We start from the raw sequence: 57671 nt of genomic DNA, 5'->3' as shown, positions 1-57671 counted from the left end.
AATGCCGTGCCGGGAAGAGGCCGACGGTGAGCCGGCGGGCGCAATCCTCAGGACAGGCGGAGAATGAAGGCGGGGCCGGTGCCGAGGGTCAAGATGCCGCTCGCTGTTGTATTCACAATCCCTACCTCCTGTTCCTGTCGTGCGCTGATAGCTGCGATGCCGTGCATCCCTCCGTCAGGTGATCCTTCGGTTGGGAATGCCCAATGGCATGTAGTAAAGCTACCGTAGGGGAGAACCATTCGTACAGTAATCCGCGAAGAATTGTTGGATTTTTTTCCCGGACACCGGGATTCGGAGGCGATTCGATCATGGCGAACCTTCGGATCCGGGAATTGGATGCGCTGAGATCCTTCGCACTTCTGGGGATCCTGATGGTCAATGTCTGGTATTTCGCGGACCCGTGGGCGCTCTCCGGTTCGACCAGCCCCACGCTGGAGGAACCGGACACCCTGGTGCGCTTCCTGGTCACCCTGCTGTTCGAGGCGAAGTTCTACCTGCTGTTCTCGTTCCTTTTCGGCTACAGCTTCGTCCTCCAATGGGCCTCCGCCGCCGATTCTCCGGCGCCGGTGGTTCCCCGCACCCTGCGGAGGCTGGGATTCCTGGCGGTTCTCGGGATCCTGCACGGGCTCTTCCTGTTCTACGGCGACATCCTCCTGACCTACGCCGTGCTCGGATGCATCCTGCTCGCCACCAGGGCCGCCGTGCCGCGGACGGCCCTGGCGGCGGGCATCATCCTCACCGCTGCCTTCGCGCTGCTGTTCCTGCTCGCGACCCTGGGGATGATCCTTACCTCCCTGGCGGACCCGGCGTCCCCGGAATTCCGGGCCATTCCGGGGGTGGGAACACCGGCGACGACGCCCGCGGCGGCCCTGCAGGACAATGCCGACACCTACCTGCGCATCCTCCCCTCAGTACTGTTCTTCCAGGGGCCGTTGGCTCTGGCAGCGCTGTACGCCGGGCTCGCGGCAGGAAAGGCACGCCTTCTCGAACGGGGCATCCCAGGGCGGGTTCTTCGAGGAACAATCCTCGCCTGCTTGCCGCTGGGCCTGGCCGGGGCAACCGTACAGGCCTATCTCATTCACTACTCCGACGGCGACACCTCGACCACGCTGGCGACCGCGATCTCCGTTGCTACCTCACCCCTGCTGACCGTCAGCTACGCCGCGGCCCTGCTCCTGGCCTTCCGGGCGCGATCCGGCAGGATAATCCTGCAGTTCCTCGAGCCCGCGGGAAGGATGGCCCTCACCAATTACCTGGCGCAGTCGGTCGTTCTGTCCCTGGTCTTCACGGGTTACGGGCTGCGGCTGACGGATCGGGTACCGACGCTCCTGGTGGTGCTCCTCGTCGTCGTCGTCTTTGCGGTGCTGCTCCTGCTCAGCCGCTGGTGGCTTTCCCACTTCCCGCAGGGTCCCGTGGAGTGGGCGCTGCGGAGGGTGACCTACTGGAAGGAGATTCCGCAGGCCTGGGACGCCTGAGGTCGGGCCGGCAGGATACCGGGAAACCTACAGGTTCCAGTGGACGATCGCCGGGGTGTGCTTGTCCCAGCCCAGCGCGCACACCGCCGCGGTACCCAGCACGAAACGTCGTCCCTCGATCGCGGAGAACTGGAGCCAGCGGGCGGCAACAACCCGCAGGAAGTGCCCATGGGCCACGAGGAGCGCGTTCTGCACAGGGTGCGCCTGCGGATCCCGGTCGGCCTGCGTTCCACACCCCGCCTGCACCAGTGAGATAACGCGGTCCGCGCGCTCCGCCACCGAATCGAGCGATTCGCCCTGCGGCGCCCCGTGCGTCCAGATGAGGTACCCGGGATTCTGCTCCCGGACCAGGGCGCTGCTTCTCCCCTCGTTGTCGCCGTAGTCCCATTCATGGGCGTACGGAAGCACCTCGGCGTCCGGGAAGCCCGCGAGTTCGGCAGTCCGCGTGGCACGCTGCAGCGGCGAGGTGTAGACGGCGTCGAAGGCCACACCCTGGAAATGCCGCTTCGCCTCGACGGCCTGCCGCTCGCCGTTCCCGGTCAGGGCCAGGTCGGTCAATCCGGTATACCTGCCATCGCGGGACCACTCCGTTTCGCCGTGCCGCAGGAGCCACAGCCGCGGCAGGGGTGTCCCTGCAGGGGTGAGGTCGGGTGTCGCAGCGCCGGTGGACGGGTTCATGCTTCGCCGCCTTCCTGCGGGTCGCGGCCCGCCTGGGATTCGGGCTGCCCACTCCACCACGCGCGCAGCTTCACCTCGGCGGTATCCCGACCGAGGGGACCGTGGTCCATTCGCTCCTCCATCAGGAAGCGGTAGGCGCGCCCCACTACCGGGCCGGGGCTTATACCGAGCAGCTCCATGATCGCCGCGCCGTCGAGATCCGGCCGGATCGACGCCAGTTCCTCCTGCTCGGCGAGCACCGCGATCCGCGCCTCGAGGTCATCGTAGGCAAAGGCGAGCCGCTCGGCCTTGCGCCTGTTCCGGGTGGTGACATCGGAGCGCGTCAGCCGGTGCAGGCGCTCGAGGAGCGGACCGGCGTCGTTGACGTACCGGCGGACCGCCGAATCGGTCCACCCCGCCTCCCCGTATCCATAGAAGCGCATGTGCAGTTCCACGAGCCGCGAAACGGCCTTGATGGTGTCGTTGTCGAACCTCAGTTCACGCATGCGTCTGGCGGTGAGCTTCGAACCAACGGCGTCATGGTGGCGGAAGCTCACCGCGCCGCTGGGCTCGAATTTCCGGGTGGCGGGTTTGCCGATGTCGTGCAGCAGCGCCGCGAAGCGCAGGACGAAATCGGGGGCCGGCACCGCGCCGTCGTCCCCGGTTTCGAGACCGCACGCCTGTTCCATCACGGTGAGCGAGTGCTGGTACACGTCCTTGTGCTTGTGGTGCTCATCGATTTCAAGGCGGAGAGCCGAAACTTCGGGCAGCACGTGGTCGGCGAGGCCGGTTCCCACCATCACGTCGATCCCGTCCGAAGGCGCGGCCCCGAGGATCAGCTTCATCAGCTCGTCCCGCACCCTCTCCGCGGAAATGATCCCGATGCGTTCAGCCATCGACGTCATCGCCTCGAGGACCTCGGGGGCCACCCTGACGCCGAGCTGCGACACGAACCGCGCCGCGCGCATCATCCGAAGGGGATCATCGGTGAACGACGACGACGGCGCGCCCGGCGTGCGCAGCACCCCCGCACGGAGGTCCTTCACCCCGCCCGAAGGGTCGACCAGCTCCAGGGAGGGCAGTCTCAGGGCCATGGCGTTGATGGTGAAGTCGCGACGGAAGAGATCCTCCTCAAGGCTCGTGCCGAAAGCAACGGTGGGATTCCGCGAGCCGGCATCATAGGATTCGGCGCGGTAGGTGGTGATCTCGAGCTGGTGGCCGTCCTTGCGGAGGCCGATGGTCCCGAAAGCCCTGCCGATTTCCCAGTGCGTGTCAGCCCAGCCCCGGATCACAGCAAGGGTCTGGTCCGGATCCGCGTTGGTGGTGAAATCAAGGTCAGGGGACACCCTGCCCAGAAAGAGATCCCGCACGGGTCCGCCGACCAGGGACAGCTCGAAACCCGCGCTGCTGAACAGCTCCCCCAGTGCGGGCACGACGGCCGGTAGCGGGGCGGTCAGGGTCGACAAATCCAACAGGTGCGCCATAGTCCTTTAAGGGTGCCAGACCGGAAGCCAATTCCCACCACGCCCGCTTCAGGGAACGGATCTGGCCGCGCCGAGACGCACTTCGCCGCGTCGGCGGGCATCCGTCGCCGTCATCACCGGCAGTTAAAGATCGTTAGAGTGGTGCCATGGACCGCCCCGTTCCAAGTGCACCGAAACGCACCCCTTTGACTGTGTCGATGGGTGTGACGGGTGTGCCTGCGGTGCATCATCAGTTGCCCACCGTCGAGGAAGTCTCCGCCGGCGGAATTGTCATCGATACTTCGCGGGAAACCCTCGATGTCGCCATCATCGCGCGCCTGAATCGCGGCGGCCGCCTGGAGTGGTGCCTGCCGAAGGGCCATCCTGAGAACAAGGAGAACAGCGAAGAGGCTGCCATCCGGGAGATCGAGGAGGAGACCGGTATCCAGGGCCGGATCCTGACGGCACTGGGAAGCATCGACTACTGGTTCACCGTCAGCGGCCACCGTGTGCACAAGACGGTCCATCATTTCCTGCTCGCGGCAACGGGCGGTTACCTCACCATCGAAAACGATCCGGACCATGAGGCCGTGGATGTGGCCTGGGTGCCGCTGCATGAGCTCGGCCGCAGGCTGTCCTTTCCCAATGAGCGGCGGATCGCCGACCTCGCCCGGGAAGTCCTCCCCGAGTACCTTTAGCGCAAGCCGCGCCGGGGGCGACAGCCGCTGCCCGCACAGATTGCCGCAGCACCGCGATTGAATGAGACGATGATGTGCGATGTCGGAACACAACACAGCCTCAATTCCCGTCCAGGACGCCGGCGTCGGCCGTCCATACGCCGCACCTCCGGGACCGAACGCACCACGCCAAAGCGCGCCCCCTGACGAATCGGCTGATTCCAACACACCGGTGCCGGACACCACCGCGCGTTCGAGTGCCATCATGGCGGCCGGCACGCTCGTGTCCCGATTGCTCGGTTTGGTCCGGGTCGCCCTTCTGGCCACCGCGATCGGTGCCTCCGGACAAGTATCGGACCTGTTCACCTCGGCCAACAACCTGCCGAACTTCATCTACCTCATGGTGGCCGGGGGTGTCTTCAACGCGGTCCTGGTGCCGCAGATCATCCGGGCCAGCAGATTACCCGACCGCGGCGCTGACTACGTGAGCCGCCTGATGACGCTCGCCGCGGCCGTCCTGCTGGTCCTCACCATCCTGGTGACGCTCGCTGCGCCCTTCATCGTGGGGATCACCACCAGCATCACGGGCGACAGGCTTGCCCTGGCCGTCACCTTCGCCTACTGGTGCCTGCCGCAGATCTTCTTCTACGGGATGTACGCCGTCACCGGTCAGATACTGAACGCCAACGGTTCTTTTGGCCCGTACATGTGGGCTCCGGTGGTCAACAACGTCATCTCGATCGCCTTCCTGATCGTCTTCATTTCGCTGACCGGGGCGGAGCAGAGCGAGCAGCACACCCCCGAAACGTGGACCACCAACCAGACGCTCCTCCTGGCCGGCGGCACCACGGTGGGCATCATCCTCCAGGCCCTCGTCCTGCTGGTCCCCCTGAAGAAATTGCATCTCGGGCTGCGTCCCCGCTTCGGCCTCCGAGGTACAGGCCTTGGCCGGACGGGCAAGCTCGCGTCGGTGACCATCGTGACGATGCTCGTGGGCAACGGTCTGTACCTGATCAACCAGAAGGTCGCGACAATCGCCTCGGAGGCCAGGGCGGGCTTCCTCGCGCAGGATCCGCCGGTACTGATCGCGGGGCTCACCAACCTCGAATTCGGAGCGCTCGTCTACCAGTTGCCCCACTCCGTCATTGCGCTGTCGCTTGCGACGGTGATGTTCAACCAGCTTTCGAAGGCACACGCGGAGAACGACATGCCCGCCGTCAAGGCCACGCTGTCCCATGGACTGCGCACCATCGGCGTGGCCACCGTCTTCGGCGCCTCCGTGCTGCTGGCCTTCGCGGGCCCTCTTGGTGCGCTCTTCAGCGAATCGAGGGAAAGCGCCGCCCTCAACGGGGTCATCATCACCATCCTCGCCCTGGGCGCCCCCTTCCTCAGCGCGAACTTCTTCCTGAACCGGGTCTTCTACGCCAGCGAGGACGTGAAGACCCCGCTGAAGATCCAGCTCATCCTCTCCGCCATGGGGGTCGGCTTCGCACTTGTCGCCGGGTCCTTCTCACCGGAACTGATCGTTCCCGTGCTGGCTGCGTCCTATTCGTTGGGGAACGCCATCGCCGTCGTCGTCAGCCATCTCTTCCTGACCCGCCGGATAGGACCCTACGGGGCGGGTCGTATCTTCGATGTCCATGTGCGCTTCATCCTTGCCGGCATGGTGTCCGCCCTCGTGGGAACCGGGATACTGTGGCTTTTCGGCGGCTACGAGCCCGTCGGCTATGTCTGGAATTCGAAGCTGAACGCCGTCGTCGTGCTGGTGCTCGGCGGCACGGCCATGGCCGGTGCCTATCTGCTGATGCTCAGGCTGCTCAGGGTGCGTGAACTCAGCGATTTCCTTGCTCCGCTGCTGACCCGTTTCCGGCGCTCCCGGAACTAGCCCCAGAACCGGGGGTTCCGCGCGGCGAACGGTAGCATGGGTAGAAATCAACGAGTTTTTGCGGGAGGAACACGTGCCAGAAGCAGTGGATGTCGGGTCAGTATTAGGGGGCCGGTACAAGGTCACCGCCTACGTCCTGGCTTCTGCTGAGAAGGACCTGGTGCTCGACGGCATGGATCAGGTCCTGAACCGGCAGGTGAGTATCCTGGTCGCTTCTTCCGGGAACGGAACCAGGGTCGCCTCCAGCGCACGCGAGCTCGCGACCGGTGAGCGCCCCGGCAGCATCCAGGTGCTCGATCTCGCGATCACCGACGATGCCACGTATCTCGTGACCAACCGCGCATCTGCCGCCGATCTGCTGGACCTCATTGTTCAGCAGGAGCCGGTTCAGCCGGAGCCCGTCTACACCGAACCCTTCTTCACCGACACGTTGGGCTCGGAGATCTTCGGGGTTGCCCGCTCGACCGACCCTGAGGACGACGACGAGGAGGAGGGAGAGGAGCCGGAGCGCCGCTCGCGTCTCTCGGGTTTCTCGAAAAGGTTCAGCAGGCAGGCCGGCGCGAACGAGGATACGGCGCCGAACAGTGTGAACCAGCCGAAGCGGGAGGGTCCACGATCCCCGGCGAACGGATCCAGCCCGGCTCCCCGGACTGTGCCCGCACCTCCGAGCGGACCGCCGCGCGCGGTCCCCGGGACAGAGGCGCCGGACGGAATCTCACCTGCTGCATCCGGTGTCCAGGGAAACAGTGCCAAAGTGACGCGGCTGCCTGACGAGGACTCACCGCACGGCACGCGGCTGCCTGCCGCCGGTGTTCCTGCAGGTGCAGTGCTGGCCGGTGGTGCGGCTGCGGCGGTATCCCGCCACCCTGAACGGGCCGCGTCACATTTCCCTGCCGGCGCGAACGACCAGCGGTGGGACAGCGACGACGATAGTCCCGACACCGACGATACCTACGACGACACGGCGTACGACACCGACCCCGGTGTGTATGACGACGACTCCGACGACAGCAAGAGCCGCAAGTTCAGCCGCATCCTGGTGGGTGCCGTACTCACCCTCGTCCTCGTTGCGGCGGTATTCCTCGCCGCGACACAGCTCGGCAACTTCAGTAGCGACGTCGCCGGGCCCGCCGGACCCACCCCGACCGAACCCCAGGCCACAGCCGAGGCCACATCCGCCCAGCCCAGCGCCTCACCGGAACCGGTTCCCGACGCGGTGGCGCCCGTTGCGACCGGCGTGACGCGGTTCGTGCCGAACAACCCGGCGCTGGACGCACCGAACGACACCAATCTGCCACTGATCATCGATGGCAATCCGGCTACTTTCTGGGGCAGCTACGTCTACGCCAATGAGGTGTTCGGCGGGCTGGCGCAAAGCCTCGCGCTCGTCGTCGAACTGGAGGAAGAATCAACCATCTCCCAGGTTGACATCACTCAGCTCAACGGATCCGGGGGAAGCTTTTCCGTCCTGATCAACGACGAGCCGACGCTCACCGGCGCGGAACAGATCGCCCAGGGCGGGTTCACTGCACCGACGGTGTCCCTTCCGGTGCCGGCGGGAAGCGACGGGCCTCCTACTGCGCAGTACGTGATCATCAACTTCACCCAGCTGCCCCGGCTCTCCAACATCCAGGCGCAGTTCCCGTGGGGCCTCAGGATCGCCGAGATCAGCGTCTCCTAGAACCACGCCGGGCGCTGGTTCCACGCCCTCGACGGGCCGCCGCCGCAGGACAGCTCTGGAATAAGCGGAGGCCCGACGCCGTTGGACAAGGTGTCCGCAGCTCTGTGAAAAGCATGCAAGCCAGCGTAGACAATGACAGGAAGGTCCACAGTAACCGTGACTACACTCTCCGACGTGACCGTACAGGCATCGCCTGGTCAGGATCGGCCGGACGCAGGCCAGAAAGTCCACGATGTGATCATCGTCGGCTCGGGTCCCTCCGGCTACACCGCCGCCGTGTACGCTGCGCGCGCCAACCTCAAACCGCTGCTCATCGCGAGTTCGGTCAAGGCCGGCGGCGAATTGATGAACACGACCGATGTCGAGAACTACCCGGGATTTCCGGAGGGCGTCATGGGGCCCGACCTGATGGAGAGCTTCGAGAAGCAGGCGACGCGCTTCGGTACGGAGATCCTCTTCGAGGATGTCGTCTCCGCCGAGCTCTCCGGCGAGATCAAGCGGCTCACGATCGCCACAGGTGAGGTCTTCCTGGCCCGCGCCGTCATCATCTCGACGGGCTCCGCCTACCGCGACATCGGGCTCGACGACGAAAAGCGGCTTTCCGGCCATGGCGTGAGCTGGTGTGCAACCTGCGACGGCTTCTTCTTCCGCGATCAGGACATCGTTGTCGTCGGCGGCGGGGACTCTGCCATGGAAGAAGCGCTGTTCCTCACGAAGTTCGCCCGGTCGGTCACGGTGGTACATCGCCGGGACACGCTGCGCGCCTCCAAGATCATGCAGGACCGCGCCTTTGCCCACGAGAAGATCAGCTTCGCCTGGAACTCTGAAGTAGTCGCCATCCAGGGCGCGGACAAGGTGGCAGGCGTGACCCTCCGGAGCACCGTCGATGGGTCAGTGCAGGAGCTTTCCGTCACCGGCGTCTTCGTGGCCATCGGCAATGATCCCCGGGTCGAGCTCGTGAAGGATCAGCTGGCCCTTACCTCGGAGGGAACGATCGCAGTCCAGGGCAGGACGTCGAAGACCTCCGTTGCCGGTGTCTTCGCCGCCGGCGACGTCATCGACCCGACCTACCGCCAGGCGATCACCGCTTCCGGGTCCGGCTGTGTGGCCGCGATAGATGTCGAGCACTACCTCGCCGACATCGGTGACACGGTCCCGACTGCTGCCACGGTGCCTACACCCCCCGCCGAGGCCGTGTCGGAGAACGCAACCCTCTGAGAACCGCAACCAGCTATCCAAAGGAGTTTGAATGAGTTCCGCAAAAGATGTAACCGATGCTTCGTTCACCAGCGACGTGCTCGAATCACCGAAACCAGTAATCGTTGATTTCTGGGCCGAGTGGTGTGGACCCTGCCGAAAACTATCCCCTATCCTCGATGAAATCGCTGCCGAGCACTCGGAGAAGATCAACGTGGTGAAGGTGAACGTCGACGACAATCCTGCGATCGCTGCAAAGTACGGGATAACTTCCATCCCGGCCGTGTACGTCTTCAGCTCAGGCGAAGTGGCTGCGACCTCCATCGGCGCCAAGCCGAAACATGTTCTCGAGCAGGAGTTCGCGGCTTTCCTCTGACCCGACGATCGCCCCTCAGCACTCCGCAGAGCATTCAACGACCCGGTCACCTCCAGGTGGCCGGGTTTCTGCATGGGGCTGTCAAGCGGCCGTCATGCGTCGTGATCGATGTCCTTCTCGATCAGCCCGGGGTCACGCGCCGCGTGGTACCGCTCACCGGCGGCAACCCGCCCGGTACCGTCCATCGGTAGACCCGACTGTTTCACGTGAAACGTAGCGCCTGGAAGTTCGACCCCTCGCCCATTGAGGGCACCGTGCGGCTGGAACCACGGCTGCCGTCGCCCCCGCTGTGATACCGAGGGCAACCGGCCGTCCGTGAAGGAAAGATCAGAAGAAAGCGCCGGTCGGCTGAGGAGGATCGTTCTTGTTGAACAGGGACTGCCTTTCGCTGGGGCGATCAGCTGCGGTCTCGGGAGCATCGGTCTCAGGAAAGGACCCACGGTTCCGGCGCCTTGGGATAGGAGCGCCGGGGAAGAGGCGCCGGGAAGAAGCTCCCCGGCTCAAGTACCAAAACCTGAGTCTCCGGAGACGATCGACATTTCACATCCGGGTACGCGACCAGTCTCGCCCGAGCGTCTTGCAACCTTGTATTGTCGCAGCACGCGAATCTGCATTTGTCCGCAACGACCCGAATTCATTGGTACGGGCGATGGTTGCAGCCGCCGATGGCACCTCGAAGGCACTGGATGTGACCCGGTCGCCGCCGGACTGCCTACCCCGTTCAGCCGCTTGCGCAGGTCTGGTTTCACGTGAAACACCATTCGCCTTCTGATCATCGATGATCATCCTGCGGGAAACGATGTAGGCCCCCATAGCGCGCTCAGGGCACCCGGTCGGCTATGCCGTTTCGGAATTGTCACGAGACGCTGTTCCACACCGAGAACCTGGGTCGCAGAACGGATCCTTCTTTCCGGACGTCAGCCTAAGGCTACGCAGCACCCTGTTAGGTCCCGTTAACACGCCATCGGCTGCGGACTGGCGGATGCGACAAGGCGCCGCTCCTATACTGGCAACTGCTGACCCGCGGGAAACTGACGCGCTGACACTGCGCAATTCCGCAGACCGGGACACCGGGCGTGAGCGGGAGGGCCAACTTTTTAGGTCGGATGACACCGGTGCGATAAGTCGCTCAAAGTGCGGACCCGCCCCGCGCGAATGCACCTTTTGGCGTCCTTCCAGCGATTCCGCAGCGGTGAAGAGAGTTCTCCTCATAGCGTGCGAGCCCGGTGTTCCAATGAGTCCGGCAGATCAGCAATCATGGGTCAAATTAGCGAGACGTAACTGCCAGCAGAACTTCGCGCACTGTAAACACCTGACCATCCGTGCCAGCCCTGCATGTTTCACGTGAAACGATGTCCACCCAATTGACGCCTGAATCTCGCGAAGCCGCTCCCGAGAAGTACGAAGCGGGCTCGAACGTCGGGAAGGAGTCGGCAATTCCGGAGGGAAAGGGACCGTCAGTTCTCAGTTGGCGCGAGCACGCCCATGATCCTGTTCAGGTCATCGACGGAGGCGAACTCGATGCTGACTTTCCCCTTCCGTGCGCCGAGGGTGATCTTGACGCTCGTGTCCAGGCGGTCGGACAGAGAGGAAGCGAGGTAGTCGAGCCTCTCGTGGCGTGCCCCGGCTTTCGGGGTGGACTCTCTCGCCGGCCGTCGTAAACCATCGCTCATGGCCACGATCTCCTCGGTGGAGCGCACGGATAGCCCCTCAGCGACGATCCGCTGGGCGAGCTTCTCCATCTCGGCCTGATCCGCGAGTCCGAGGAGCGCACGCGCGTGACCGGCCGAGATGATTCCAGCTGCCACACGACGCTGCACGAGGGGAGGAAGCTTCAGGAGACGAAGCGTATTCGATATCTGGGGTCGTGACCGACCGATTCGACCGGATAGCTCCTCATGGGAACATCCGAAGTCATCGAGGAGCTGCTGGTAGGCAGCTGCCTCCTCGAGGGGATTGAGCGAACTTCGGTGGAGGTTCTCCAAGAGAGCGTCCCTCAACAGGTCATCATCACCCGTGAGGCGAATGATCGCAGGGACGGTTGTAAGTCCCGCCTCCCGCGTCGCACGCCATCGACGCTCACCCATCACCAGTTCGTAGCCGGTAGCTCCGTTTTCCTGCGAAGGCCGGACGACGATGGGCTGAAGTACTCCCACCTCGCGGATGGAGTGCGCCAGTTCCGCCAACTCGTCGGCATCGAATTCCTGCCGGGGCTGCTTACGATTGGCATGGATCGAATCAATGGGCAGCTCAGCAAACTGCGCTCCAGGAACCTCCACAAGAGCGCCGGGCGATTCCCCCGGGGCCGCGGAGGCAGTATGCGTCACTGTTTCACGTGAAACACTTCCATTCCGGGCAATACCAGGTACAACAACGCTATCCTCGGCAATAGCACCGTCGGTCTCGGTGGCAGGAACACCGGCCTCGAAATCAGGAACGACCTTCTCGACCAGACTCGCCGGCGGTTCGACGTGCGACTCACCGTTCGATACGGCCTTTTCGGCGCCACCTGGGACGTCCTCCTTGGTTTCACGTGAAACAGCAGTCTTATCGTCACTGCCTCCGATGACCGCCCGCGCCGCCTTTCCCGCTTTCAGCGAGGGGACACTGGTGCGGGGAGTGGAGCGTGTCTTCGACCGCAGCGTGGTCGATGCATCCTTTTCGCTCGGCACGCCGTCCGCACCGTCCTGCCGGGCCTGCTGCCGGAGTGCTTCCTGATGGTTGCGGGACGCCTCGAAGAAAAGGTCCGCCGGACGACTTCCCGCCCGCCGGCTCTCCACTTCGACAGGAGCAGCCTCTTCGACTGGAGCGCTGGGGATAAGTGCCCCGAGTCCCCGGCCTAACCCTCGGCGCTTCTCAACCATGACGATTCCTCCAATAAGCAGGGACAACCCGTGCGGTAAACCTATAGGGACAGGACATGCTGCGTGTTAAGCCTTATCTACCCGCGCTCGGCGATTTCGCCAGCAGCTTCCAGGTAGGACAACGCTCCACTTGATGACGGATCGTAGGTCATCACGGTCTGCTGGTAGCTGGGTGCTTCAGAGATCCTCACCGATCGCGGGACAAGTGCCTTCAGCACTTGTTCAGGGAAGTGTTCCCGCACTTCCGCTGCCACTTGGGCGGCAAGATTCGTCCGTCCGTCATACATGGTGAGCAGGATGGTCGACACGACGAGGTCCGCGTTCAGGTGCTTCTGGATCATTTCGATGTTCTTCAGCAGCTGGCTCAAACCCTCCAGAGCGTAGTACTCACACTGGATGGGAATGAGTACCTCCTGGGCGGCAACGAAAGCGTTGACCGTCAGCAGGCCGAGGCTCGGGGGACAGTCGATGAAGATATAGTCCAGGCGTGCCTCACCGGATGCTTCGCGATCCCTTGCGTAGGCATCGATGGCCCGGCGAAGGCGTTGTTCCCGGGCCACCAGTGAGACGAGTTCGATTTCTGCGCCGGCGAGGTGAATGGTTGCCGGAGCGCAGATGAGATTCTCCACATCGGGACAGGGGGCAACCACCTTCCCCAGTGGGAGGTCGTCGATCAGGACATCATAGATACTGTCCACCTCGGCGTGGTGGTCGATCCCGAGTGCGGTCGAGGCATTTCCCTGGGGGTCGATATCGATGACCAGAACCTTCAGTCCGGCCGAGGCCAGCGCGGCGGCTATATTGACGGTCGTCGTGGTCTTGCCCACTCCGCCCTTCTGATTACTCACCGTCATCACCCGGGTGCGGTCCGGGCGGGGGAGCTTCCTGCCCAGCAGCTTTGCCCGCCGCCGGGTTTCCTGTGCCAACTCCCGCCCGAGCGGTGAGGAGTCGTCCATGGTTTCCATGACACTCCTGGTTCCGCTCGCTTTCTTGCCGGCGGGCAACGGCTTCGGATCCGTCAAGATAGCTTTCGTTTCACGTGAAACAATTCCTACAATCGGTTTGACAAATGATTTGGTTGGTTTCTCAATCGGGCCGGCCGCCGGGTTCGAGCCAGGGGCCGGAGAGAAAGTTCCTCCGGTCGCGGCGTCTTTTCTGGTCACTCAACTGCTCACTCTCGAGATGCCGGACACTATCAGCTACAAGACTAACGGGTGGACCGCTTCGCTACAGCGTTCTGCCTGTCAGCCGGCTCGCTATATGGTCCGCGGCGGTGACAATCCGGGCTCCGGAACTCAGCCGACCCGGACGCGCACCACTGTCGTCGGCTCTTCGAGGATCCCGGCTCCAACAGTGATGATTTCTGCCGCTGAACCGCCCAGTTTCCGGATCGCCCGGCCGGCCTTCGCCACTTCCTCCGAGGCACTTCGACCCTTGATCGCCAGGACCTCGCCGTGACCGTGCAACAGCGGAATGGTCAGTTGCATGAGGCCCCCCAGGGCCGAGACGGCACGGGCGGTGACCACGTCGACGTCGACGTCGTCCACCACCTGCTCGGCCCGCGCCCGGCGGACCACCACATTCTTCAACCCAAGGTCCCGGACGACCTCGTCGAGCCAGGTGACCCTGCGCTCCAGCGGCTCCACCAACTCGAGGGAGAGATCCGGCCGGGCGATCGCCAGGGCGATGCCGGGCAACCCCGCACCGCTGCCCACATCGCAGACCGACACCTGCTGCCCGATCAGTTCCGACACCACTGCACAGTTCAGCACATGCCTGCTCCATAGCCGGGGTACTTCGCGGGGGCCCAATAGACCCCGCTCAATCCCGGACGTGGCCAGATGGAGCACGAAGCGCTCCGCCAGCCCCACCCGATCCCCGAAGATTGCCGAGGCAGCCGTTCTCTCGGCATCGGTCATCACCGGCACCACGGCGGGCGCAACGTCCCCCGTGGGCACGTCAGGCATCGCCCTGTGAGATGACAATATGCCGACCGGGACCTTCTCCCTCGGACTCGCTTGCCATTCCCAGTTCCGCCACAGCGTCGTGGACGATCTTCCGTTCGTACGCCGTCATGGGCGGGAGCGCAGTATCGTCACCTGTTTCCTTCACCTCGGCGACCGCCTCCTCCGCCATCTTCCGCAGCTCTTTTCCGCGCACATCTCGGTAGTTGTCGACGTCGAGTACCAGCCGTGACCTGTTCTCGGTGGCCGTCAGGACGGATAGTCGCGTCAGCTCCTGGAGAGCTTCCAGCACTTCTCCGTCGCGTCCGACGAGCGCGCGTAACCCGCTGTCCGCGGCATCTTCGGAAACGATCGAGATGTAGGTCCGCCCACTTCGTACCTCGATGTCGATATCTCCGTCGATGTCGGCGATGTCGAGCAGTTCCTCGAGGTAGTCAGCAGCAACGTCGCCCTCATCCTCCAGCCGGGACGCCTTCGTCGCGGGATCGAGGTCTGCCGGGTCGTCGGTCGCGAACTGCTCTTCGTTATCGATGGTCATCGCTTTTTCCTCTTCTTACGCGGCTGCACCCGCTGGCCCCGTGGCTCGGGAACGGATTCTACGGCGGGTTCGGCTTTTCGTTCGCCCAGAAGGGGCACTACCGGCAGGCCCTTCTTGGCGCGCCGTTCCGCCAGTGCCTTGGCCGCCGGCGAGCCCGGGGTAGGCATCCTGCGGATGACGTAGAACTGCTGCACCATCGTCCACAGGTTGGTGGTGGTCCAGTAGACGAGGACACCGATGGGGAAATTGATGCCGCCGATTCCGAAAACCAGCGGAAGGATATAGAGCATCATCTTCTGCTGGCGCATGAAGGGGCTCTGCATGGCCTCCTCGGACATGTTCTTCGCCATGATCTGCTTCTGCGTAATGAACTGGGAGGCAGTCATTGCGAGGATCATGATGACCGAGAGAATGATGACACTGAGATTTCCGTTGCCGCCGAAGCTTCCCAGGAAAGTCGACGAAAGGGGCGCTCCGAGGATGGTTGCGTCGTCGAACTGGCGAACGGACTCGACCGACAATGCGCCGACTTCCTCACCCCCTGCGCTGGCCCGCGAAATCCCGTTGAGGACGGTGAAGAGCGCGAAGAAGAACGGCATCTGGATCAGGATGGGCAGGCAGGCAGCAAACGGATTGGTACCGTGCTTCTTGTACAGGGCCATCTGTTCCTGCGTCATCGCCTGACGTGACAGCTGGTCGGACTTGCCCTTGTACTTCTGCTGGAGCTTCCTCAGGTCAGGCTGGAGTGCCTGCATGCCTCGCTGGGCCTTGATCTGCTTGACGAAGACGGGAATCAGCGCCGCGCGGATAACAACGACCAGACCAACAATGGACAGGGTCCAGGTCCAGCCGGATGCCGGATCCATGCCGATGGCGCTGAACCCTTCGTGGAACATGAACATGATCCATGACACGAGCCACCTGAACGGCGACAGTATTGTCTCGAAGAAATCCATAATCAGTTAGCTCCTCGGGCCGCGGGGCGGCTTTCATCATCGGCTGGAATCACCGGGTGGTTCAACACAATAATTGTGGGGACTTTTCCTGGAGGAAAGATCCGTCGACCGTCCGGCACGTGGTCCACTCCGCCTTCATTCCAAGGATGACACCTGAAAATCCTCCGCACGGCCAGTGCTGAACCCCTCACCGCACCGTGAACGGTGACTGCCTCGAGCGCGTAGGCCGAACAGCTCGGGAAGAACCTGCACACAGGTCCATACACGGGGGAGATGATCCGGCGGTATACCTGAAGGATGATGATCAGCCCGTTCCGGGACAGATCCATGAGCAGTCCGGAAGCCCTGGTGTACCGGGTGTCGGTACTACTCACGATCCCTTACCTTCCATAGCCGCAGTGTCCCGAGTGGTGAGACGCTTCATCACCGCAGTAAGTGCCTTATCCAGATCCGTCGACAGTTCAGGCCAGCCGGCATCCGCGGATGGGGGCAGGGCCCTCACCACAAAATCCAGACCCTGCGGGTTCCTCAGTAGAACCACGGCAGCCGCTGCACGCAGTCTCCGCTTAACGAGATTGCGTGTGACGGCGTTCCCAACGTTCTTCCCCACAATAAACCCGAACCGGCTCGAGTCGGCCATGGAAGTAACTGATCCGTATAGCACTACGTTCCGGCGCCCAGAGCGGGCACCGGAACGTACAGTCCGTGAAAATTCCGGTGCCGTGCGGATCCTGTTCACTGCCGGAAGCATGGAATACCCCGTTTCACCCAGTTCGACTGGAGCGGGTTGCTACCGGCGTGGACTTCGAATTGCACGGTCCAGGTGGTTGGGCCGCTTATGCCGAGAGTTCGGTACGGCCCTTGCCGCGGCGTGCCGACAGAATGGCACGGCCTGCGCGGGTACGCATGCGGAGGCGGAAACCGTGCTTCTTGGCACGACGGCGGTTATTCGGCTGAAAGGTCCGCTTGCTCACTGTAATTACTCCAGAACGATCTTGGGATGCGCCCGGCCCATTGCAACAAGGGGGAGGAACAGACTGACGCGGCTAGGTGCACATCCACAGATCACCCGGAACGCCAGGATCTTGGACCCTGAAACCCCGGAACACCGTCACGCACCGAGGCCTCTTAGTACCCGGAGCAATTGTGATGGCATGCGAAATGCAGACATGAAGGACTACATAACGTTAGGCGACCGGGGACATGGCCGTCAAACCGGCTGTGCACGGTTGCCGGTGCCGAATTTACCCACAGCTGTGGACAACCGGGGCGTCGACCGCATTGCAGCGCATCCTCCCGGCCCGCCGAGAGCGCTGCAAAGGGCCCTTTCCGCGCTGTCTGACCGCTATGTTCTGCACTTTCCATCCTTTAGGGTTGGCCATGGCCCATTTATCACCAGCTGTGTACAACTCTGTGGATGACGGCCGGTTTCAGGTGGATTTGGATCAAGAGGGGCTTTTGTGGGAACAGATGAAGTGAACGACGTCGGGAGTTCCTGGCGGAAAGTCATCCGAACCCTCGAGCACGACGACCGCGTGACCCCGCGGCAGCGCGGATTCGTCGTCCTCGCGCAGGCCCAGGGGCTGATCGGAACAACCATGCTCGTGGCGGTCCCGAACGAACTCACCCGGGAGGTCCTTCAGACCCAACTGAAGGCCGCCCTGGATGAAGCTCTGCACGGGGTCTTCCGTGAGGACATCCAGTGTGCGTTCGTCATCGATTCCGACCTGATCCCCGTCCCGGTGGAAGAACCGCAGGTCGCCCCTGTGGCAGCCCCTGAACCTCGCAGCGAGTTGAAGCCCTCCCCGACACCCCCCAGCAACTCCCATGAATTCGGCCGGCTGAATCCGAAGTACGTCTTCGACACCTTCGTGATCGGGTCATCCAACAGATTCGCTCACGCCGCGGCCGTGGCTGTTGCGGAAGCGCCGGCCAAGGCCTACAATCCCCTGTTCATCTACGGTGATTCCGGCCTGGGAAAGACCCACCTCCTTCACGCCATCGGCCACTATGCCCGCCACCTCTACACCGGAATCCGGGTTCGCTACGTGAACTCCGAGGAATTCACCAACGACTTCATCAACTCCATTCGGGACGACGAGGGCACGAGCTTCAAGCAGACCTACCGGAATGTCGACATCCTGCTGATCGATGACATCCAGTTCCTCGCAGGTAAGGACCGCACCCAGGAGGAGTTCTTCCATACCTTCAACGCACTCCACAACCACAACAAGCAGGTGGTCATCACCTCCGACCTTCCGCCGAAGCAGATGTCGGGGTTCGAGGAGCGCATGCGCTCCCGCTTCGAGTGGGGTCTCCTCACTGATATCCAGCCGCCGGAACTCGAAACACGCATCGCCATCCTCAGGAAGAAGGCGATCAGCGACAGCCTCAGCGCTCCGGATGATGTCCTGGAATACATCGCCTCGAAGATTGCCACCAACATCCGGGAACTGGAGGGGGCACTCATTCGGGTGACGGCGTTCGCCAGCCTGAACCGACAACCGGTCGATGTGACTCTCGCCGAGATCGTGCTGAAGGACCTCATTGCCGACGACGGCGCGCAGGAGATCACTTCGACGGCGATCATGGCCCAGACTGCGGACTACTTCCAGATCAGCCTCGAGGAACTGTGCAGCAAGTCGCGGACCCGCACGCTGGTGACGGCACGGCAGATCGCCATGTATCTCTGCAGGGAACTGACGGATATGTCTCTTCCCAAGATCGGCCAGGAACTGGGTGGCCGCGACCACACGACGGTCATCCATGCCGATCGGAAAATCCGTGAACTGATGGCAGAGCGCCGGGCCATCTTCAACCAGGTCACCGAGCTCACCAACCGCATCAAACACAAACAGCGCGACTGACGCCCCTCTCTGACCCCGGCCGGAAGGTCCGCGAAATTAACAGCTGTGGACACTCCTGTGGATAACCTACGGAACAAGGGCCCTACCGCTGGGGACAACGTCAGTCTTCCTGTGGATGGCTGAATCGGCGCGGATGTTCCCCACACCCACACCCTGCAGCCCGTCGCTTTCCCACACAGGTTGTCAACAGGCAAAATCCGCCGGAGGCAGGCGTCGGAACCGGTTATCCACAGAATCCACAGGGGTTATTAACACTACGAATCCTTAAACCACAAAGTTTTTCAGATAACACTTTCCCCTGGACGTGTTCCTGAGCATCGGGCCCGCAGCTTCCAGCAGCGAACCACTCTCATCACCCGGTCAGGCTAAGCTGTGAGCCGTGAGGAATCCGGGCAACCACGTTCGTGGTTGTGATTCAGCGTTCATTTTGAAAGGTGGCATCTCTTCGTGAAATTCAGAGTTGAGCGGGATGTTCTCGCGGAGGCTGTCTCCTGGACAGCGCGATCCCTTTCCCCACGGCCTCCCGTTCCGGTGCTGGCGGGTCTGCTCATCCGCGCGGAGGCAGGGACACTGAGCCTTGCCAGCTTCGATTACGAGATATCGGCGCGCCTTGAAATTCCCGCGGACATCTCCGAGGAGGGGACCATTCTGGTCTCGGGACGTCTCCTCGCAGACATCTGCAGGAGTCTTCCGTCGGCCCCCGTCGAAGTCGCGACGAACGGCTCGAAAGTAACGCTCAGTTGCCGGAACAGCCGGTTCAACCTCGCCACCATGCCCGAGGGCGAATACCCCGAGCTCCCCAAGCTGCCTGACATCAGCGGCGTCGTGGATGGTGAAGCTTTTTCCCAGGCCGTCTCGCAGGTCATCATTGCGGCAAGCCGTGACGACACACTTCCCATCCTCACCGGTGTGCGTATGGAGATCGAGGACGACCTCATCACCCTGCTCGCAACCGACCGCTACCGGCTGGCCCTACGCGAGGTCTCCTGGAAACCCTCATCGGCCGGCATCTCCACCAGCGCCCTGGTCAAGGCGAAAACGCTCAACGAAGTCGCCAAGACACTTGGAGGTGCAGGCGACCTGAACATCGCCCTGTCCAAGGATTCCGAGCTCATCGGTTTCGAAAGCGGAGGTCGGCGGACCACGTCACTCCTTGTCGACGGCGAGTATCCGAAAATCCGCTCACTGTTTCCCGACAACACCCCGATCCACGCGATGGTCGAGACGAGCACACTCGTCGAAGCCGTACGCCGCGTGTCGTTGGTGGCCGAGCGGAACACCCCGGTCCGGCTTTCCTTCACCCAAGGTCAGTTGGCTCTCGACGCCGGCACGGGGGAAGACGCGCAGGCGTCAGAAGCCATCGAAGCGAACCTCGACGGTGAGGACATCACCGTCGCTTTCAACCCGCACTACCTCAGCGAAGGGCTCGGTGCATTCAGCAGCAAGTTCGTGCGGTTCTCCTTCACGACACCTCCGAAACCTGCGGTCATGTCGGCCCAGGACGAATCGACCGGCGAGGACAGCGAAGATTACCGGTACCTCCTGATGCCCGTCAGGCTGCCCAGCCAGTAACCACGGAAAGAGTGATTCCCATGCACATAGGCCTCATCGGACTCGGAAAAATGGGTTTCAACATGAGGGAAAGGCTGCGCCTGGGAGGCATCACCGTCACCGGGTTCGACCATCACCCCGATCGAAGCGATGTCGGGTCACTGGCGGAACTGGTCGCGGAACTTCCCGTCCCGAGGATCCTCTGGATCATGGTTCCGGCAGGTGCCGTCACCGACTCGGTGGTGCAGGATCTGAGGGGGGTACTCGATGCGGGGGATCTCGTGATCGACGGCGGGAACTCGAAGTTCACCGATGACCAGGTTCACGCGGCCCAGTTGGCGGAGGCCGGTATCTTCTTCCTGGACTGTGGTGTGTCGGGAGGGGTATGGGGCCTCGACAACGGCTACGGGTTGATGGCCGGTGGAAGCGATGATCAGGTGGCTCGTGCGATGCCGCTTTTCGACGCACTCCGTCCGGAGGGTGCGAGAGAGGAAAGCTTTGTCCACGTCGGCGACACCGGTGCCGGCCACTACGCGAAAATGATCCACAACGGGATCGAGTACGGACTGATGCAGGCCTACGCCGAGGGATATGAGCTGCTCGAGGCCAAGGACATCGTCAAGGATGTTCCGGGAACCTTCGCTGCGTGGCAGAAAGGCACAGTGGTCAGATCCTGGCTGCTCGATCTGATGGTCAAGGCACTGAACGAGGATCCCGGTCTGTCGAAGGTGGCAGGGTATGTGGAGGATTCAGGGGAGGGACGGTGGACCGTGGACGAAGCGATCGCCAATGCTGTTCCCGCGCCGGCGATCACCGCCGCGGTCTTCGCCCGCTTCGCCTCACGGCAGCAGGACGCCCCCTCGATGAAGATGGTGGCGGCGTTGCGCAACCAGTTCGGAGGACACGCGGTGCGTCCTGCCGGTCGGAACTCCACGTGAGTGGCGGACGGTGTACGTAGAGCACCTCTCCCTGACGGGCTACCGGAGCTACCAGCAGCTTGATATCGGGATAGATCCCGGCACCACGGTCTTCGTGGGGCCCAACGGCATCGGGAAGACGAACATCGTGGAAGCGATCGGATACCTCGCCTCCATGTCCTCGCACCGGGTGGCGTCGGACAGACCGCTTGTCAGTTTCGGGGCGGACCGTGCCCTGATCCGCGGGAAACTGGTTCGTGGTGAGCAGCGCACCAGCGTGGAGGTGGAGATCAATCCGGAGACCGCCAACCGGGCGAGAATCAACCGGTCGAATCCGGTCCGCGCCCGGGATGCGGCCGGGATCCTGAAGACCGTGCTGTTCGCTCCGGAGGACCTCGCACTCATCAAGGGTGATCCGGCCGGGAGACGGCGCTACCTTGATGAAGCCCTGGTTGCCCTCCTTCCCCATCAGGCCGGCCTGCGGTCGGATTACGAGCGGGTCCTCAAGCAACGCAACGCCCTCCTGAGGTCGGCGCGTGCGGCGGGCCGGTTTTCCACTGCACACGAATCGACCCTCGACGTGTGGGACCAACATCTCGCGGAGTCGGGAACGAAGCTGCTGCACGCGCGGCTGGTCCTCCTTGAACGCGTGCACCCGCACCTGCAGCGTGCCTACGGGGAACTCACCGACGGGTCGAAGGAAGCCGATGCGGTCTATCGGTCGAACATTTCAGTCCTCCGTGATGAGGAGGATGGAGCACCGGCATCCGCCGATGCCGTCGACGGAGTTCCGCTGACCGGAGAAAGTGCGGCCGACCTGACCTCGCGTTTCATGGAGGCGCTCCTCTTTCATCGGAAGAAGGAGCTGGAGCGGGGTATCTCGCTCGTGGGCCCGCACCGCGATGAGCTCGACCTGATGCTGGGACATATTCCCGCGAAGGGATATGCCTCGCAGGGGGAAACATGGTCCATGGCGCTGGCACTCCGGCTCGCTATCTACTACCTGTTGAAGCAGGACGACCACACTCCCGGCGCAAGTCCCGTGCTGATCCTCGATGATGTTTTTGCGGAACTGGACAGCCAGCGGCGGGACAAGCTGGCAGCCATCGTGTCGGATGCCGAGCAGGTGCTGGTGACAGCAGCCGTGGGAGCGGACATTCCTTCCGGACTGGGTGGCCGGCAGGTGCGGGTGGTGTCCGGAGGGATCGATGACCAGGCCTGAGGTTGGGCCGCAGGAACAGGGCGAACCTGGTGGGAATGAGGAGGACAAGGATTTTCCCCCGGGTCCGGAAGGTGAACCCCTCGAGCAGGATGCTCCCCAGGCGTTGCTGAACCGCCTCCGGAACGCATCCCAGGCACGGGGAACGCATCGGGAACCGGCACCGCGCAAGGGTCCGGCCGGCCAGCGCCGCCGGTATACCGTCGAGCCCGTTTTCGGTGGAAGGGATCCGGAAGGGTTGGGCAAGGTCTTCAACCGCATGCTGGCGGAGCGGGGCTGGAACTCGCCCGTGGCGGTCGGGTCGGTCCTGGCGCGGTGGGAGGAACTGGTGGGGTCGGATATTGCCGCCCACTGCAGCCCCGAGAGCTTCGACGGCAGCACTGTCCTGGTTCGATGTGATTCGACGGCGTGGGCGACGCAGCTGCGCCTGATCAGCCCCGACGTTCTTCGGAGATTCGAGGCGGAATTGGGGAAGGGAGTGGTGACGCGGATTTCAGTGATCGGCCCTTCCTCACCGAACTGGCGCAAGGGCGGGCGCTCGGTCAAGGGGCGCGGTCCCCGGGACACCTACGGGTGAGCCGGCGTGAAACTTATCGGCCGTCCTGCAACCCGGCTACGCGCCATGCAGGGACCCCCGGAGCTTCATGGAGGTATGGCGCCTCATGCGGCACCCTCCTATCGGCTCAAAAGGGGCTTCCTTGGCTGATAGGGGGCAGTCCATGCGCGATTGTAGCGCCCCGCGGGGTAGAATAAGAACAGCCATTTCCCGTACAACCCCTGTGAGGAGTCGACCGCGCCTGTGGCACACGACAACGAGTTGAACGCCGATGATGTCCAGGTAGGAGTTGATGTATCCCCCACCCTCGAAGCTCTTGCAACCCGGGAGTACGGGGCGAACGACATCACTGTCCTCGAAGGACTGGAAGCGGTTCGTAAACGCCCGGGCATGTATATCGGATCCACCGGTCCGCGCGGCCTCCATCATCTGGTCTACGAAGTGGTGGACAACTCGGTGGACGAGGCCCTGGCGGGGTATTGCGATCACATCCAGATCGCCCTGCTCGCCGACGGCGGAGTCCGTGTCATCGACAACGGCCGCGGTATTCCGGTCGATATGCACCCCACCGAGGGAAGGCCCACCGTCGAGGTGGTAATGACCATCCTGCACGCGGGCGGCAAATTCGGCGGCGGCGGTTATGCGGTGTCGGGCGGCCTGCACGGGGTAGGCATCTCCGTGGTGAACGCCCTGTCGAAGAGGGTAGAGACCGACGTCAAACGGCAGGGCTTCGTCTGGCACCAGTCCTTCGCTGACGGCGGCAAGCCTGTGGGCGAGCTCCGGCGTGGGGAGGAAACCTCCGAGACAGGCACCACCCAGACGTTCTACGCGGACGATTCGATCTTCGAGAGCGTCGAGTTCGACTTCGAAACGCTTCGGGCACGCTTCCAGCAGATGGCCTTCCTCAACAAGGGGCTGCGAATCACCCTCGTGGACGAGCGTGTCGATTCGATCGAGGATGAGGTCACCGAGACCGGCGCTTCCGCAGCAGAGGATGCCGAGGATCACCCGAGGCACCGCCAGGTCGAATACAAGTACGACGACGGTCTCCTCGACTACGTGCGCCACCTGAACTCGTCGAAGCGGGTGGAGGTGATCCACGACGACGTCATCGCGTTCGAGACCGAGGACACCGACCGCAAGATTGCGGTCGAGGTAGCCCTGCAGTGGACCACCGCGTATTCGGAGAGCGTTCACACCTACGCGAACACGATCAATACGCATGAGGGCGGAACCCACGAAGAGGGTTTCCGCGCTGCGATGACCACACTCATCAACAAATATGCGCGCGACAAGAACATCATCAAGGAAAAAGACGACAACCTCACCGGGGACGATATCCGTGAGGGACTCACCGCGGTGATCTCCATGAAGCTCTCCGAACCCCAGTTCGAGGGGCAAACCAAGACCAAGCTGGGAAACTCCGAGGCCAAGGGGTTCGTCCAGCGGGTCGTTACCGACCAGCTCGGTGATTGGCTCGAACGCAACCCAGGGCCCGCCCGCGACGTCATCCGCAAGTCGATCCAGGCATCCCAGGCCCGGCTCGCGGCACGGAAAGCCCGCGAGTCGACCCGCCGTAAAGGTCTCCTCGAATCGGGGGGAATGCCCGGAAAACTCAAGGACTGCCAGTCCAAGGACCCGGCGAAGTCAGAGATCTACATCGTGGAGGGTGACTCCGCAGGCGGTTCTGCGGTGCGTGGCCGCAATCCGGAGACGCAGGCCATCCTGCCGTTGAGGGGAAAGATCCTCAACGTCGAGCGGGCACGGCTTGACCGCGCCCTCGGAAACAGCGAGGTCCAGGCCATGATCACCGCCTTCGGTGCGGGGATCGGCGAGGATTTCAATGTGGACAAGGCCAGGTACCACAAGATCGTGCTCATGGCCGATGCCGACGTCGACGGCCAGCACATCACCACGCTGCTGCTGACCCTCCTGTTCCGGTACATGCGTCCGCTCATCGAAAGCGGATTCGTGTATCTCGCGCAGCCGCCGCTCTACCGCATCAAATGGTCGAACGCACCCCACGACTACGTCTTCAGCGACAGGGAACGCGACGAGACGATTCGGATGGGGCTCGCCAGGAACCAGCGCCTGCCGAAGGACAACGGCATCCAGCGCTACAAGGGCCTTGGCGAAATGGACTACACCGAACTCTGGGAAACCACGATGGACCCGGATCACCGGACGCTGCTCCAGGTCACCATGGACGACGCCGCGGCGGCCGACCAGGTGTTCTCGGTGCTCATGGGCGAGGACGTCGAGTCCCGCCGGAACTTCATCCAGCAAAACGCAAAAGACGTGCGTTTTCTCGATATCTAGTGGTTGATTCCGGCATTCTGCCGGCGCAACGAAATTTGCTCGTTCCTCGCAAATATTAAAGCGCCTACACAGAACGCCGGAACCAGCCATCGATTCGGCCACGCCTACTGCAGGGCACCAGACATGACGAACGGAACTGACTTATGAGTGATGACATTCCCGGCGACGGTCCCCTCGAAGGTGAGGTCCTGACCGACCGCGTCGAGCAGGTTGACCTCCAGACCGAGATGCAGCGGTCCTACCTTGACTACGCCATGGCCGTCATCGTGGGGCGCGCCCTTCCCGACGTGCGCGACGGACTGAAGCCCGTCCACCGGCGGGTCCTGTATGCGATGTTCGACGGCGGCTACCGGCCGGACCGCTCCTTCAACAAGTGCGCCCGCGTGGTCGGTGAGGTCATGGGCCAGTACCACCCCCACGGCGACTCGGCGATCTACGACGCCCTGGTCCGCCTCATCCAGGACTGGACCATGCGCTACCCGCTGGCGCTCGGCCAGGGCAACTTCGGATCGCCCGGCAACGACGGCGCTGCCGCCCCGAGGTACACCGAGACCAAAATGGCGCCGCTGGCCATGGAGATGGTCCGGGACATCGACGAGGAGACCGTCGACTTCCAGGACAACTACGACGGCAAGAACCAGGAACCCACGATTCTGCCGTCGAGGTTCCCCAACCTGCTGGTGAACGGGTCCTCCGGCATCGCCGTCGGCATGGCCACCAATATCCCGCCGCACAACCTGCGCGAAGTGGCGAGCGGTGTGCAGTGGTACCTGCAGAACCCCGGCGCGTCCAAGGAGGAACTCCTCGAGGCGCTCATCCAGCGCATCAACGGCCCAGACTTCCCCACAGGAGCCACCATCCTCGGCCACAAGGGCATCGAGGACGCCTACCGCACCGGCCGCGGCTCGATCACCATGCGTGCCGTCGTGAACGTCGAGGAAATCCAGAACCGCACCTGCCTGGTGGTCACCGAACTGCCGTACCAGGCGAACCCGGACAACCTCGCCATCAAGATTGCGGATCTCGTGAAGGACGGCAAGATCAGCGGCATCGCCGATCTCCGCGACGAGACCTCCGGGCGCACGGGCCAGCGGCTCGTGGTCGTGCTCAAGCGCGACGCCGTGGCGAAGGTGGTGCTGAACAACCTCTACAAGCACACGCAGTTGCAGGACAACTTCAGCGCCAACATGCTGGCCATCGTGGACGACGTACCTCGTACCCTCAGCCTCGACGCCTTCATCCGGCACTGGGTCACCCACCAGCTCGAGGTGATCGTGCGGCGCACCCGGTACCGGCTGCGCAAGGCGGAGGAAGCAGCCCACATCCTGCGCGGATACCTCAAGGCCCTCGACGCGCTCGACGAGGTGATCGCACTGATCCGTGCATCCCAGACGGTCGACGACGCCCGCACCGGACTGATGTCGCTGCTCGACATCGACGAGCTCCAGGCGGCCGCGATCCTCAATATGCAGCTGAGGCGGCTCGCTGCACTCGAGCGGCAGAAGATCCAGGACGAGCACGACAAGCTCGAACGCGAGATCACCGAGTACCAGCGGATTCTCGGTTCCAGCGAAGTGCAGCGCCAGATCGTGTCGACGGAACTCCAGGAGATCGTCGACCGCCACGGCGACGACCGCCGCACCGAGATCCTTCTGGGGTATGACTCCGACATGAGCATGGAGGACCTCATTCCCGAAGAGGAGATGGTGGTCACCATCACGCGCGGCGGCTACGTGAAGCGCACGCGCAGCGACAACTACCGCCAGCAGGCCCGCGGGGGCAAGGGGATCCGCGGGGCCCAGTTGCGTGGAGACGACGTCGTCGAGCACTTCTTCGTGACCACCACCCACCACTGGCTGCTGTTCTTCACCAACCTGGGCCGGGTATACCGCGCGAAGGCATACGAACTGGTCGAAGCGGCGCGCGATGCCAAGGGGCAGCATGTCGCGAACCTCCTGGCCTTCCAGCCCGACGAGACCATCGCCCAGGTGCTGGATCTGCGCGACTACCAGCAGTCCCCGTACCTCGTCCTCGCCACGAAGCGCGGACTGGCCAAGAAGACGCGGCTCGAGGACTACGACACCAACCGGTCCGCCGGAGTCATCGCCATCAACCTGCGCGACAACGACGAACTCGTCTCGGCCCAGCTGGTGTCCGACACCGATGACATCATGCTGGTCTCCCGCAAGGGGCAGTCGCTGCGCTTCACCGCGAACGACGACGCCCTGCGGCCCATGGGACGGGCCACGTCCGGGGTGACCGGCATGAAGTTCCGGGAAGACGACGAGCTGCTCGCCGCGAACGTCGTCACCGACGACTCGTTCGTGTTCATCGTGACGGAGGGTGGGTTCGCCAAACGGACGAAGGTCGGCGAATACCGGGTACAGGGCAGGGGCGGGCTCGGCATCAAGGTGGCGAAGCTCGCCGAGGAACGCGGTGACCTCGTGGGTGCGCTGATCGTCCAGGAGGAGGATGAAGTACTCGTCGTGATGGGCGGCGGAAAAGTGGTCCGGTCCGCTGTCACGGGGGTGCCGGCCAAGGGCAGGGACACCATGGGCGTCATCTTCGCGAAACCGGACAAAACCGACCGCATCATCGCGGTTGCGCGAAACAGCGAGCGGAGCGTCGCGGTCGAGGAGGGGCTCATCGATGATCCTTCGGAGCTGGACGCCGACGTCGACGTGATCGATACCGTTCCCCAGGAATCCGAGAATTCGTCGCAGGGGCCTGTCGATGAAGTACCGTTGTCGACAGTAGAAACGACTGAGCCCGACGCTGGGTCGCCAGAACACGGAGGTAGTGAGTGAGCTCGGCCAACACCAACCCACGGTCACCCGGCGGACCAGTGAAGCAGTCCGGTAACGGGTCACGGCTTAACACGCCCGCCCGACCTCCACAGAAACCGCAGGGTTCGGGAAGCGCGAAAACTGCGTCCCGGCCGAATCTCGTCAAACCGGCCCCGAAGGCGAAGGCCCGCAAGGCGCGCCTGCTCGTCAGCAAGGTCGACCCGTGGTCCGTGCTGAAAATGTCCTTCCTGCTGTCGGTAGCACTCGGAATCGTGACCGTGGTCGCCGCCATCGTGATCTGGACGGTCCTCGACCTCACCGGGATCTTCGACGGCGTCAACGAGCTGCTGCGCGAGATCGCCGGCTCCGAGAGCGGAGGCTTCGACCTCCGGCAGTTTGCCTCACTGGGACAGGTTGTCTCGTTTGCCACCATCATCGCCGTGGTGAACGTGGTCCTCCTGACGGCCCTGGCCATGCTAGCGGCGGTCCTGTACAACATCTCGTCCGCCCTGGTGGGAGGCATCGGAGTGACCCTCACGGACGACTGACACCGACATCCTCATCGGGCTGTGGAAGGCGATTTGAAGAATTCCGAGCTGCTACTGTAAAGTCGTATCTCGGCCCGATGAGGTATCGGGGCGTATAGCTCAGGCGGTTAGAGCGCTTCGCTGATAACGAAGAGGTCCCAGGTTCAAGTCCTGGTACGCCCACGGATCCACCACCGCAGGTACTGCAAGGAGATTGCTGTGAAGAAGCTGTTGTTCGCCGCCGTCGCCGCTGCAGGAGTTTTCGCCTACAAGCGGTGGCAGGATTCAGAGAATGAAAAGGCAGTATGGAGTGAGGCAACCGACGAGGTCGGATAGCTCTGGAGCTCTCCCGGTTGAGGTAGACTGGCTGAGGTTCAATTCGGGGGCATGGCGCAATTGGTAGCGCACCTGCTTTGCAAGCAGGGGGTTCGGGGTTCGAGTCCCCGTGCCTCCACCGAACGAATATCCCCGGCCCAGGCCGGGGATATTCCGCTTTAATCCGCCGAACAGTTCGTGCCGGATTTTGCGGACGGAGCAAACCGCGACGTGCTCTAGGGTTGACGGAGTGATCATCTTCCTGTTGATGCTCGGAGTACTCGGGGTGTCGGCATCCGGGCCCATCATGGCGGCCACCGCGGCTCCGGCCCTGGCCATCGCTTTCTGGCGCAATGCGCTCGGTGCACTCATCATGGGTGGACCCGCGGCGGTGTCCAAGCGGTCCGAATTCACCAGCCTCCGACGGCGGGATTTCTATCGGTTGTCCGTGGCCGCCGTAGCACTCGCGCTGCATTTCGCCTGCTTCGTCACCGCTCTCAAACTCACCTCGGTGGCCGCCGCTACCGCACTGGTCTGTCTTCAGGTGGCATGGATCGCCCTCTTCAATGCGCTGCGGGGCAGCAGGCCGTCCACCGCCGTCGTGCTCGGGCTGGGGGTCGCCTTCGTCGGGGTGGTGATCATCACCGGCTTCGATCTCTCACTGTCATCCGAGGCACTGCTCGGGGACGTTCTTGCGCTTGCCGGTGGTGCTCTGGCAGGCATCTACCAGATGGCCGGCGCGGCGGCGCGCCGCACGATGTCCACCGGAACGTACACCACGCTCTGCTACGGAGGGTGTGCAGTGATCCTCCTGGGAATGTGCCTGCTGCTCCAGCAGCCCCTTACGGGATTCCCTCCGGAAGCCTGGCTGGGAATCCTCGCGGTGACCCTCGTGGCGCAGATCATGGGCCACTCGGTGTTCAATCACCTGCTCGCGGTCATGAGCCCACTGGTGGTATCGATGGTCATCCTCCTCGAGATTCCGGGCGCTGCCCTCCTGGCAGCCGTGTTCCTCGACGAACAGCTGCCGGCCGGCACCTATGCAGGTCTGGGACTGATCCTGGTGGGACTCGCCGTGGTGGTGCGCGGGCAGGGGCGCCGCCGCACGCGGAAGACCGCTCTGGAGATCGCCGGAGGACCGCCACCTGTCCTCGGCGGGAACTGAAAGCCAAAGAAAAAGCGGGAGGATGGTCCGGGAACCGGACCATCCTCCCGCTTCAGCGGTGGCTTGCGTCAGCCTGCGCCGTTGGAGGGCTTCGTCGTGTTCTGTGCGGCGTTCGTGGCATCCTTCGCCTTTTTCGCGACGGTTTCCGCCGCCTCGGCCGATACGGTCCCGGCCGCGGGGCTGGTCCCCGTCGTTGCCGCCGAGTGATCTGCCGCTGCCTTGATGTCCGCCACCACTGCCTTGGCCTCGTCCAATTTCTCGACCGAAACAGGGGCGGGGGTCGCCTTCACGGGAGCCGGGGTCTTCCAGGGATCCTCCACGGGCTGGGAGGCACGCCACGCGGCCGCTACGGCGGTGACGGCAGCCGCGATGATGCCCAGAATCAGCCAGACCTTGGAGGAGCTGCCCTTCTTCTGGTCCTCCTGGCGTTTCTTGAGGTCCTTCGACGCCTGCAGCGTGGCCGCCGCCCACTTCTTCTGTGTCGTCTTGACGGCTTTCTTGTCACCGGTGACCCGGATGACCGCGTCGGCGACGCGGGGCGGGACCGTAGCACCAGCGAGGGCGCGGGAGGCAGAGTCGGCAGCTTCACCGAGTTTGTAGGACAGGGCGGGGATGTACCCGTCGACTACCTTACCTTTGGCCGAAACCAGGGCCGGGCCTGCCTTGTCCAGCGTGCCCTGGATCCGGGGAGTCGCGTCGTCGATCACCTGGGTGATGCGTGGCCCGACCGCGTCGATACGGTCCTGAATCTTTGGAGTGACGGTGGCGATACCGCCTGAGATGCCGCAGGCAGCTTTGCGCACACTTTCCTGGATGACCGGGCTCGCCGTGCTGATGCCCCTGTCCCAGTGGGGTTTGGCCCAGCCGTATGCTGCGTCGACATGCGGGGTGGCCCAGCCGCGGGCGGCGAGGATACCCGCGAGGACGCCCTCGTCGAACTCCCGGCTTGATGTTTTGCTCGCCTTGCTCATGGTTTTGTTCTTCTTCACAAGTACCTCCAGGGGTGTATGGCTCGTTCCTGCCAGCCTACGGCCAATGCGCAGGGCGTGCTATCGATGCGGGTATTTCACGGATTTTTTCACTGTGCGCAGAAAGCGGCGGCGGCGGCGGTTTGACCGGCGGCCCGTGAAAGAATGGGGCCATGACTGCTATTCCAACTGTTCAGGCCACGATCCAGACCAACCAGGGCACCATCCTGGTCAACCTCTTCGGTAACCATGCTCCGAAAACCGTCAAGAACTTCGCCGGTCTCGCCACCGGCGAGATCACATGGACGCACCCGGAGACCAATGAAGAGACCAACAAGCCGCTGTACAACGGGACGATCTTCCACCGGATCATCAAGGACTTCATGATCCAGGGCGGCGACCCTCTCGGCCAGGGCGTCGGAGGGCCGGGCTACAAGTTCGACGACGAGATCAATCCAGACCTCGACTTCAGTGAGCCCTACAAGCTCGCCATGGCTAATGCCGGCACACAGGGTGGACGCGGCACCAACGGATCACAGTTCTTCATCACGTCGGTACCCACCACGTGGCTTCAGGGCAAGCACACCATCTTCGGAGACGTCACCGACGAGGAGTCGCGGAAAGTGGTGGACAAGCTCAACGCCATCGCTACGGACATGCGAGACAAGCCCCTCGAGGATGTCGTCATCAGCAGTATCACGGTAGAACAGCACTAGAAAAGCCTGTGACCTACGGAGCTCCTGCACCCGACCCTCGGCAGGACGCGCCGGTCTGTGCACGGCACCCGGACCGTATCAGCTACGTCCGGTGTCAGCGGTGCGGACGTCCGGCGTGCGCCGAATGCCAGCGGCCTGCAGCCGTGGGATTCCAGTGCGTGGACTGTGTACGCGAACAGGCACAGAACATCCCGGTGACGCGGACTGCCTTCGGTGGCGTGACGCGGACGGGACGCCCGATCGTGACGTTCTCGATCATCGGTGCCTGCGTCGCCCTGTTCCTCCTGCAGCTCGTTTCCCCACTGGTCACCGGCACGCTGCTGTACGCGCCCTATTACACGGCCGGGGTTCCGGGAATTGTGGAGCCCGAGCCGTGGCGCATGCTTACTGCGGCGTTCCTGCACTCGCCCAATTTCCTGCTCCACATCGCGTTCAACATGTACGCGCTGTGGGTATTGGGCCAGGCACTCGAACCGATGCTTGGCAGGGCCCGGTTCCTGGCCCTGTATCTGCTGGCTGCAGTGGGAGGCTCCGTGGGGGTCCTGCTGCTGTCCGGCTTCAACCAGGGAGTCGTCGGGGCATCGGGAGCGGTGTTCGGGCTTTTCGGAGCCATGTTCGTCGTTCAGCGGAGGACCGGCGGCGACGTCCGCCAGCTCGTCGTCCTGATCGCCATCAACGGTGTGCTCGGCTTCGTGGTGCAGGGCATTTCCTGGCAGGCACACCTCGGCGGGCTCCTCACGGGAGCCCTGGCTGTGGCGGTGCTGGTCTATGTGCCGAAGGGCGCGCGGCGCTCAGCGCTCCAATGGGCAGGACTGGCCGCGGTTGCCGTCGTGCTTGTTCTCCTGACCGTTCTGGGAGTGTTCCTGCTGCCGATCTGAGTGCGGCTTCCTTCGCGTCCGTTATGGCTCGTATTCTTCGGGATACGGGCCATAACTGCAGTTATCCACAGCAGTTATCCACACCGGGTATAACTTACACACATGTAATTCCACAGCTGTGGATAAGCTGGGACTGGAGTTACGCAGGATTACTGGTTTTTCGGGCAGGGTTGTACACACCTGTGGATAACTTCGTGCACAACGTGTGCACAAACACCGGACCTGACTCCTGGCGGTCGCTGAACCCCTGTTCCTCCCTGAGTGAACAGGTACCAGCGGAAGCGCATCCGCAGTATGGGAGGGCCGTTCGGGCGCTGATCCCCTTCTGTAGCGGGAAGGCTCGGGATACGTGCGTACAATCGGGTGACACCCTACCGACCCCCGAGGAGCCCCTCTTGACCAGCAGCAAACTCCCGCCTGAAGAACCGTTCCCCGAGGATCTCGCGGTTCTGGACGACGAGGCGGTGGAGGTGCTGAACAGCAAGGTACATCGGCAGATCGACGCCGAATATGCTGAGGAGGGGGAGGTGGAACCGGAGACGAGTTTCCGCCACGAAGAGCTCACCGAGGAACTGGATCAACGGGACGAGGATCCGGGACTCTCCCTGGTACCTGAAATTCAGGCCGAGAAGTAGGTACTGGCTGTGGCACCGGATACCGAGTGGATGGGCTTCGCTGCAAGATCCCGCAGCTTGATATTCCGGTGGCTCGATGCGCAGGACAGGATCTCCACTGCTTCGGACTGTGTGCAGTGGTTCTGAGCCATGATGATTCCCACGGCCAGGTCGATCGCCGTGCATGATTCCATCGCTGCCTTCAAATTCGACGTCATGCTGACGTGGGACGCGATACGCAGGGTGATCCGCAGTGCCTTTGCGCCCTGCCGCGCATGGTCCTCGACTCCGCTAATGAGCTCGGGGGTGAAGACTCCGGGCTCGGAGGCGTAGAGGGTCAAGGCACCGCTGTCCCCGGGCTCAAGCACCAGGGGAACCGCCAGGATCGAGGAGTAGCCCCGATCAGCCACTGATGAGAAGCACTCAGGCCATCTCCGGTCGGTTCGGACATTCCCGACCACTGCCGGCGTTCCGGTGGCGATGGCATGCGGTCCCGGACCTTTTTCCGAGCGGTACTGGATTTCGTCGAGGATTCTTGCCTGGATGGTGCTGCCGGCGACGGTGGCGGGCATGTTCCGCCGCTGGACAGTGATCCCGCACTGCAGGTCCGCGGTGCCGGGAATCATACCTGCCGACAGCACGGCGAGATCCTCGAGAAAGCGCGTTATTCCCAGGTTTTCAAGAACCAGGTCCTGCAGCCGTTCGGACAACTCAACGCGCCGCAGCGAATCCTCCATGGCCCCAAGAGTACGCCGGGGCAGGCTGGAGGTCACGGGTGCAGGAGGGGACTGTTCGTTCTGTTCCGGCCGAGGCCGGCCACAGATGCTGACACCCGGAACCTACCGCCAGCGCGTCGTCATCAGGAAGCCGACAATCGCTATTCCGAAGCCGGCCATGATGTTCCACGAACCCCACACCTGCACGGGAAGTGTCGCTTCGGAGATGTAGTAGGTGATGATCCACAGCAGTCCGATGATCATGAGCCCGAACATCACTGGCTTGAACCAGACCGGATTGGGTTTCGGTTCGGCCGAGACCGCTGCGTGTGCGGATGCCGGCTGCTTGCGGCGTTTCGATTCTGGCACAGATCCTCCTTGATGGGCCGGCTGGGATCAGCCGGGCTACGTTTGATGCGGCAGAGCCGCCCGACGCCGGGACCCGACGTGCCCGAGTGGAGCTGCGGTGAACCGGCGAGGTTCCTGCAGTCGATTCTAGCCAATGCGCCCAAACCGGGAACGGCGGCGGCTCCTTCCGGGGTCGAAGCATGCCCGACGGCAATCCGGCGGAGGCGTATCATTGCATATTCACTATCCGAGCAGCAGCCCGAGCCGCTCCCGAAATCCACGATTGGCAAGTTCCAGCACCATGACTGATACAACCAGAATTCTCGTTGTCGATAATTACGACAGCTTTGTCTATACCCTCGTGGGCTACCTGCAGGAACTTGGAGCGGAAACCACCGTCATCAGGAACGACGACGTTCCGCTCGCAGAAGCTACGGAACTTGCCGAAGGGCGGGACGGCGTGCTCATATCACCGGGACCGGGGGCTCCCTCCGACGCCGGGATCTGCGTGGACCTGATCCGGTGGTGCGGCGACAACGACAAGCCGATGCTCGGAGTCTGCCTCGGACATCAGGCGCTGGCCGAAGCGTACGGGGGGTCGGTGACCCATGCTCCCGAACTCATGCACGGGAAGACATCCCTGGTGGAGCACGATGCCACCGGCGTGTTCGCTGGTTTGCCGTCACCGGTCACGGCTACCCGCTACCACTCGCTCGCGGCTGTCAGCGACGACGTTCCTGACGATCTCAGTGTCACGGCGCGCACGGCGAGCGGAATCATCATGGGCCTCGAGCACCGGACCGCACCCCTGTGCGGGGTGCAGTTCCACCCCGAATCGGTCCTGACCGAGGGTGGATACCAGATGCTCGGAAACTGGCTCGAATCGCTCGGCCTCGAGGGGGCGGCCGCAAAGGCATCGACCCTCAGTCCCCTCATCGCGCGCTGAACCCTTAATCGTCTCCCGGTGGCTTAATCGTCTCCCGGTGGCGGCTGCGTCGGGGAGGGTGACGGAGACTGCGGGGACGGCGACGGGGACGGGGACGGCGACGGGGACGGGGACGGCGACGGGGACGGGGACTGCGACGGGGACGGGGAGGGTGACGGCGACTGCGGCGAGGGGGTCGACGACGGCGGGGCCGGCGGTGTCGCCGCCGGAGGGAGCTGCGAAGGAGCGGCTGCCGGGCTCTGTGGAGGTTCTGGTGCGGAGGCGGGGGCTGCCACGGTGATAACGATCTCAGTACCCTGGGCAACCTCGCTGCGGGCTGCGGCGCTCTGGTTCGTCACGATTCCCGGTTCCACCACACTGTTCTCGATGATTTCCACCCGGTAGGGCAGCATCACGCCCGGATCGTTCAACATGGCTGTTGCAGCCGCCTGCGGCAGGTCGATCAGCAGCGGTACGACTACCCGGCCGTTGGAGAGGACCAGATCCACCGCACTGCCGGCCTGCACGGACTGGCCGGCACCGGGCGTGGACGAGATCACCCGGCCCGCGGCGACCGTGGCGCTGGTAACCTCGGTCACTCGGCCACCCCGCAGGCCGGCATCCTCGAGAGCAGTGCGGGCCGAGGATTCGGTCATGCCCCCGATCGATGAAGGGATTTCCACGGCGGCCGGTCCCAGGGACACCACCATCGTGATCCGGGAGTCGGGATCCACGCTGCTGCCCGCTTCCGGATCGGAGGATACAACGAGGCCCTCCTCGACGTCTGAGTTGTGCTGCGTCGTGAAGAGGGGGATCAATCCGGCTCCGTACACCTCGTTGGTTGCCTGTGCTTCGGTGAGGCGCTCCACCATCGGCACTTCTATCAGCGGAGCGGCTTCGGGCGGGGCGTCCTCCAGGTTGCTGAGGAGGAAGAAACCGCCTGCGAGGACGAGGATCACTGCAGCAACAACAGCCAGCCAGGCTGCCCGGGAGGACTTCCGCTTCCGGCCGCCGGCCTCGCGGGTGGCCACCCGCGGATGTGCTCCCGGGGCATTCCCGGCGCCGGAGGATGCTCCGACGGCAACTGCGGCGATGGACCGCGTGGAAAGGTCGTCGTCGGCGTGGAGAGCGGGCGTCGCCCGGACCACCGGCTGCAGGGTAGTCATCGCTTCGGTGCGCAGGCCGACGTCGGGTGCCAGCGACACGCCGCGACCGGCCGCTTCGAGAGCGGTGCGGAAGGATGCTGCGTCCTGGAAGCGCTCCTCCCGATCCTTCGTCAGGGCTTTTTTCAGCACCGACTCCAGGGCCGGAGTGACCGCAGGGTTGATCGAACCGGCGGGTTTGGGTTCCTCCCGCACGTGCTGGTAGGCGACCGAGACGGGACTGTCCCCGAGAAAGGGCGGCCTCCCGGTCAGCAGTTCATACAGCAGGCATCCTGCGGAATAGACGTCGCTGCGGGCGTCGACCGGTTCCCCGCGCGCCTGTTCCGGGGACAGATATTGCGCGGTTCCCATGACAGCCTGTGTCTGGGTCATGGTGGCAGCCGAATCGGAGATCGCCCGCGCAATTCCGAAGTCCATCACCTTCACGCGTCCGTCGGGCGTGATCATCACGTTGGCCGGCTTGATGTCGCGGTGCACGATGCCCGCCCGGTGGCTGTACTCAAGGGCGGACAGGACGCCGGACATGTGCTCGAGCGCGGCTTCCTGGGTGAGATCTCCCTCCCTAACAATGTCGCGGAGAGTGTGTCCGGCGACGAACTCCATCACGATGAAGGGAACCTTCACCTCGTGTTCGGGCCGGTCGGGTACTTCTTCCTCGCCGGTGTCGAACACTGCAACGATGGTGGGGCAGTTCAGGCCCGCAACTGCCTGGGCTTCGCGCCGGAAGCGTGACTGGAAGAGCGGATCACGGGCAAGGTCCTGGCGCAGTACCTTGATGGCCACTGCCCGTCCGAGCCGGAGGTCACGCCCAAGGTAGACATCGGCCATCCCTCCCCTGCCGATCAGCTCACGGACCTCGTAGCGTCCGTTGAGGATCCGCTCAGCGCTCATATGGCATTCACCGTCGGCCCAGTCATCCCTCGGTGGAGGCAGACGGCGGAGGTGCGGTGGTGGGTATAGGGACAAGTGCAGGCGCCGAGGCGAAGGTGGGGGTGGCGGTGATTTCCGGCTCGGGTTCGGGCTCGGGCTCGGGTTCGGGCTCGGGTTCGGGCTCGGGCGGGGGTTCCGGAGCCTCGGTGACCGGAGGACCGGAGGACAGCGTGTAGCTGACCTGCGCTCCGGTGGGGACGGAACTTCCTTCCTGGGGATTCACACCGATCACCGTGCCCACCGGAGCCGAGGAAACCTGGGATCCCCCATTCACCGGCACGAGGCCGGCGCCCGCGAGGCGCTGCCGGACTGTGGCCTCATTCTGGTTGAGGAGGCCGCCGGGCACGGTGACCCGTTCGGGACCGTCCGAATAGGTCACCGTGATGCTGTCACCCCGGCTGAGGGTTCCAACGGGGTTGAGCCCCAGTACGGTGCCCTCCTCCTCCTCCGAGCTGACGGGTTCGAGCCTCACTGTCAGGCCGAGGGCGCCGAGCTCGGCGGCCACCTGGTCGACCTGCCGTCCCTCGTACTGGGCTGCCGAGACGATGATGTCCTCCACCTCGGGGGTGGTTTCCTCCGCGGAGGGTGACGGTGTGGAAGAGACCGGCGGGGAGCTCGACGGCGGCGTGCTGGTCCGTGGCGACGGAGTTGAACTGGTGGTCACCGCCGGTGCCGGGTCGGTTTCATCACCGGCGAGCAGCGGGCCGATGGCCAGGGCCGCGATAACCAGCAGAGCCAGCATGAGCAGCACGATGAGCGGAATCAGCCAGGGGCTCCGGCGGCGCTCCACCTCCTCGGGTGGATCCCCGCCGTCGATGTCCTCCTCCGACCAGTTCCGCGACGCGGCGATGGCACCGGCTCCAACTGCTGCAGCGGGAGCTGCGACGGTGGGAAGCGCTGCAGTTGAGGAGGAAGGAACTGTCCGGGTCGCCGCGGTGTCCTGGCGCGGGACCGGGGCCGTCGCCGCGCCTGCCGGACCTCCGAAGAGCAGCATTCCAGGCACGGCGGCCTCAGCTGCCGGTGTGTTGCCGGCACGGATGGCGTCCACGGCGCGGGCCAGCGCCTCGGCATTCGCAGGCCGGTCGGCAGGGTCCTTCGCCAGCATCGACGCGATCAGGGCGCGGACCGGCCGCGGGATCGATTCCGGGAGCGGAGGCGGTGCGTCATTGACCTGGGCGAGGGCAATCGCGATCTGCGATTCCCCGGAGAACGGACGCCGGCCGGCGAGCAGCTCGTACCCGATGACACCCAGGGCGTAGATGTCGCTGGATCCCGTGGCGGGTTGTCCGGTGGCCTGCTCCGGTGCGAGGTACTGCGCAGTACCCATGACCTGCCCTGTTGCCGTCAGGGGGACCTGATCGGCGAGACGCGCGATGCCGAAGTCGGTGATTTTCACACGGCTGTTCGGCATCACGAGGATATTTCCCGGTTTAACGTCCCGGTGTACGAGCCCCTGACGATGCGCGACGGCCAGGGCGGTGGCCGTCTGCCCGACGATCGAGAGGGTACGGTCCGGCGAGAGCACCTGCTCCTTCTCGATCACCGCGGACAACGGTTGCCCTGGAACCAACTCCATCACCAGGTAGGCCGACCCGCCCTCTTCGCCGTAATCGAAGACGTTGGCTATACCCTCATGGCTCAGGAGCGCGGTGTGGCGTGCCTCGGCCCGGAACCGGTTGAGGAAGGCCGGATCCCCCGAATACTCCTCCTTGAGAATCTTGATGGCGACCACACGGCCGAGCACCTGGTCCCGGGCCTTCCAGACCTCACCCATTCCACCGATGGCAATGCGATCCGTGAGCTCGAACCTGCCGCCAAGGGTGATTCCCGATGTAGGCCTCACTGGTTGAGCACCGCCTCTATGATTCTTTGTGCACTCGGACTTGTCAGTTGGCTTCCCGTGGCGATATCCACGTTCTCCATGACGATGGACACTGCAACCTGGGGGTCATTCGCCGGAGCGAAGCCTGTGAACCATGCGTTGTCGCCGGTTTCGCTGAGCTCCGCCGTACCGGTTTTTCCTGCCACGTCCACCCCGGAAACCTGGGCGCCGCGGGCTGTCCCATTCTCCACCACATTGACCATCCACTCCGTCAGCTGGTCGGCGGTGTCGCCGCTGATGGGCTCGCTGAAGACCTCGGGCTGGGGAGATTCGAGAAGTTCAAGATCAGGCGCGCGGACCGACTTGATGAGATTGGGCTTCATCAGTACGCCGTCGTTGGCGATGGCCGCGCTGACCATCGCCATCTGCAGGGGTGTTACCTTCACGTCGTACTGGCCGATCGCGGAGTAGGCGAGCAGCGCCTGGTCGAGTTCCTCGGGGAAGGAGCTGGCCACCACGCGGGTGGGAATAAAGAACTCCTCGCCGAAACCGAAAGCCTCGGCCTGTTGGCTCACCCGCTCCTGCCCGAGCTCCCAGGCGATCTGGGCGAACGGGGTGTTGCAGGACTGTTCGAGGGCGAATTCGAGATCCGCGGTGCTCCTTGAGGCGCAGTTGCCGTTCACGTAGTTCGGCAGTGCCTGGGACGAGCCGGGAAGCTCCAGGGCGGCAGGATTGGGTATCTCGGAATTCTCATCGAACTGGCCGGACTCGAGGGCAGCTGCGGCGACGACGAGCTTGAAGACGGATCCGGGAGCCACGAGTGACTCGGTGGCGGGATTCGTGTAGATCGACAGACCGGGAACCTCGGACAGTTCAGTGACATTCTCGATCACGGCGCTCGTGTCGTGGGCGGCGATGAGGTTGGGATCGTAGGAGGGCTTTGACGCCATGGCAAGGATGTTGCCGGTGCGAGGCTCCGTCACCACGATCGTGCCCTTCTGGCCGTCCGGAATGAGGTCGAAGGCGAGTTGCTGCAGCTGCGGGTCAATGGTCAGCTCGAGGGAGGCGCCCGCGACCTGCTCATTCGAGAACAGCCGGACAACACGGTCGTAGAAGAGTTCGTTGCTGGTTCCGGACAGTAGGTCGGACTCGGCCTTTTCCAGATGCGTGGATCCATTGACCAGTGAATAGTAGCCCGTGAGGTGGGCGTAGAGGTTGGGCTGTTTGTACACCCGCTGGTAGTTGAACTGGTCGTTGGACGGCACGGATTCGGCGACAGCGCGGCCGTCCACGAGGATCGCGCCGCGTGGACGGCCGAAGTCCTGATAGATCTGACGGTTGTTCCAGTCATTCGTGCTCAGCGCCTCGGCCTGGAAGAACTGCACGTAGGTCAGGGAGCCGAGGATCAGTGTGAACATGCCGATCGCGACTATCCAGGATCTGCGGATTGCCTGGTTCATCGGGTGGCCTCCGTGGGGTGTCCGGGGGTGGGGTGGCCGCCCACGCCAGGTGGGTCGGGAAAGGGACTTGTCATGGGGCCGCTCGGCGCTGGACGGCGTGCGGCTTCCGAAATCAGCAGGAGAAGAGCCACGATCAGCCAGTTCGCCAGCAGCGATGACCCGCCGGCGGACATGAAGGGGGTGGTAAGTCCGGTCAGGGGGATCAGACGCGTAATCCCTCCGATGACAACGAAACACTGCAGGGCGATGGTGAAGGAGAGCCCGCAGGCGAGCAGCTTCCCGAAGCCGTCCTTTGTGCCGAGAGCCGCACGGAATCCGCGGGACACCAGCAGCACGTAGAGCATCACGATGGCGCAGATGCCGATCAGGCCCAGTTCCTCGCCGAGGGCGGCAATGATCATGTCGCTGTTGGCGTAGGTGACGAGATCCGGCCGTCCCTGGCCCAGACCGGTCCCCGCAAGCCCGCCGCTGCCGAGCCCGAACAGCCCCTGGACAACCTGGCCGCTGCCTCCGGGCGCCCGGTTGTAGACCTCCGGGTCGAAAGCATTGATCCAGCTGTCGAAGCGCAGTGCAACATGGCTGAACAGCTGCAGCGCGAAATAACCGCCGACGCCGATCAGGGCCAGCCCGATCAGCACCCAGCTCACCCTGCTCGTCGCCACGTAGATCATGGCCATGAAAAGGCCGAAGAAGAGGATCGATGAGCCGAGGTCCCGCTGGAAGATGAGCACACCGATGCTTACGAACCAGGCGGCGACCATCGGCGCGAGGTCCTGGAACCGTGGAAGCTGCAGGGGTCCGATCTTCTTGCCGGCCAGAAGGATGAGGTCGCGATTGGTCGACAGGTAACCGGCGAAGAAGACGGCGAGCGTGATCTTGGCTACCTCGCCCGGCTGGAAGGTTCCGATACCCACGGAGATCCAGATCCGCGCGCCGTTGATCTCCAGCCCCAGCGGGGTGAGGGGGAGCAGGAGAAGGACGGCGCTCACAATGAGCGAGATGTAGGTGAAGCGGCGGAGGATCCGATGGTCCTTCAGGAAGACCAGCAGCACGGCGGCAGCGCTGATCGCGACGCCGGTCCACAGCAGCTGCTGCTGTGCCACCGGGGTGAAGGCGGCGTCGTCGATCCGGGGGAGATCCAGCCGGTGGATCATGGCCAGGCCGATGCCGTTGAGGGCAAGAACGATCGGGAGTATAACCGGATCGGCATATTTGGCACGGACCCGGAGAATGATGTGGATCAGCAGGCCCATGCCCACGAACGTGGAGGCCTGGGCCCAGAAGTAGGGGTTGAAGGGCTCCTCCCTGTCCAGCCCGGCGATGTAGTTCGCTCCCACCGCGACGGCGAAAGCGACAAGGAGCAGAAGGGCCTCCACGTTTCTGCGCGACTTCGCGACAGTCAGAACGTCGCTCATTCCGGACCTTCCTCACAGGTGATCTGCGGCTGGGCCTCACCGGACGGGCGGTCCCCGACAGCTACGCTGCCGCTGGGCTCGCTGCCGGTGGGATTGCTCGCGCTGGGGCTGGGGGCAGTGGTGGAAGGTTCGGGGGCAGGCGTTCCGGTTTCGGTCGGACCGGGCGCGGGAGCGGGAGCGGGACTGCCTTCACCTGGACTGCCTTCACCTGGGCTGCACGGAACAGCCCGGAGTTCACCGCGAAGGTCCTGCACAATCCGTTCAGCTTCCTGCAGATCGCTGGCAGGCAGGGTGTCCATGAGCCTGGACCTCTGGTACTCCGGCAGATTCGACACAGGGATGTCCGTCACCTCATAGACCTCACTGAGGCGGAAAGGGCCGATGCTCTGGGGGACACCGCTGTAGATGGCGACCTTGCTCTCGGCTTCGGCAACGTAATAGCGGGTCTGCGTCCAGGTGTACCCGAAACCGACAACGGCAACCAGGATCAGGGCCATCAGGCCGAGGAACGCCGGCATCAGCCACCGCCGCTTCGCCGGAGGGAGATCCCCGGAATCGTCCGCGGCGTCCTCCCCGGAGGACGCCGCCCCCCGATGGGTCAGCATCATGGCGGCCCGGCGCTCACTGGAACGCTGGGTCACGATCGGTATCTGGCCGGTCTCCGTTGCGAGGGCAGCGGAGCCGACGAGGATGTGCGGGCGGGTCAGCAGGTCCTCGCGGATGATGTCAGCCCGTATCGCAGCGGCCGGCAGTCCGTCGTTGACCTGTGAGGGATCGTCACCGCCTTCTGGACTGGCCGCGCTGTGCTCGCGCTCGCCCGCTGCTTCACGGGCAGGGGGGATGGCGGTCGGCATGACCACCTCGTCGTCGTCGGCCTCGATCACTTCGACGACCACCACGGTGATGTTGTCGGGAGAACCGCCTGCAAGTGTCAACTCGACGAGCGCGTTGACACATTGCCGCAGATCCTCCGTTTCTCGGAAGACCTGCTCGACGACGTGCTCACTGAGGACGGCATTCAACCCGTCCGAGCACAGCAGCCAGCGTTCACCCGGTGTGACGTCGAAGGACTCGAGGTCAAGCTCGGGACTCGCATCAACATCTCCGAGCACACGCATCAGGACGTTCTTGTGAGGATGGACCTCGGCCTCCTCGGGCCGGAGCCTGCCCTCGTCGATGAGCCGCTGCACGAACGTGTGGTCCTTGGTGATCTGCTGGAAGACGCCGTCCTTGAGGCGGTAGGCACGCGAATCACCGATGTGTGCCAGCTCCAGACGTTTCCCGTCAAGGAGTAACGAGGTGACAGTGGTGCCCATACCGGCGAGCTGGGTATTGGTGCTGACGAGTTCCGACAACAGGGAATTGGCCGTCTGGATCTCATCCGCGAGGTGGACACCGGCGTTTCCCCCATGATCCGCCCGGTCGAGGTGGACCAGATCGAGGACGGTGGAGGCCGAGGCGACGTTGCCGCCTGCGTGTCCGCCCATGCCATCCGCCACGACCGCCAGGTAGCGTCCGACGTACGCTGAATCATCATTCTTGGCGCGCACCATTCCGACATCCGAGCGCGCCGCAAACCGTAGAACAAGGGCCATGTCTATGGCCTCAATTCAATAACCGTCTTACCGATCCGGATGGGTACGCCCGGCTCGACGGGCAGTGCACGGGTGAGCTGGGACCCCGCGAGGAACGTGCCGTTGGTTGAACCCAGGTCCTCCACGAACCAGCGGCTCCCCTGGGGGAACAGGCGGGCGTGCCTGCCCGATGCGTAATCGTCCTCGAGGACCAGCGTTGCTTCCTGGGCACGTCCCAGGAGGATGGGGCTGGATGTGAGCTCGAGAGTGGTGCCGGTGAGTGGACCCTCGGTCACCACGAGCTGGTGCGCCTGGACCCGCGAAGGGGGTGCCTCCTGGATCAGCTCCGGGTGCTTCCGTGCCTCGCGGGCGGTGGGAGTGCCGGTTTTGTTGCGCTGGCCGACGGCGAGGTCGCGCCTGAGCGCGCTGACCGTGCTGAGGACAAGGATCCACAGCAGCACCAGGAAACCGTAGCGCAGCAGTGTGACGGTCAGTTCGCCTGCTTCGCTCATGGTGTGTCGCCGGCTTTCTGGATGGGTACCAGCCGGAAGGTGAGGCGCGTCCGCCCCATGGTGATGGCTGATCCGTCGGTCAGCTCCGCCTGGCCCTGGACGCGCTGGCCATTGACGTAGCTGCCGTTCGTGGAGCCGAGGTCGACGGCGAATACACCACCGTCCGAAGCCCTAATCTCAAGATGCCGCCGCGACACTCCGGTGTCGTCCACGAGGATGTCCGCATCGGAGGAGCGCCCGAGGATGATCGACCCCGCATTGAGCGAGTAGCGCTGGCCGTCCAGTTCGAGGACGGGCTGGTAGCGCGTCGGCTGTCGCCGGGGGGCAGAGGGCGCGTGTGCGGCAGGTGGCCTGCGCCCGCCTTTTTCCATGCTGGAGTCGAGCTCGAACACACCTGTCTTGAGGTCGGGGTCGTGTGCGAAGGAAACCTGCACCGGGCCCTGGAGGGTGTACTGCTGACTGTTGACGTGACGGATGACCACGTCACAGAGCTCCTCGGCGAGGGTGGAGCCCCAGCGCTGGGCGTTCGCGAAGTCTGCATCGGACAGGCGGGCGGTGAAGACGTTGGGTGCGAGGGTGCGGCCCTGGGCGAGGACCATCGATCGGTTGTCCAGTTCCCTGCGGAGCGCACTGGCAATCTCGACCGGTTGCACCTCTGACCGGGAACCGGTGGAGAAGACGCCCCGGACCATTTTTTCCAAACCGCGTTCGACGTTGTCGAGTATGCCCATTTTCCGCCTCCTGACCTTTTTCCGAATGTTCCTGGTGCTGCGGAACCTGCCTGGGTTGTCCACCGGATTGTCTGCCGGGTTATTCGCCGGTGGCCTTGCCCGAGGCAGTGTCCAGCCGGGCACGTTCACCCCGATACTACGTGGGTGCTCTGGGAATGACATTAACGGAGCAGGCCCGGCCGCTACTTCGCGCCGGCGATCGGGCGCCGGGGACGAGGACGGCCCGGTGGGCCGGAGCAGTCCGTTTAGGTGTTTCGTCACCGGCTCCGTTATGCTTGTTTCTGCTGTTCACAAGGCGATCCGGAGTTCTCCGGCGGCTTGGAATCTCGAAATTGCGCGAGTGGCGGAACGGCAGACGCGCTGGCTTCAGGTGCCAGTATCCGAAAGGGTGTGGGGGTTCAAATCCCCCCTCGCGCACGAAGGATCAGGCAAAAGGCTCCCGGCTCCGGGGGCCTTTTGCCGTTGGTGGACGGTGTCCCGCGCGTGGCACGCGGCCCGTCAGCGGAAGTCCCGGGATCTGGTGGTTGCCTTGAGCTGCAGCACCTCGAACCGGTCCGCTACGAGGTTCACCACTCCCTCCGGAGACCGTTCGAGGATGCCCCGAACGATCACGCTGCCGGCTTCCCGTGCCACGCGGCGGTACCGCTGCCACACTCCCACCGAACAGATCACGTTCACCAGTCCGGTTTCATCCTCCAGGTTCAGAAACGTGATGCCGCTGGCAGTAGCAGGGCGCTGGCGGTGGGTCACCACCCCGCCGGTTTCCACGCGCCGTCCCGACTCGGCCACCTGCAGATCCGCCGCACTGAGCGCACCCCGGCGCTTCAGCCGAGCCCGGGCGTGGCGCACCGGGTGGTCATCAGGAGTGATACCCGTGGACCACAGATCCGAACCCACCCTGTCGAGGTCGGACAGCTCGGGCATCAGGGGCGGCTGGATATAGACGGCGGTGCCCCTGAGCTGGCCTTCCCGCTCGGTGGAGGCCGGGCCCGCGTCCCACAGGGCGTCGCGCCTCGACAAGCCCATGGAGTCGAAGGCCCCGGCGGCAGCGAGTGCTTCGAGCTGTGCCGAGGTGAGTCCGGTACGCCTTGCAAGGTCCCTCATGTCCTCGAAGGGGCCGTTCCGGGTTCGTTCGGCCACAATCTTCTCCGCGACCTTCCCACCGATGGACTGCACGCTGTCCAACCCCAGCCGCACCGCATAGTTGCCGTCACGGCGGTGGACAGTGGAATCGAAGGGCACGCTCCGGTCGAACGGACCGACGGGCGGCTGATGCTCCTGGACGCAGCAGTCCTTCCCGGTGGTTCGCGACGGGGGATCTTCTCCGGGCGCAAAGCCGTCAAGAGGCTCGAGGTCCGCGTGGACGCCGGAATGCAGGATGTCCGGGCGCAGCACCTCCGCTCCGTGCCGCCGCGCATCGGCAACGAGTGTCTGCGGCGAATAGAACCCCATGGGCTGTGCCCGCAGCAGCGAGGCAAGGAAGGCTCCGGGGTAATGGAGTCTCAGCCAGGCACTCACATAGACCAGCAGGGCGAAACTGATGGAGTGGCTCTCGGCGAAGCCGAAGTTCGCGAACGCATGGATCTTGGTGTAGATCGCATCCGCCACCTCTCCGGTGATGCCGTTCGATGCCATGCCCGCGTAGAGCTTGGCGCGCAGGGAATCAATCCGTTCCTCTCCCCGCTTCGATCCCATGGCCCGGCGCAGCAGGTCGGCGTCGGCTCCGGTGCAGCCGCCCACCACCATGGCCATCTGCATCAGCTGTTCCTGGAACAGGGGAACACCCAGTGTCCGTTCGAGTACCGGCTTCAGGTCCGGGTGAAGGTAGCGCACCTCCTCCTCACCCGTCTTGCGCTTGATATAGGGATGGACGGCGCCGCCCTGGATAGGGCCCGGACGCACGAGGGCCACTTCGATCACGAGGTCATAGAACTGCCGTGGTTGCAGCCGGGGAAGCATTCCCATCTGGGCGCGGCTTTCCACCTGGAACACTCCCACCGAATCGGCGAAACACAGCATGTCATACACGCCCTGCTCCTCCTTGGGGATGCTGTGCAGCGCCCACCGCTCACCGAAGTGCTTTTCCACGAGGTCGAAGTTGTACTGGATGGCGGCAAGGATTCCGAGGCCGAGGAGGTCGAATTTCACCAGGCCCATCCAGGCACAGTCATCCTTGTCCCACTGAAGGACGGTCCTCCCCTCCATCCGCCCATGCTCGATGGGGCATACTTCCCCGACGGGGCGGTCCGTCAGCACCATCCCCCCGGAATGTATGCCGAGGTGCCGCGGAAATTTCAGGACCTCCCGGGCAAGGCCGACCACCGAATCCGGGATGTCATGGTCACTACTCGACACCGACCCTCCCCAGCGTTCCACCTGTTTCGACCAGGCATCCTGCTGGCCGGGGCTGTGGCCCAGCGCCTTGGCCATGTCGCGGACGGCGAACTTGGGACGGTACGTGATGACATTGGCAACCTGTGCCGCATTGAACCTGCCGTACTTGCGGTAGACATACTGGATGACTTCCTCGCGGCGGTCGGAGTCGAAATCCACGTCGATGTCGGGTTCTTCGTCCCGGAGGCTGGACAGGAACCTCTCGAAGGGCAGCTCGTACCGAATCGAATCCACCGCGGTGATTTCCAGCAGGTAGCAGACGGCCGAGTTCGCCGCCGAGCCACGCCCCTGGCACAGGATTCCACGGCGGCGGGCGTAGTGCACCAGGTCATGGACAATCAGGAAGTATCCGGGAAAGTTCTTGCTCTCGATGACGTCCAGCTCGCGCTCTATCCGTTCCCTGACATCGCTCCGCCCGCCATACAGTCTGTCCGCCCCCTCCCAGACAAGATGCCGAAGGTAGCTCATCTGGGTGTGGCCGTCGGGTAACTCGATATTCGGCAGGCCGGGTTTGACGCTGCGCAGACGGAAAGCGAGGTCCCCCGCAATATCCACCGTCTGTTCCACAGCTCCCGGATAGGCGCGGAATCGGGTTGCCATCTCGGCGCCGCTGCGCAGGTGCGCGGCGCCCGCTGCCGGGAGCCAACCGTTCATCTGGTCGAGGCTCCTGCGTGCGCGGACGGCAGCCAGCGCAGTAGCGAGCCGGTGCTGCCCGGGAACGGCGTAGTGCACGTTGTTCGTCGCGATGACGGGTAGTTTCAGCCGGGCACCCAGAGCGGCCAGGGCATCATTGTGTGCCGTGTCCAGGGGATTGCCCTGGTCGGAAAGTTCAACGGCCACGGAATCCCGGCCGAACAGGTCCAGAAGGCGAACGATTTCCACCTCCGCAGCCCTGTCGCCGCCGGAGACGAGGGCTTTCCGAACGGAGCCCTTCCGGCAGCCGGTGAGGATCATCCAGGAACCCGCAGCATGCTCGGCAAGATCCTCCAGGCAATAGCGGGGTCTTCCCTTTTCCGCTCCTTCGGCCAGCTGCGCCGCGGTGATGGCACCGGCAAGACGGTGGTATCCGGCCGATCCGCGTGCAAGCACCAGGAGATGGCTGCCCTCGGGGTCCGGCTCGCCGTTCTGGGGTTTCGACAGTTCGAGGGAGAGCTCGGTGCCGTAGATGGTGGCAAGGTCCGGATACTTCTCTGCGGCCTCGGCCAGATGCACCGCGCCGTAGAAGCCATCGTGGTCGGTGAGGGCAAGGCCCTGCAGACCCAGCCGGTGAGCTTCCTCCACCAGCTGTTCCGGGCTGGATGCGCCGTCCAGGAAGCTGAAGTTCGAGTGGACGTGAAGCTCGGCATAGGGCGTTCCCTGCCCCTCGGGAACCGGAAAGGCTTGTGGAGGGGCAGCATAGGGCTGGCGTTTCCTCGACCAGGCGGGACTGTCGCCGCCGTCGGCGCCCGGCGGAGGCGAGCCCGGTCGTGTCCTGTCGGACAGGTTCCGCTCGAAGTCGGACCAGGGTACGGGAGGGTTGCTCCAGGCCATCTGTGATCCTCCTCGTTCCTGGTTCTGTGCCCTAGTCGTAACTGGCTTCGGAAAACCACTCCTGGTTCTCGAGAAGCAGGAGCCAGGCGGAACCGGATGAATCCACCAGCTGAAAACGGTTGAGCATGCGCCCCCCGGGATCCCACCAGCGCTCGTTGATGGGCCAGGGGCCGGCCCAGGAATGCACCGGCCACCGCTGGTCGATGGCGGCGCCCACGGTGAAGAAAGCCGGATCCGCACTGACCAGCCCCCGGGGATCGACGGCGACGGGGTTTCCCCGTGCATCGACGACGACGGCGGGAACCGGCACCGCGAAGACCGTGGCCGGAACCGGGCCGGGAAGCCGCCCGGGCCACGGCTGGGTTTTATCCTGGGCCGCCGGTGAGTCCCCCCATGGAATGTAGACCCTGCGGTCCGCGAGAAGCCGTCCGCCGGCAATCACTGCCGTCAGCACGGCCCCGTGGCCCAGCATGCTCTGCACACGTGCCAGCCCGTGGTGGATACTTTCATCGGGACCCGTTCCCCACAGCCCGTCGGCGTGGTCGCCGAGGTCCTCGACGAGGCCGGGAACAACCTGCACGCGGGTGATCCCGGACGTCAGCCCGTGGTCGGCTGCATTGGTTCCCTGCAGTTGCCAGCGCACGCGGTCCACGACGTCGTCGGCGTCGAACCAGCGCGGGTGCTGCCACAAGCGTTCGGACACCTCGCCGGATTCGGTGTGCAGCGCCACCTGCACCGCTGTGCACACCAGCCCGGCCCGCCTCAGCCCGGCCACGAAACCTTCGGCAGTTCTGCGGAAGGCAAAGGCCAACTGGTCGATGCGCACCAGGGGCGGTTCGAAATGGGCGGTCACTTCCAACTGGAGAGGAGGGGTGCGGTCCACCACACTGAAATGGTCAAGACCGCTGGACTGCCGGTGTGCCAGTGCGCCCTCTGCGCCGAACCTGTTGCGCACATCAGCAGCACCCAGGGCAGCAAAATCACCGAGGGACCGAATGCCCAGGCGCTTCAGCAGCACCGCCAACCGCGGCTGTTCGAAAACATCGAGGGGCAGAGTGCTGAGGAACCAGGGGGATCCTCCGGGAGGGATGATGCAGAGCGGCTCGGCCTGCGGATCCTCCAGTGCCTCCGTTGCCTCCGTTGCCTTCGCGGCCTGCTCCGCGGCGAAAGGGCCGTCGGCAATCCCGACACGGACATCGGTCAGGCCGATGGCGGCGAGTGTCTGGAGCACCACGGATGCGGCGTTCTCCTCACTGCCGTAATAACGGGACGGGCCCTTGATCCGAATCGCACACAGCCCAGGACGCAGTACCTGCACTCCCGGCATGATGGTTTCCACCGCCGTGGTGACGGGTTCAAAACTGCGGATATCCAGGAACGGGTCGTAGGGCAGGACGATGAGGCCGGTGCATCGTGCCTGCGCCTCACGAAGGCGAAGACCCCGCCGTACGCCGTTCTCCCGGGCCGCGGGTGAGCAGGCGAATACCTCGCCCCCGTCCACCAGGGCAAGGGCGGCATGGACCTCGAGCGAGTGCTCACGGATGGCCGCTGTGATGGGCCAGTCCGGACACCACAGCATCAGAGTCCGGGTAGCTGTACGAGCGGCCGGAGGCCCGGGTACTGCTGTTCCGGTGTTCATGAGGACTTTTTCAGGGCCGGCTGGAACAGGGCACCGCCGTCGTGGGGGGTAGGGGAACGTTCTCCTGCGGCGCCGGCGCCGGAGGCCTGCCAGGGGCTCCGCTGCAGATCGGTCAGACCCACATAGGTATGACGCAGCCGGCCGGCCGGATTGGTGGCGGTGATCTTCATCCTGCGGGTTCGGAGGTGGCCGGTTCCTGCCCCCAATCCCTCCCAGGCACTCTCGGCGATACTCAGGGTTGAATCGCACTGCTGCCAGGTGCCCTGGGTGATCAGCACGGCTCCGCGCTGCCGAAGCCGGGACTTCAGCCGTGCGGTATCCGAAGGGGCAAGGTGTGCGGGGGAGCGTGTCAGCACAACGGAGACCACATCCACGAGCGCTGCCGTCACGGTGAGCCACTGGGCCCCGGGATCCGGAACCAGGATGAGCCGCTCCAGGTTGATCCCAAACTCTTCGGCGGCCTCCACGCTGAATTCGGGCAGCCCTACAACGCTGCACCAGGCACCCGTTGCCGACGGGCCGGCGAGGAGCGCCATGGCCAGGGTGGCGGAGTTCCGCACCGCGTAGGAGCCACCGGACTGCAGGCCTCCTCCGGGGAGGATCTTTGCCAGCGCAGGAACAGTGGGAAGCCTCCGCGAATCCAGCCGGCTCGATTGCATCTGGTTGATGCGGAACTGGAGATCAGGAAGGGAACTGACGTCCGGCTGCAGAGCCGACGAGCCGGAAAGCCCGGGGTCGGGAGGCCCCTTGCGTCCGAGCGCCCCTGCAGCTGATGGTGTCACTCGTCAATATTCGAATACGTGTTCTATTAAGTCAATCACCGCAGCACGGGTCCCCTCCGTGGCGGTGCAGCGGACCGGGTCAGTCGTCGTTCTGCTTCTGGCGCTGGAGGTCGCGCTCCTTGACCCGTTCCGCTTCGGCGCGGACCGCGGCCTGCGTGGACCGTTCGGTGACAAGCCAGGCGGGAGGCGCCTGCAGGAGTGCGGTGATGTCCGCAGTGGTGAGCGGATCGGTGATTCCCCCGCGGGCCAGTCCGCCGATCGATATTCCGAGTTTCTGTGCCACGACCGGTCGGGGGTGGGGCCCTGTCCGCCGCAGTTCCGCAAGCCATTCCGGTGGTGTCTGCTGCAGTTCGTTGAACGCGGCCCGCGTCAGCTCACGGTCCTGGAATTCCTGGGGAGCCGCGGGAAGATAAATCCCCAGTTTCTTGGCCGCAGTGGCGGGCTTCATGGTCTGTGGTGCTTTTGCGGGGGTCATCCATCCAGCTTAACCGGCCCGGCGCAGGTGGATGTCCCGTGCGTTAGTGTGAACCTGTGCCCGAGCTCCAGCCCCGATCCCTGTCCGTGGGGTTTGTCGCAGGCGTCACGCCGGGCAAGTGGGCGGCCCGGTGGCGGAAACGGCACCCCGGGGTCGAGCTTGAACTTCACCCCCACGACGACGACGCCCTCCCGGCGCTGCAGGCCGCCGGATTCGATGCGCTTTTCGTGCGGCTGCCGATTGGGCGCCAGGGGCTGCACGTCATTCCCCTGTACGAGGAACAGGCAGTGGTGGTGATGTCCAGGGAGAACGAGCTGTCCCTCTATGAGGAGGTTCCCCTGGCCGAGCTCGAGGCCGCACATCGGCTCAGCGTCGAAGAGTGCGGCGGGCCGAAGACCGCAGTGGAGGTGGCAGCGTCCGGGGCTGGTGTTGTGGTCCTGCCGATGTCCCTCGCCCGGCTGTACATGCGCAGGGACGCGGTCCACCGTCCGGTGCCGGAGTTGCCCGGCACCGTAATCGGCATCGCGTGGCTTGAGGGCAACGGGTCACCCGATGTCGAGGAGTTCATCGGTATTGTGCGGGGGCGGACCGAGCGGAGTTCGCGTCAGCCGTCAGCCCAGGAACCGGCTGATGCGAAGCGAAGTGCCTCACAGAAGGCGGCGGCCAAAAAGGCCGGCTCCCGGGAGGCCGGCGGGAGGAATGCCGGATCGAAGGGCTCCGGCGGGAAGAGTTCCGGAGCCAAACCGATCCAGGGGAAGCCGAAAAAAGCGTCGCCGCCCGGCCGGCGGGGCCGTCGTCGTTGACTTTCGTCGTTCGGTAACGAAGACCCATGAGCAGGCAGCGCGGCTAGACGGCAGCCGGTTCGGTGACTTTGGCGGTCGGTGTCATGTTCTCGGCATCGACCATCCACGCGTACTGCTCGAGTTTCTCGATGAAACCGTGCAGGATATCCGCGGTGGTCGGGTCTTCCTCATCGATCTGGTCGTGGACGTCGCGCATGGTCTTGACGGCGGCGTTCAGCATCCGCACCACCAGGGTGACGGTGTCCTGGGTCGAGACCAGTCCTGCGGGAAATTCGTTGAGGGAGGAGCCCTTCGCAACGGCTGTGCTGCGCCCGTCGGGGACGGCGTGGAGGGCGCGCATACGTTCAGCCAGCTGATCGGCGAACAGTCGGGCGTCGTCGATGATCTCATCGAGTTGCAGGTGCATGTCACGGAAGTTCTTGCCCACGACGTTCCAGTGGGCCTGCTTGCCCTGGAGGTGCAGTTCAATGAGGTCGACCAGAACTGCCTGCATATTGTCCGTGAGGGTGGGTGAAGCTTTCATGGATCCTCCAGTAGTAGGAAAAGTGCCCGCCTGGGCAGTATGGAACCGACGGAATTCATCGCTGCGGTGGCCGCGCGGATCACTTTCACCCTAGACCCGCGTGTTGGCCAAATCCAACCGATCTGCATATTCTAAGGGTACTTACGGTTTTACCGGCCTGTGACCCTTTCGGGGCAGCGGATCGGAAGGTCGAAGTCTCTACGAGGGAGCAAATTCATGGCGAAAGTTCAGGAATCAATCGACGTTGCAGTGCCGGTGAGCACTGCGTACAACCAGTGGACCCAGTTCGAGACTTTCCCCAAATTCATGAGCGGTGTCGAATCCATCACGCAGACCTCCGACACCCTCACCCACTGGGTGACGAGCATCGGCGGGGTTCGGCGCGAGTTCGACGCCGAAATCACCGAGCAGCACCCGGACGAGCGCGTGGCATGGAAGAGCACCGACGGCGAGTCCCATGCAGGAGTGGTGACCTTCCACCGGCTCGACGAGAGCACCACACGCCTCATGGTGCAGATCGACTGGCACCCCGAAACCTTCACGGAAAAAATTGGCGCCGTGGTGAACGCGGACGCCGCGCAGGTCAAGGGAGACCTCAAGCGGTTCAAGGAGTTCATCGAGAAGAGCGGCGGCGAAAGCGGTGCCTGGCGCGGGGACGTCAGTGCGCCGCCGTCCGGGGTTGTCGGGGAAGGCGCACCGGCCGACGGCAATGTGCCCGACCGGTCCCTGGATGATCCGGACTCGGGCGGACCGCGGCTGGGTACCGGGATCTAGCGGTTACAGTTCTCCCATCCCGATGGTCTCGATGGCCTCGGCGGCGCCCCGGAAGATGGTGGCGATCGTCGAAGCATCAAGGTTGGGTTCGGTGATGCCGGGCAGGCTGACGGCGGTGCCGACGGCGGTGCTGATCACAGGGTGCGCCAATCCCCGCTCGTGAGGTGGGATCCTGCCTGCGGCCCCATCTGCAGCATGCCTCCGTCCACCACGAAGGACGCGCCGTTGACGTAGCTTGATGCGGGCGAGGCGAGGAAGGCGATCACGGCGGCCACCTCGCGGGCGTCGCCCGGCCTGCCCACGGGGATTCCGGGGCGGTCCACCTCGCGGGGGTCCTGATCGCCGGCGTCGTTCATGGGGGTGGAGATTTCACCGGGCAGGACGGCGTTGGCCGTAATCCCCCGGCCGGCCAGTTCGAGGGCGATCGTCCGGATGAGGCCGCCGAGTCCGTGCTTCGATGCGTCGTAGGCTGCGGACCCTACGCGCGGTTGTTCCTGGTGCACGCTGGTCACCGCGATGATGCGGCCGCCCCTGCCGGCGTCGAGCATGTGGCGGGCCGCCCGCTGGATGCAGACGAAGGCACCGTCGAGGTTGGCGGCCATGGTGCCGCGCCACGTGTCCCAGTCCGTGTCCATGAACAGAGTGCCGCCGTTGACCCCTGCGTTGTTCACGAAGATGTCGACACCGCCCAGTTCTTTCGCAAGCTGATCCACCACATCCCCACACCCGGGGGCATCAGTGGTGTCAAGCCGCGCCACGGCGGCTTTCTGTCCACGCTCGCGGACCAGACGCGCCGTTTCCTCGGCGCCGTCGGAGTCCGAGTGCCAGGTGATACCGACGTCGCATCCGGCGTCGGCGAGGGCCAACGCTGTAGCGCGGCCGATTCCCGAGTCGGATCCTGTAACGATTGCGGTGTTGGGTGAAAAGTCCATGCCTTCATCCTTGGCAGCCGCGGGAGGGTATGGCAAGGGGAAAATGGTGCCTGCGCGGGGCCTCGATCCCCGGGCCTTCCGCGTGTGAAGCGGATGCTCTACCAGACTGAGCTACACAGGCAAATGGTTCTTCCACAGTTTAGGGCATTGGGCGCGCCTGCCCAATTCGGCACGGAAGATGTGCCGCCGGATGCGGTAGGCGTTCACCACGCCGGACGAAATCGTGGTGGCACCCGGGACCGGGCGTGGGTAGCCTGATGGATGGAAGGCTAGCCAGAGGGAGACACCGTGAACGACCAGGACATCCTCCAGCGCATACAGGTGCTGGTCAAGGAAGAGCACGACCTTCGTGGAGGGTCCCCCGCCAGGGACGGCGGCACGGATCCGGAACAGAAAATGCGGCTGAAGCGCGTTGAGGAGGACCTGGACCAGTGCTGGGACCTGCTCCGGCAGCGCCGCGCCAAAGCCGACGCGGGTGGGAACCCCGCGGAAGCCGACCCGCGGCCCATCAGCCAGGTCGAGGGCTACCGCCAGTAGATGAAGTGTTCTCTTGTTCTCTTCGACGTCAACGAGACGCTCTCCGATATGGGGGGCATGGCGCAGCACTTCGAGGAGGTGGGCGCTCCGCCGGGAACTGCGGCGTTATGGTTCGCCTCGCTCCTGCGTGACGGGTTTGCCCTGACTGCCGCGGGCGTCAACCCGCGCTTTGCCGAACTGGCGGGGGGATCACTCCGGAGAGTCCTCGCTGCCGAGCCCCTCAACCGGAACCTGGACGACGCCGTCGGCCAACTGCTGGATGCTTTCCAGCAGTTACCCGTGCATTCCGATGTGGCTGACGGCCTTGCCGCCCTGGCCCGGCGGGGGATACGGGTGGCTGCCCTGACGAACGGCGCGGCAGGTACGGCAACCTCGCTGCTGGAAAGGGCCGGTCTGCGCGGCCACTTCGAGGAAGTTCTTTCTGTGGAGGACGCGCCCCGGTGGAAACCGGCGGCCTCGGCCTACGGCTACGCGGCGGAGGCCTGCTCCACGCCCCTGCCGGACATTGCGCTGGTCGCGGTTCATCCCTGGGATATCGACGGCGCTGCGCGTGCCGGGCTGAGGACCGTCTGGCTCAACCGGGACGGAGCCGCATTCCCGGCGTACGCGACGGCACCGGATGTGACAGTGCGGCACTGCGCGGAGATCGCTGCATGCCTCAACCCCTGAATGAGTAATTCCTCCACCGCTGCATTCCTCGAGCAGACCACCGGTGGGGAAAAGCCGGCCGAAACCCTGTGAGCTGCTGCACGGGTCGAGTTTCAGGTCACGGTGAAGATAGGACTGAGGCTGGCGGTAAGGGCGGAGGTGCTGATATGCAGCGTGTATTGGCCGCTGGCTGGTCCACCGAGGGTGAGGTTGCTGAAGGTTGCGACACCGGCCACCGCGTTGACGGTGGTTGAACCACTTAGGGTGCCACGGGCCCCGGTTGCGCCTGTGCTGGTCCGTAGTGCGATGGTGACTGCCGTGGTGCTGGTGGTCCGGTTGCCGAATTGGTCGACGACCAAAGCTGTAACGGTGGGTGAGAAAGTGATGTTCTTACGCACGTTCGTGGGTGGCTGCAGATACTGGACTCTGGCTGGTGCCGCGGCGGTAATGGTCTGGGGCTGGCTTGCTGCGGTGAGTCCTGCGGACGCGACGGTGAGCGTGGGGGATCCTGCCTGGGTGTCACCGTAGTAGAACGTGGTGGTGGAGGTTCCGGCGGGGACAGTGAGGGAAGCTACTCCGGTCGTAGCTCCACGGGTGGAGGAGAACACGCGGGTTCCGGTCGATGAGGAGGAGGGGGTGAGTGTTGTTCCTGCGGCTGGAGCCAGGGCTGGGTTGCCGAAGGTGTCCTGCAGTTGGACAGTGATCGGGCCAAGGCTCGCGGTGGTGGCCGCGGTTCCGGTGGCGGGAGCGCTGGTGTAGGTGATGCGGGACGCGGCGCCGGCGCGGACGATGGGTGTTTGGGTGGTGCTGCTGAGTCCTGCGGACGCGACGGTGAGCGTGGGGGATCCTGCCGTGGTGTCTCCGTAGTAGAACGTGACGGTTGTGGCTCCAGGGGGGATGGTGATCTGGCTGGTGGTGGCGGAGCCCTGCGTGGTGGAGAAGGTGCGGGTCCCGGTGGAGGTTGAGGTAATGCTCAGGGCTTTGCCGCCGGTGAGCGCGGCGACGGGCGCGCCTGCTGCGTCGCGAAGTTCGACGGTGATCGGGCCGAGGTTCGCAGTGGACGCGGTGGTGCCGAAGGGTGCTGCGGTGGTGATGGCGAGCTGGGTGGCCACGGGGGTGGTGATGGTCCCGTCCTGGAACGCACCGGTGAGACCGTTTGCGGAGGCAGTGATCCTGGGGGTGCCGGTTTTGGTGTCTCCGTAGAAGAAGGAGGTCGCAGTCGAGCCGGCCGGGATGCTGACCGAGGTGACGGTGGTGGCGGAGCCCTGCGTGGTGGAGAAGGTGCGGGTTCCGGTGGAGTTGGAGGACAGGGTGATGACGGTTCCTCCCGCGGGTGCGGCGGCTGGGTTGCTGAAGGTGTCCTGGAGTTGCACGGTCAGCGGACCGAGGTTCGCGGCGGTCGAGGTCGGACCGGACACCGGCGGGGTGGTGTACACCAGCTTCGCGGCCGGCGCGGCGGTGATGGTCTGGGTTTGAAAGGCGCTGACCGTCCCGGTGGAGCTGACACGGAGACTGGGGGATCCGGTCCGGTTGTCCCCGTAGTAGAACGTGGCGGTGGAAGCCCCGGCCGGGATGGTGATGGTGGTGATGGCCGCGCCGTTGCCGGTCGCGGCGAAGGAACTGGCACCGGTGGACGTCGAGGTAAGGCTTACGGGGAACCCGGCCGCGGGTGCCGGGACAGGGTTGCCGGCGGCGTCCACGCGCCGGATGGTGATGGGACCCAGGTTCGCTGTCATCGCTGCCGTCCCGCTCAGCGCTGCCGTGGTGAACACCAGCTGGGATGAGCCGACCGTGAACGCGGTGCTGGTCGCAGAAACGAGGCCGGCGCTGGAGGCGATGAGGGTGTATCCGGTGCCGGGCTTGTCGATCAGCAGGTTGCTGAACGTTGCGACGCCGTTGGCGTCGGT

At 64.3% G+C, this 57671-nt stretch carries 51 protein-coding genes, 4 tRNA genes and 1 pseudogene; 27 read left to right on the top strand and 29 right to left on the bottom strand.

Going from position 1 to position 57671, the window contains the following annotated elements:
* The first annotated feature begins 308 nt into the window (after positions 1–308).
* Positions 309–1475 (top strand): DUF418 domain-containing protein, encoded by a 1167-nt coding sequence (locus Y704_RS0117380; RefSeq protein WP_035773297.1) that lies wholly within the window; start codon positions 309–311, stop codon positions 1473–1475.
* Positions 1476–1502: 27 nt separating this feature from the next.
* Here Y704_RS0117380 and Y704_RS0117375 read toward each other — a convergent pair whose 3' ends face one another.
* A complete protein-coding gene (locus Y704_RS0117375; protein ID WP_051477342.1) occupies positions 1503–2153 on the bottom strand; it encodes a histidine phosphatase family protein in 651 nt (216 codons plus the stop codon).
* Complete coding sequence (locus Y704_RS0117370; RefSeq protein WP_026551044.1) at positions 2150–3616, bottom strand: CCA tRNA nucleotidyltransferase; 1467 nt, start codon at positions 3614–3616, stop codon at positions 2150–2152. The genes Y704_RS0117375 and Y704_RS0117370 overlap by 4 nt, the downstream gene beginning before the upstream one ends.
* Positions 3617–3762: 146 nt before the next feature.
* Between Y704_RS0117370 and Y704_RS0117365 the strand changes: the two genes are divergently transcribed.
* From Y704_RS0117365 to trxA, 5 genes are all read left to right on the top strand, one after another.
* A complete protein-coding gene (locus tag Y704_RS0117365) occupies positions 3763–4293 on the top strand; it encodes an NUDIX hydrolase (protein ID WP_026551043.1) in 531 nt (176 codons plus the stop codon).
* A gap of 79 nt (positions 4294–4372) precedes the next feature.
* Entirely contained in the window at positions 4373–6157 is a 1785-nt protein-coding gene (murJ, locus tag Y704_RS0117360; RefSeq protein ID WP_026551042.1) for a murein biosynthesis integral membrane protein MurJ, read from the top strand.
* A 73-nt stretch (positions 6158–6230) separates the two neighbouring features.
* Entirely contained in the window at positions 6231–7838 is a 1608-nt protein-coding gene (locus Y704_RS0117355) for a hypothetical protein (protein ID WP_155850421.1), read from the top strand.
* A gap of 174 nt (positions 7839–8012) precedes the next feature.
* Complete coding sequence (trxB, locus tag Y704_RS22375) at positions 8013–9056, top strand: thioredoxin-disulfide reductase (protein ID WP_051477338.1); 1044 nt, start codon at positions 8013–8015, stop codon at positions 9054–9056.
* Positions 9057–9087: 31 nt separating this feature from the next.
* Positions 9088–9411, top strand: a complete 324-nt coding sequence (trxA, locus tag Y704_RS0117345; RefSeq protein ID WP_026551040.1) for a thioredoxin — start codon at positions 9088–9090, stop codon at positions 9409–9411.
* 1457 nt (positions 9412–10868) lie between these two features.
* Here the strand turns inward: trxA and Y704_RS0117335 are convergent.
* From Y704_RS0117335 to rpmH, 8 genes are all read right to left on the bottom strand, one after another.
* Complete coding sequence (locus Y704_RS0117335; RefSeq protein ID WP_026551039.1) at positions 10869–12275, bottom strand: ParB/RepB/Spo0J family partition protein; 1407 nt, start codon at positions 12273–12275, stop codon at positions 10869–10871.
* Between the two features lie 77 nt (positions 12276–12352).
* The gene (locus Y704_RS0117330) at positions 12353–13240 is read right to left on the bottom strand and encodes a ParA family protein (protein ID WP_026551038.1); all 888 of its coding nucleotides are present in this window, start codon (positions 13238–13240) and stop codon (positions 12353–12355) included.
* A 330-nt stretch (positions 13241–13570) separates the two neighbouring features.
* Positions 13571–14203 (bottom strand): 16S rRNA (guanine(527)-N(7))-methyltransferase RsmG, encoded by a 633-nt coding sequence (gene rsmG / locus Y704_RS0117325; RefSeq protein WP_155850425.1) that lies wholly within the window; start codon positions 14201–14203, stop codon positions 13571–13573.
* Between the two features lie 31 nt (positions 14204–14234).
* Positions 14235–14777: a Jag family protein gene (locus Y704_RS0117320; RefSeq protein ID WP_026551036.1), complete on the bottom strand. Its 543-nt coding sequence runs from the start codon at positions 14775–14777 to the stop codon at positions 14235–14237.
* Positions 14774–15733, bottom strand: a complete 960-nt coding sequence (gene yidC / locus Y704_RS0117315) for a membrane protein insertase YidC (protein ID WP_026551035.1) — start codon at positions 15731–15733, stop codon at positions 14774–14776. Before yidC ends, Y704_RS0117320 begins: the two co-directional genes overlap by 4 nt.
* Before the next feature lie 2 nt (positions 15734–15735).
* A complete protein-coding gene (gene yidD, locus Y704_RS23670) occupies positions 15736–16062 on the bottom strand; it encodes a membrane protein insertion efficiency factor YidD (protein WP_081747745.1) in 327 nt (108 codons plus the stop codon).
* A 41-nt stretch (positions 16063–16103) separates the two neighbouring features.
* The gene (gene rnpA / locus Y704_RS0117310; RefSeq protein WP_026551034.1) at positions 16104–16484 is read right to left on the bottom strand and encodes a ribonuclease P protein component; all 381 of its coding nucleotides are present in this window, start codon (positions 16482–16484) and stop codon (positions 16104–16106) included.
* Positions 16485–16569: 85 nt separating this feature from the next.
* Complete coding sequence (rpmH, locus tag Y704_RS23665) at positions 16570–16707, bottom strand: 50S ribosomal protein L34 (protein ID WP_022892375.1); 138 nt, start codon at positions 16705–16707, stop codon at positions 16570–16572.
* A 486-nt stretch (positions 16708–17193) separates the two neighbouring features.
* On the opposite strand from rpmH, the gene dnaA reads away from it, so the two are divergent.
* From dnaA to Y704_RS0117250, 12 genes are all read left to right on the top strand, one after another.
* Positions 17194–18600: a chromosomal replication initiator protein DnaA gene (gene dnaA, locus Y704_RS0117305; RefSeq protein ID WP_026551033.1), complete on the top strand. Its 1407-nt coding sequence runs from the start codon at positions 17194–17196 to the stop codon at positions 18598–18600.
* 447 nt (positions 18601–19047) lie between these two features.
* Positions 19048–20172, top strand: a complete 1125-nt coding sequence (dnaN, locus tag Y704_RS0117300; RefSeq protein WP_026551032.1) for a DNA polymerase III subunit beta — start codon at positions 19048–19050, stop codon at positions 20170–20172.
* 20 nt (positions 20173–20192) lie between these two features.
* Complete coding sequence (gene gnd / locus Y704_RS0117295; RefSeq protein WP_026551031.1) at positions 20193–21089, top strand: phosphogluconate dehydrogenase (NAD(+)-dependent, decarboxylating); 897 nt, start codon at positions 20193–20195, stop codon at positions 21087–21089.
* 10 nt (positions 21090–21099) lie between these two features.
* Entirely contained in the window at positions 21100–22290 is a 1191-nt protein-coding gene (gene recF, locus Y704_RS0117290) for a DNA replication/repair protein RecF (protein ID WP_026551030.1), read from the top strand.
* Positions 22277–22864, top strand: coding sequence for a DciA family protein (locus Y704_RS22370; RefSeq protein WP_051477336.1), 588 nt, complete (start codon positions 22277–22279; stop codon positions 22862–22864). The genes recF and Y704_RS22370 overlap by 14 nt, the downstream gene beginning before the upstream one ends.
* 222 nt (positions 22865–23086) lie before the next feature.
* The gene (gyrB, locus tag Y704_RS0117280; protein ID WP_026551029.1) at positions 23087–25162 is read left to right on the top strand and encodes a DNA topoisomerase (ATP-hydrolyzing) subunit B; all 2076 of its coding nucleotides are present in this window, start codon (positions 23087–23089) and stop codon (positions 25160–25162) included.
* Between the two features lie 143 nt (positions 25163–25305).
* Positions 25306–27969: a DNA gyrase subunit A gene (gene gyrA, locus Y704_RS0117275; RefSeq protein ID WP_026551028.1), complete on the top strand. Its 2664-nt coding sequence runs from the start codon at positions 25306–25308 to the stop codon at positions 27967–27969.
* On the top strand, positions 27966–28496 hold the full coding sequence (locus Y704_RS0117270; protein WP_026551027.1) for a DUF3566 domain-containing protein: 531 nt from the start codon (positions 27966–27968) through the stop codon (positions 28494–28496). Before gyrA ends, Y704_RS0117270 begins: the two co-directional genes overlap by 4 nt.
* Before the next feature lie 88 nt (positions 28497–28584).
* Positions 28585–28658, top strand: a tRNA-Ile gene (locus Y704_RS0117265).
* Between the two features lie 36 nt (positions 28659–28694).
* A complete protein-coding gene (locus Y704_RS24925) occupies positions 28695–28811 on the top strand; it encodes a DLW-39 family protein (protein ID WP_216699010.1) in 117 nt (38 codons plus the stop codon).
* A gap of 45 nt (positions 28812–28856) precedes the next feature.
* Positions 28857–28929 (top strand) — tRNA-Ala (locus Y704_RS0117255).
* 111 nt (positions 28930–29040) lie between these two features.
* On the top strand, positions 29041–29955 hold the full coding sequence (locus Y704_RS0117250; RefSeq protein ID WP_026551026.1) for a DMT family transporter: 915 nt from the start codon (positions 29041–29043) through the stop codon (positions 29953–29955).
* Positions 29956–30023: 68 nt separating this feature from the next.
* Here the strand turns inward: Y704_RS0117250 and Y704_RS22365 are convergent, their stop codons facing one another.
* Positions 30024–30944: a hypothetical protein gene (locus tag Y704_RS22365; protein WP_051477334.1), complete on the bottom strand. Its 921-nt coding sequence runs from the start codon at positions 30942–30944 to the stop codon at positions 30024–30026.
* A gap of 152 nt (positions 30945–31096) precedes the next feature.
* On the opposite strand from Y704_RS22365, the gene Y704_RS0117240 reads away from it, so the two are divergent.
* From Y704_RS0117240 to Y704_RS22360, 3 genes are all read left to right on the top strand, one after another.
* On the top strand, positions 31097–31639 hold the full coding sequence (locus Y704_RS0117240; protein ID WP_026551025.1) for a peptidylprolyl isomerase: 543 nt from the start codon (positions 31097–31099) through the stop codon (positions 31637–31639).
* Positions 31640–31647: 8 nt separating this feature from the next.
* On the top strand, positions 31648–32517 hold the full coding sequence (locus Y704_RS0117235) for a rhomboid family intramembrane serine protease (RefSeq protein ID WP_026551024.1): 870 nt from the start codon (positions 31648–31650) through the stop codon (positions 32515–32517).
* A 395-nt stretch (positions 32518–32912) separates the two neighbouring features.
* Positions 32913–33152: a hypothetical protein gene (locus Y704_RS22360; RefSeq protein WP_051477332.1), complete on the top strand. Its 240-nt coding sequence runs from the start codon at positions 32913–32915 to the stop codon at positions 33150–33152.
* Here the strand turns inward: Y704_RS22360 and Y704_RS0117225 are convergent.
* Both Y704_RS0117225 and Y704_RS0117220 read right to left on the bottom strand, forming a co-directional pair.
* Complete coding sequence (locus Y704_RS0117225; protein WP_026551023.1) at positions 33137–33868, bottom strand: GAF and ANTAR domain-containing protein; 732 nt, start codon at positions 33866–33868, stop codon at positions 33137–33139. The genes Y704_RS22360 and Y704_RS0117225 overlap by 16 nt on opposite strands.
* Before the next feature lie 102 nt (positions 33869–33970).
* Positions 33971–34216, bottom strand: coding sequence for a cell division protein CrgA (locus Y704_RS0117220; RefSeq protein ID WP_026551022.1), 246 nt, complete (start codon positions 34214–34216; stop codon positions 33971–33973).
* A gap of 280 nt (positions 34217–34496) precedes the next feature.
* On the opposite strand from Y704_RS0117220, the gene Y704_RS0117215 reads away from it, so the two are divergent.
* On the top strand, positions 34497–35141 hold the full coding sequence (locus Y704_RS0117215) for an aminodeoxychorismate/anthranilate synthase component II (protein WP_026551021.1): 645 nt from the start codon (positions 34497–34499) through the stop codon (positions 35139–35141).
* A gap of 23 nt (positions 35142–35164) precedes the next feature.
* Here the strand turns inward: Y704_RS0117215 and pknB are convergent, their stop codons facing one another.
* Genes pknB through Y704_RS0117180 form a run of 7 tightly spaced genes read right to left on the bottom strand, consistent with a single transcriptional unit; the run spans position 35165 to position 44727 of the window.
* The gene (pknB, locus tag Y704_RS22355) at positions 35165–37174 is read right to left on the bottom strand and encodes a Stk1 family PASTA domain-containing Ser/Thr kinase (RefSeq protein WP_081747739.1); all 2010 of its coding nucleotides are present in this window, start codon (positions 37172–37174) and stop codon (positions 35165–35167) included.
* A gap of 22 nt (positions 37175–37196) precedes the next feature.
* Complete coding sequence (locus tag Y704_RS22350; RefSeq protein ID WP_081747738.1) at positions 37197–39056, bottom strand: protein kinase domain-containing protein; 1860 nt, start codon at positions 39054–39056, stop codon at positions 37197–37199.
* Positions 39053–40495, bottom strand: a complete 1443-nt coding sequence (locus Y704_RS0117200; RefSeq protein WP_026551020.1) for a peptidoglycan D,D-transpeptidase FtsI family protein — start codon at positions 40493–40495, stop codon at positions 39053–39055. The genes Y704_RS22350 and Y704_RS0117200 overlap by 4 nt, the downstream gene beginning before the upstream one ends.
* Complete coding sequence (locus Y704_RS22345; RefSeq protein WP_051477330.1) at positions 40492–41910, bottom strand: FtsW/RodA/SpoVE family cell cycle protein; 1419 nt, start codon at positions 41908–41910, stop codon at positions 40492–40494. Before Y704_RS22345 ends, Y704_RS0117200 begins: the two co-directional genes overlap by 4 nt.
* Entirely contained in the window at positions 41907–43505 is a 1599-nt protein-coding gene (locus tag Y704_RS22340) for a PP2C family protein-serine/threonine phosphatase (protein ID WP_253904387.1), read from the bottom strand. Before Y704_RS22340 ends, Y704_RS22345 begins: the two co-directional genes overlap by 4 nt.
* Positions 43506–43507: 2 nt before the next feature.
* A complete protein-coding gene (locus tag Y704_RS0117185) occupies positions 43508–43996 on the bottom strand; it encodes an FHA domain-containing protein FhaB/FipA (protein ID WP_026551019.1) in 489 nt (162 codons plus the stop codon).
* Positions 43993–44727 carry an FhaA domain-containing protein gene (locus tag Y704_RS0117180; RefSeq protein WP_026551018.1) on the bottom strand — a complete coding sequence of 245 codons (735 nt, stop codon included), beginning with the start codon at positions 44725–44727 and terminating at the stop codon, positions 43993–43995. The genes Y704_RS0117185 and Y704_RS0117180 overlap by 4 nt, the downstream gene beginning before the upstream one ends.
* A 334-nt stretch (positions 44728–45061) precedes the next feature.
* Here Y704_RS0117180 and Y704_RS0117175 point away from each other — a divergent pair.
* Positions 45062–45144: transfer RNA gene (locus Y704_RS0117175), tRNA-Leu, on the top strand.
* An 81-nt stretch (positions 45145–45225) separates the two neighbouring features.
* Here Y704_RS0117175 and Y704_RS0117170 read toward each other — a convergent pair.
* The 4 genes from Y704_RS0117170 to Y704_RS0117155 all read right to left on the bottom strand — a co-directional run bounded on the left by Y704_RS0117170 (position 45226) and on the right by Y704_RS0117155 (position 51547).
* A complete protein-coding gene (locus Y704_RS0117170) occupies positions 45226–48651 on the bottom strand; it encodes an error-prone DNA polymerase (RefSeq protein ID WP_026551017.1) in 3426 nt (1141 codons plus the stop codon).
* A gap of 31 nt (positions 48652–48682) precedes the next feature.
* Positions 48683–50230: a DNA polymerase Y family protein gene (locus tag Y704_RS0117165; RefSeq protein ID WP_253904386.1), complete on the bottom strand. Its 1548-nt coding sequence runs from the start codon at positions 50228–50230 to the stop codon at positions 48683–48685.
* Between the two features lie 56 nt (positions 50231–50286).
* Positions 50287–51072 carry a hypothetical protein gene (locus Y704_RS22335; RefSeq protein WP_155850420.1) on the bottom strand — a complete coding sequence of 262 codons (786 nt, stop codon included), beginning with the start codon at positions 51070–51072 and terminating at the stop codon, positions 50287–50289.
* A gap of 79 nt (positions 51073–51151) precedes the next feature.
* Positions 51152–51547 carry a DUF5997 family protein gene (locus Y704_RS0117155; protein ID WP_026551015.1) on the bottom strand — a complete coding sequence of 132 codons (396 nt, stop codon included), beginning with the start codon at positions 51545–51547 and terminating at the stop codon, positions 51152–51154.
* Positions 51548–51603: 56 nt separating this feature from the next.
* Here Y704_RS0117155 and Y704_RS22330 point away from each other — a divergent pair, with 56 nt between their 5' ends.
* Positions 51604–52350 (top strand): LysR substrate-binding domain-containing protein, encoded by a 747-nt coding sequence (locus tag Y704_RS22330; protein ID WP_253904385.1) that lies wholly within the window; start codon positions 51604–51606, stop codon positions 52348–52350.
* A gap of 43 nt (positions 52351–52393) precedes the next feature.
* Here Y704_RS22330 and Y704_RS0117145 read toward each other — a convergent pair whose 3' ends face one another.
* Positions 52394–52873, bottom strand: a complete 480-nt coding sequence (locus Y704_RS0117145; protein WP_026551014.1) for a Dps family protein — start codon at positions 52871–52873, stop codon at positions 52394–52396.
* Between the two features lie 216 nt (positions 52874–53089).
* Between Y704_RS0117145 and Y704_RS0117135 the strand changes: the two genes are divergently transcribed.
* Positions 53090–53647, top strand: coding sequence for an SRPBCC family protein (locus tag Y704_RS0117135; RefSeq protein WP_026551013.1), 558 nt, complete (start codon positions 53090–53092; stop codon positions 53645–53647).
* A 3-nt stretch (positions 53648–53650) separates the two neighbouring features.
* Here the strand turns inward: Y704_RS0117135 and Y704_RS25600 are convergent, their stop codons facing one another.
* The 3 genes from Y704_RS25600 to Y704_RS0117120 all read right to left on the bottom strand — a co-directional run bounded on the left by Y704_RS25600 (position 53651) and on the right by Y704_RS0117120 (position 54700).
* The gene (locus Y704_RS25600) at positions 53651–53785 is read right to left on the bottom strand and encodes a hypothetical protein (RefSeq protein ID WP_275451076.1); all 135 of its coding nucleotides are present in this window, start codon (positions 53783–53785) and stop codon (positions 53651–53653) included.
* Positions 53782–54579, bottom strand: coding sequence for an SDR family oxidoreductase (locus tag Y704_RS22325; protein ID WP_035773295.1), 798 nt, complete (start codon positions 54577–54579; stop codon positions 53782–53784). Before Y704_RS22325 ends, Y704_RS25600 begins: the two co-directional genes overlap by 4 nt.
* A gap of 44 nt (positions 54580–54623) precedes the next feature.
* Positions 54624–54700, bottom strand: a tRNA-Val gene (locus tag Y704_RS0117120).
* A 167-nt stretch (positions 54701–54867) separates the two neighbouring features.
* Here Y704_RS0117120 and Y704_RS0117115 point away from each other — a divergent pair.
* Together Y704_RS0117115 and Y704_RS0117110 are read left to right on the top strand one after the other, a co-directional pair.
* On the top strand, positions 54868–55116 hold the full coding sequence (locus tag Y704_RS0117115; RefSeq protein ID WP_026551012.1) for a DUF2630 family protein: 249 nt from the start codon (positions 54868–54870) through the stop codon (positions 55114–55116).
* Entirely contained in the window at positions 55117–55785 is a 669-nt protein-coding gene (locus Y704_RS0117110; RefSeq protein WP_026551011.1) for a haloacid dehalogenase type II, read from the top strand.
* Between the two features lie 92 nt (positions 55786–55877).
* Here Y704_RS0117110 and Y704_RS24695 read toward each other — a convergent pair.
* A pseudogene (locus tag Y704_RS24695) lies at positions 55878–57671 on the bottom strand (hypothetical protein); the annotation flags it as partial.

Origin of the sequence: Arthrobacter sp. Br18 (assembly GCF_000520555.1) — a bacterium.
Lineage (GTDB): Bacteria > Actinomycetota > Actinomycetes > Actinomycetales > Micrococcaceae > Arthrobacter_D.
This window is presented reverse-complemented; position numbering and strand designations above follow the sequence as displayed.

Coding starts and splice junctions, on each gene's coding strand:
- Y704_RS0117380 (WP_035773297.1), top strand. CDS start 309: ATGGCGAACCTTCGGATCCGGGAATTGGATGCGCTGAGATCCTTCGCA.
- Y704_RS0117375 (WP_051477342.1), bottom strand. CDS start 2,153: ATGAACCCGTCCACCGGCGCTGCGACACCCGACCTCACCCCTGCAGGG.
- Y704_RS0117370 (WP_026551044.1), bottom strand. CDS start 3,616: ATGGCGCACCTGTTGGATTTGTCGACCCTGACCGCCCCGCTACCGGCC.
- Y704_RS0117365 (WP_026551043.1), top strand. CDS start 3,763: ATGGACCGCCCCGTTCCAAGTGCACCGAAACGCACCCCTTTGACTGTG.
- murJ (WP_026551042.1), top strand. CDS start 4,373: ATGTCGGAACACAACACAGCCTCAATTCCCGTCCAGGACGCCGGCGTC.
- trxA (WP_026551040.1), top strand. CDS start 9,088: ATGAGTTCCGCAAAAGATGTAACCGATGCTTCGTTCACCAGCGACGTG.
- Y704_RS0117335 (WP_026551039.1), bottom strand. CDS start 12,275: ATGGTTGAGAAGCGCCGAGGGTTAGGCCGGGGACTCGGGGCACTTATC.
- Y704_RS0117330 (WP_026551038.1), bottom strand. CDS start 13,240: ATGGAAACCATGGACGACTCCTCACCGCTCGGGCGGGAGTTGGCACAG.
- Y704_RS0117320 (WP_026551036.1), bottom strand. CDS start 14,777: ATGACCATCGATAACGAAGAGCAGTTCGCGACCGACGACCCGGCAGAC.
- yidC (WP_026551035.1), bottom strand. CDS start 15,733: ATGGATTTCTTCGAGACAATACTGTCGCCGTTCAGGTGGCTCGTGTCA.
- yidD (WP_081747745.1), bottom strand. CDS start 16,062: ATGGATCTGTCCCGGAACGGGCTGATCATCATCCTTCAGGTATACCGC.
- rnpA (WP_026551034.1), bottom strand. CDS start 16,484: ATGCTTCCGGCAGTGAACAGGATCCGCACGGCACCGGAATTTTCACGG.
- gnd (WP_026551031.1), top strand. CDS start 20,193: ATGCACATAGGCCTCATCGGACTCGGAAAAATGGGTTTCAACATGAGG.
- Y704_RS22370 (WP_051477336.1), top strand. CDS start 22,277: ATGACCAGGCCTGAGGTTGGGCCGCAGGAACAGGGCGAACCTGGTGGG.
- gyrA (WP_026551028.1), top strand. CDS start 25,306: ATGAGTGATGACATTCCCGGCGACGGTCCCCTCGAAGGTGAGGTCCTG.
- Y704_RS0117240 (WP_026551025.1), top strand. CDS start 31,097: ATGACTGCTATTCCAACTGTTCAGGCCACGATCCAGACCAACCAGGGC.
- Y704_RS0117225 (WP_026551023.1), bottom strand. CDS start 33,868: ATGGAGGATTCGCTGCGGCGCGTTGAGTTGTCCGAACGGCTGCAGGAC.
- Y704_RS0117215 (WP_026551021.1), top strand. CDS start 34,497: ATGACTGATACAACCAGAATTCTCGTTGTCGATAATTACGACAGCTTT.
- pknB (WP_081747739.1), bottom strand. CDS start 37,174: ATGAGCGCTGAGCGGATCCTCAACGGACGCTACGAGGTCCGTGAGCTG.
- Y704_RS0117200 (WP_026551020.1), bottom strand. CDS start 40,495: ATGAACCAGGCAATCCGCAGATCCTGGATAGTCGCGATCGGCATGTTC.
- Y704_RS22345 (WP_051477330.1), bottom strand. CDS start 41,910: ATGAGCGACGTTCTGACTGTCGCGAAGTCGCGCAGAAACGTGGAGGCC.
- Y704_RS22340 (WP_253904387.1), bottom strand. CDS start 43,505: ATGGCCCTTGTTCTACGGTTTGCGGCGCGCTCGGATGTCGGAATGGTG.
- Y704_RS0117185 (WP_026551019.1), bottom strand. CDS start 43,996: ATGAGCGAAGCAGGCGAACTGACCGTCACACTGCTGCGCTACGGTTTC.
- Y704_RS0117180 (WP_026551018.1), bottom strand. CDS start 44,727: ATGGGCATACTCGACAACGTCGAACGCGGTTTGGAAAAAATGGTCCGG.
- Y704_RS0117170 (WP_026551017.1), bottom strand. CDS start 48,651: ATGGCCTGGAGCAACCCTCCCGTACCCTGGTCCGACTTCGAGCGGAAC.
- Y704_RS0117165 (WP_253904386.1), bottom strand. CDS start 50,230: ATGCTGTGGTGTCCGGACTGGCCCATCACAGCGGCCATCCGTGAGCAC.
- Y704_RS0117155 (WP_026551015.1), bottom strand. CDS start 51,547: ATGACCCCCGCAAAAGCACCACAGACCATGAAGCCCGCCACTGCGGCC.
- Y704_RS0117145 (WP_026551014.1), bottom strand. CDS start 52,873: ATGAAAGCTTCACCCACCCTCACGGACAATATGCAGGCAGTTCTGGTC.
- Y704_RS0117135 (WP_026551013.1), top strand. CDS start 53,090: ATGGCGAAAGTTCAGGAATCAATCGACGTTGCAGTGCCGGTGAGCACT.
- Y704_RS22325 (WP_035773295.1), bottom strand. CDS start 54,579: ATGGACTTTTCACCCAACACCGCAATCGTTACAGGATCCGACTCGGGA.
- Y704_RS0117110 (WP_026551011.1), top strand. CDS start 55,117: ATGAAGTGTTCTCTTGTTCTCTTCGACGTCAACGAGACGCTCTCCGAT.